The organism is Lysinibacillus sp. NPDC093197 (genome assembly GCF_044754025.1).
Classification (GTDB): Bacteria; Bacillota; Bacilli; order Bacillales_A; family Planococcaceae; genus Lysinibacillus.
The window spans coordinates 1-57,671 of the sequence record NZ_JBIVOH010000013.1; the positions used below are offsets into that span (position 1 = coordinate 1).

The window sequence follows — 57,671 nt, forward strand, 5'->3', positions numbered from 1 at the left end:
CACACCCGTTCCCATACCGAACACGGAAGTTAAGCTCTTTAGCGCCGATGGTAGTTGGGGGCTTCCCCCTGTGAGAGTAGGACGTCGCTAGGCAATAAAACAGTCAGCTGTGTGCTGGCTGTTTTTTTATATTTTTTTTACAAAACAGGTCAATAAAAATACTTGTTTTATTTTAAAAATATAAAAATAGTATTGTACTTATATATATTATATGTTATATTTATATATGTCTTAAAGAGGTCCCGTGGTGTAGCGGTTAACATGCCTGCCTGTCACGCAGGAGATCGCCGGTTCGATCCCGGTCGGGACCGCCATTTTTATGAAAATACAGTTCTTATGATTTTTTATTAATCATAAGGGCTTTTTTATTTGTTTTTTAAGGATAATGTTTGTCGAATCGCTGATTGAGCTTCAGAAATCGCAAGTAAAGCCTAAGGAATAGCGGGATACACTAAAAGAATTGCACTAAATCCTTTTCCGTTGCATATGTATAGACAGTATAGGTTTCGCACGGGAGGACGGAGGTGTGTCAATAGGGATACGTTTCGGCATACTTTGGTTAATCTTTATACTTAAAGTAGCTTGCGGAGTTCCAATTATTGATATAGAGGAATCGAATTCGTATCATTGGCAAAAAAATATGAATGAAAATGAATTTGAGCAATTACAACTAGGTATGAGTTATATGGATGTAGTTGAAATAGCTGGTGGTAGCCCAAGCGAGACGATTAAAAGTGATTATTACCGATGGAATGATGAAATACTTTTGACGCAAGCCTATATCGTTCAATTTAAAGATAATCAATTAGTAAATAAAGAGGTTATTGCGCTGAAGGGATATTCAACAAGAGAGTAGACACGTCTTCGAAAGAGGACGTGTTTATTTTTTTGAAAATCACTCGATGCTTTGAACATTTGCATGTGTTTCGGTAAACTAGAAGTAATGAGCTAGGAGAGGACATAGAGATGAAATTTGAAAAAATAATGAATTCACTAGAAGATACAGAGCACTTTGCCATGAAGCTAGCAAATTTACTTATGGCACAGGATACAATTACTTTAGAGGGCGACTTAGGTGCTGGGAAGACCACATTTACAAAAGCTTTAGCAAAAGGTCTAGGTGTAACTAGAACGGTTAATAGCCCTACGTTTACTATTGTGAAACAGTATGAGGGGCGTTTGCCCTTTAATCATTTAGATGTATATCGTTTGGCGGAAAGTGATGAGGATCTTGGGTGGGACGAGCTATTTTATGGTGATGCGGTATCCGTTATTGAGTGGGCACATTTAATTGAACCAGATTTACCTAAAGAGCGTTTAGCAATTGAAATTTACCGTGTTAGTGAATACGAACGACGATTTGTGTTAATGCCTTATGGCAAGCGATATGAAGCAATATGTGAGGAGCTAATGAGATGATTTGGTTAGGAATTGAAACAGCGAATGCGCCACTTTCTGTTGCAGTTGTTAAGGATGGAAAAGTGTTGGCAGAGGTTGTACAAAATATAAAGTTAACGCATTCTGCAGGTGCAATGCCAGCAATTGAAACGATACTAGCTAATGTTGGTGTAAAGCCAAATGAGTTAGATGCAATAGCTGTATCAGAAGGGCCAGGGTCATATACAGGAGTACGAATTGGTGTAACGCTTGCTAAAACATTAGCATGGACATTACAGAAGCCATTAGTCGGTGTTTCAAGCTTAAAAGTATTAGCAGCAAATGCAGCGCTTTTTGATGGACTAATATGTCCTATATTTGATGCACGTCGTGGCAATGTATACACAGCTGTCTATAAAGGGTCGAAGTTGGATGTAGTTATAGAGGATTATCATGATCATATTGAAGGACTGTTGGCCCATTTGAAGGCTTTAGATGCACCTATTTTATTTGTAGGAGTAGATGTCGATCTATTTTGGGATAAAATTGTTGAAGTCCTTGGACATAATGCGTATCGTGCACCTCTTCATGAAGATTTGCCACGTGCGAGTGCAGCGATTAGTTTAGCAAGCACAGCGAAATTACCGAGTCTAGAGGAAGTCCATCATTTTACTCCGCAATATAAACGTATTGCTGAGGCTGAAGCAAACTGGTTAAAAGAGCAAAAGGAGAAGGCACATGAGTAGTAATGTAATGTATCGTAAAATGGTATCAGAGGATGTACCAGCGGTTTATGCGATTGAACTTGCTACATTCCCGACGCCATGGACATTGGATTCTTTTTACTATGAGATGCATGAAAATCAATATGCACACTATGTTTTAGCAGTAGATGAAAACAATAGCATAATAGGTTTTTGTGGAATGTGGATGGTCATAGATGCGGCTCAAATTACAAATGTGGCTGTTACCGAGGCAGCTCGTGGTCGTGGAATTGGAGAAGGCTTAATGCGGGAAGCGATGCGTATTGCACGGGAGCATGGAATGGACGTTATGAGTCTAGAGGTACGTGAAACGAATACGGTGGCACAAAATCTTTACCGCAAGCTTGCCTTCCAAGATGGTGGCATACGTAAAGGTTACTATACAGATAACGGGGAGGATGCCCTAGTCATGTGGGTGAATTTATAATGGAAAATCGAATTATTTTAGCAATTGAGTCCAGCTGTGATGAAACGGCAGCGGCTGTTATTCGTAATGGTTCTGAAATTGTTTCAAATGTAGTTGCTTCACAAATTGAGAGTCATAAGCGTTTTGGTGGCGTAGTACCCGAGATTGCATCACGTCATCATGTAGAGCAAATTACGGTTGTTATTGAAGAGGCGTTAAAACAAGCAAATATGCAGCCATCTGATTTAGATGCAGTAGCTGTTACAGAAGGCCCTGGTCTGGTAGGGGCACTGTTAATTGGCATTAACGCAGCAAAAGCGTTTGCCTTCGCAAACAATGTACCGATTTTGGGCGTACATCATATTGCGGGTCATATTTATGCCAATGCACTTGTCCAACCAATGGAGTTTCCACTAATAGCCCTTGTTGTATCAGGGGGACATACGGAGCTTGTTTATATGAAAGAGCATGGCTCATTTGAAGTGATAGGAGAAACGCGGGATGATGCGGCAGGAGAAGCTTATGACAAAGTTGCACGCGTGTTAGGCTTACCGTATCCAGGAGGTCCTCGTATAGATCAGTTAGCACATGAAGGTCAAGAAGCCGTAGCTTTTCCACGTGTATGGCTTGAGGAAGAATCCTATGATTTTAGCTTTAGCGGTTTAAAATCAGCAGTAATTAACTATAAGCACAATATGGATCAACGTGGTGAAGAGATTTCTCCAACAGCTGTTGCAAAAGGCTTTCAGGAAAGTGTAGTTGAAGTACTAACTGCAAAAACATTGCGTGCAGCGCGTGAATATAAAGTTAAGCAAGTAATCGCAGCAGGTGGTGTAGCTGCTAATAAAGGTTTGCGTACATCCCTTGAGGCGGTATTTTCTAATGAGGGCATTCCCTTTTTTGTACCACCATTGAAATTATGTACAGACAATGCAGCAATGATAGGGGCTGCTGCAACCCCGATGTTTGAAGCAGGTGTTCGTGGAAATATGATGATGAATGGTCGACCTGGTATGGAATTGAAATCGTGGGTTGAGTAAGCACTTGAATGAGATGGCTCAGAGTTTTAGCTGAGTCGTCTCTTTTTTTATTTTTATAAAAATATTATGGTATATAAAATCACGAATAATGCTAGAAAATATATACCTATATTAGAAAAATAAATAATTGACAAATTTTTCAGAAAATTATCCACAGGAAGTGTGAAAAAAGTGCATAAAAAAACTGCGAACATTCGTACTTATGCACAAATTGTGGATAACTTGTGTATAAGTTGTGATTATTCTATATATAGTAGCCCATTTTACACAGAACGATGTGGATTAAATAATTTGAAATTGTGGACAGTGTGGAAAAGTCTGTTGATATGTTGGTATTACTAGTTTTATAGTGTGTATAAAGTTGTGGGCATTTTTTGTCGAAAAATAGCACTTGACCAATATATATGAAAAATAAAGGCGAGTAAAGAAAAAAGCCATATGACATAGCATATGGCTTTTTGAGATTTTATAAAATAATATTTTCTAGTTCCTCATTTAGTTCGAGCCATTCCATTTCAATGACTTCATGCTGCTCTTTAATAGTAGCTAATTCACCTTGTAGTTGTGAAATTTTCTCATGGTCAGTGAAAATTTCAGGATCACAGAGAGCTTCTTCTAAACGAGCGATTTCTGTAGCTGCCTTTTGCATGTTGATCTCTAATTCTTCTATTGAACGTCTAATTTGCCGCTCACGTTTTTTTGCCTCTCTATCTATTTTGGAAGTAGAGGTCTTTTCAGGAGCTGTTGCTTGTATTTGTGGTTGAGAAGCAGCCTTCATTTGAGCAATTTCAAAAAGTTCCTGTTTTTTCTCAAGATAGTAATCGTAATCACCTAAGTATTCAAAAGAACCTTCACCAGATAGCTCAACAACTTTCGTTGCAATTCGATTAATAAAATATCGGTCATGTGATACGAAGAGGAGCGTTCCAGGATAATCAATTAAGGCATTTTCCAACACTTCTTTACTATCTAAATCTAAGTGGTTGGTAGGCTCATCGAGAATTAAGAAATTCGCCTTTTGCATCATTAATTTTGCCAATGCTAATCGAGCCTTCTCACCACCAGATAAAGAATTGACGGCTTTATCTACATCTTCTCCACTGAATAAAAAGCGACCAAGTACAGTGCGAATGTCTTTTTCGTTCATTAATGGCCATTCATCCCATAATTCTTTTAAAACGCTTTTATTGCTAGAGAGCTTTGCCTGTTCTTGGTCGTAGTAGCTAATTTGCACATTGGTACCATAACGAATGTCCCCTGCAAGTGGGGATAAATCTTTGACAATCGTTTTTAATAATGTCGATTTACCAACACCATTTGGTCCAACTAGTGCAATGCGATCTTCACGAAAAGCTCGTAGTGTGATGCCACTAGATATTTGCTTGTCACCGTAGCCAACAGCTAAAGAGTCAATAGAGAGCACATCATTGCCACTTTGTCGCTCTATCGTAAAGCCAAAGCTAGCAGATTTTTCGTTACCGTCAGGAGAGTCCATCCATTCCGTACGTTCGAGCATTTTGCGTCGGCTTTGTGCCATTTTGGTCGTAGAGGCACGGGCTATATTTTTTTGAATAAAATCCTCAAGCTTTGCTTTCTCATCTTGCTGGCGTTCAAACATTTTTACATCGCGCTCATAGTTTTTCGCCTTTTCATCTAAATAAGCACTGTAGTTTCCAGTGTATTTCGTAACGCGATGACGAGAAACTTCATAGACGATGGAGACAACTTGGTCTAAGAAGTAACGGTCATGTGAAACGATTAAAATAGCGCCTTCATAGCCTTTTAAATAAGTCTCTAACCAAGATAGCGTTTCAATATCTAAATGGTTTGTAGGCTCATCGAGAATTAATAAATCTGGCTTACTTAATAGAAGCTTTGCAAGAGCTAAACGAGTTCGTTGACCTCCTGACAATGAGCTAATTGCTTTTTCATAATCCTCTGGGTAAAATTGCATACCATGAAGAACAGAACGCGTATCAGATTCGTATTGATAGCCTCCTGCATCTTTAAAATCATGCTGTAATTGGTCATATTCGGACATAACCTTTGCATACATTTCTGGATTTTCGTAAACCGCTGGATCAGCCATTTGTTGCTCAAGGGAGCGCAATGTCTTTTCCTGTCCAAGAAGCGGTTCGAAAATTGTCATCATTTCGTCCCAAATTGATAAAGTTGAGTTTAGACCCGCATGTTGTTCTAAATAGCCAACTTGAACGCCTTTTGGAATAATAATATCGCCAGAATCATATGACAATTGACCAGCGATGATTTTTAGTAAAGTGGATTTACCAGCCCCGTTACGTCCGACTAATGCTACACGATCACGGTGTTGAACTTCTAGTTTGACACCACTTAAAATTTCATCTGCAATAAAGGATTTATATAGTTGATTGACTTGTAATACAATCATTCTTGACACCTCAATTCTTTCTTAGTGTAAAGGATGACGGAATTGCTTGCAATGTCAGTGCTTTACTTATTCTAAGCTGTCATGTAAGATTGAAACGATTTCTCTTTAGTTAGTGGCGTAAAACACGCCGTTAACTAAAGGGAAATCCTCCACTTTTATAAGTGGGTGATGAATATGATATGCATTGAACTCAGTGTGGGTTGAAACCCGTCTGAATCAAGTTAGCGGCCCAGCGGATGTCATAGATTTTATGAGAAGAATTTCAAGCATGCTCAAAAAATTCTAGATGCATGTACGCTGAAAAGTAATTGATTCATATAAGCATGTTTCAAAATGAGTATTCAAATACGCTTAGGTGAATTTGATGTGTTTATAAGGAGGAAAAAGTTTGAAACAAGAAGTAAAAATTCCACAAGCCACAACTAAAAGACTTCCTCTTTACTATCGATTTATCCAAAACTTTGCGCAAGAAGGAATGGAACGTATTTCATCGAAGGAATTGAGCGAGGCGATGAAAATCGATTCTGCAACGATTCGTCGTGATTTTTCTTATTTCGGTGCGCTTGGCAAAAAGGGATATGGCTATGATGTTCAGCATCTATTGAAGTTTTTTAGCCAAACACTTGATCAGCATGAGACAACAAAAGTAGCGTTAATCGGTGTGGGGAACTTAGGGAATGCATTTTTAAAGTATAATTTCCAAAAAAATCATAACACTCATATTGTGGTTGCATTTGACTCAAAGGCACCAAAAGAAGGGAAAATGATAAGCAATATTCCCGTTTATCATCCTGATTTATTAGAAGAAAAGTATGCTGAATATGGAGCAGACCTTGCTATTTTAACAGTATCTTCGCGCTCTGCTCAGAAGATGGCTGATCGATTAGCAGCAATGAATGCAAAAGGCATTTTAAACTTTACGCCAGAGCGTATTACCGTACCAGATACTATGAAATTATTAACGATAGATTTGTCGGTAGAATTACAAGCGCTTATTTATTTAATACGAAATAGCGATAAATAAAGGTATTCACAAATTTGTAAACTGTTACAATTGATGGTGTTTAAACTATTGAAATAAATTCGCCAAACGAAAATATTTAAGTTAAAATGATATATATATAAGAGGAGGTGGCTGCAATGGTTGTGCACTTAAGTGCTTTTACACCAGTTAGCCTAGTTATTATCGGTGTGGTTGCAATTCTAATATTCGGACCAAAGAAATTACCTGAGCTAGGTAAAGCAATGGGTTCTACACTTCGTGAATTTAAAAATGCAACAAAAGGTCTAGCTGATGACGATGACGATACAAAAAAGAAAATAATTGAACATAAAGAAAATGATAACGTTAAGTAAGTTAAGGATGTCTAGTTAATATGAATCCAAGAGAATTAACAGTCGTAGAGCATTTAGAAGAACTAAGAAAACGGCTCTTTATTTGCGCTGTTTTCTTTGTTATTGCACTTATAGTTGGCTTTTATCTAGCCGAACCATTAATTAAACATATTCAATATAGTAAAGAAGCAGAGCAACTAACTTTAAACGCGTTTAAAGTGACTGATCCCCTTGTCGTATATTTGCAAGTGACAGTCATTATAGCGTTTGTTATAAGTTCACCGTTGCTTCTTCATCAAATTTGGTTATTTATTACACCAGGTTTACATGAGACAGAACGTAAGGCTACTTTAAAATATATTCCATATTCGTTCTTTCTATTTTTAGCAGGAGCTTCATTTTCTTATTATGTTTTATTCCCATATGTCATGCACTTTATGATGGGCTTATCTGCGGATTTAGAAATCAAACAAACAATTGGGATTAACGCATATTTTTCATTTTTGTTTCGCCTAGTCATGCCGTTCGGAATCATTTTTCAATTACCTGTTGTGACATTATTTTTAGCACGTTTAGGTATATTAAATCCTGAATTGATGGTGAAATTCAGAAAGTATGCATATTTTGTGTTAATCGTTATTGCAGTATTTCTTGCACCACCAGACTTTATTTCAAACGTTATCGTAGCAATTCCGCTATTTGTAATTTATGAAATTAGTATTATCATTGCACGCAGAGGCTATCGTAAGTTTTTAAAAGCCGAGGCATTACTTTTAGAGGAAGAGCGTAAAGAAGCAGAACGCGAGCAAGTTGAGCGTTTGTTAGCTGAACAACGACGACAAATTGAAGAATTAAATGACTAATAAAAAGAGCTAGATGTTTTCCACATCTAGCTCTTTTTTTATTGCATTTTTTGCAGTTCATCTAAAAATTTTTGCAACGGTTCTGCGTTTAATTGTACAAGTGTAACGAAGCCGTTCAGCATGACATGCGCAATAATTGATGTCCAAATCCTTTTTGTTTTATGGTATAAGAAAGCAAAGATTAAACCACAAATCGTATATAACAGAATATGTGAAAAATCAAAATGAATTAGCGCAAAGAAAATGGCACTGACTATGGCTGCCACCCAGAAGTTCGTCGTTTGGACAAGCGAGCCGAAAATAACACGACGGAAGACGAATTCCTCTAAAATTGGGCCAAATACAACTATCGCTAAAATGGCAATTGGAGCACCTTTTGCTATCGCCACAATATCAGCTGTGTTTTGTGAGCCACCCTCGATTCCGAACACAGCCATCTCAATAGCTGCACCAATCATTTGCCCGAAGAATACAAGGAAGAAACCTAACACTCCCCACACGATTGTAAGTGGAATAGTCTCCTTTTTACCTTGATAGATATCCCAAAACGATTTATCGCGAGTAGTTAAAATCAAACTTAAAATCAATGCAATGGCAAAGCTGAGTGCGATATACCAGCCTTGTGTAATAGGGGCCGCTTGTGCATGAGGTAAACCCGTTGTACTCATCACAAATTTATGAAACGGTAAAAGTAACCACTTTCCTGATAATTGCATGACAATGTAAATGATTAAAACATAGAGAGCCGTTTTTTTATGCTGTACGTTTTTTAAAGTATTATTCACAGTCAAAATCCTTTCCATTCATAAGCTACCTTTCTATTGTAGAGGAATATGGAAAGAAAACAAAATTTTTCGTAGTTCTGACTTGCAAAAAAACAGTTGATTGATTATCATAATAAATGTATTAGCACTCGTTGATATAGAGTGCTAATAAACTTTTAAGAAATATTTAATTAATAGGAGGTTGTTTCACTTGTTAAGACCACTAGGAGATCGTATTGTCATCGAACTAATCGAGGTAGAAGAAAAATCTGCATTTGGAATTGTACTACCAGACTCTGCAAAAGAAAAACCACAAGAGGGTAAAGTAGTAGCAGTTGGGACAGGTCGTATATTAGAAAACGGACAACGTGTAGAGCTTGACGTTAAAGTTGACGACCACATTATTTTCTCTAAATACTCAGGTACAGAAGTTAAATATGAAGGCAATGAATACTTAATCTTACGTGAAAGTGATATTCTTGCAATTATTGAATAATAGTTATTATATTAATTAGGCTTAACGAATATTCCATTTCAGGAGGGTAAATTCAAATGGCAAAAGATATTAAATTCTCAGAAGAAGCTCGTGCATTAATGCTTCAAGGTGTAGATAAATTAGCAAATGCAGTAAAAGTGACATTAGGTCCTAAAGGTCGTAACGTCGTATTAGAAAAAAAATTCGGTTCACCATTAATTACAAATGATGGTGTAACAATTGCAAAAGAAATTGAACTTGAAAATCCATATGAAAACATGGGTGCAAAATTAGTAGCAGAGGTTGCTTCTAAAACTAATGAAATCGCTGGTGATGGTACAACTACTGCAACAGTTCTTGCACAAGCGATTATCCGTGAAGGTCTTAAAAACGTAACAGCTGGTGCAAACCCTGTAGGAATCCGTAAAGGGATCGACAAAGCGGTAGCAGCAGCTCTTACAGAATTACATGCTATTTCTCGTCCAGTAAGCAATAAAGAGGAAATCGCACAAGTTGCGGCAATCTCAGCAGCTGACGACGAAGTAGGCCAACTAATTGCAGAAGCAATGGAACGTGTTGGTAATGATGGTGTTATTACAATTGAGGAATCTAAAGGTTTCACAACTGAATTAGATGTAGTAGAAGGTATGCAATTCGATCGCGGTTATGCGTCTCACTACATGGTAACAGATACAGATAAAATGGAAGCGGTTCTTGATAACCCATACATTTTAATTACAGATAAAAAAATTACGAATATCCAAGAAGTTTTACCGCTATTAGAACAAGTGGTACAACAAGGTCGTCCACTATTAATGATCGCTGAAGATGTTGAGGGTGAAGCTCTTGCAACACTTGTAGTTAATAAACTACGTGGTACATTCAATGCTGTAGCAGTAAAAGCACCAGGCTTCGGTGACCGTCGTAAAGCGATGCTTGAAGATATTGCAATCTTAACAGGTGGTCAAGTAATTACAGAAGAATTAGGCTTAGATCTTAAAACTGCTGATATTACATCATTAGGCCGTGCTGCGAAAGTTGTTGTAACAAAAGACTATACAACAATCGTAGAAGGAGTTGGCGGTACAGAAGCAATCGAGCGTCGTGTCGGCCAAATTCGTGCACAGCTTGCTGATACAACTTCAGAATTCGATAAAGAAAAATTACAAGAACGCCTAGCGAAATTAGCAGGTGGTGTAGCAGTTATTAAAGTTGGTGCTGCAACAGAAACAGAATTAAAAGAACGCAAACTTCGCATTGAAGATGCATTGAACTCAACACGTGCAGCAGTAGAAGAGGGTATCGTATCAGGTGGTGGTACTGCACTTCTAAATGTATACGCAGCAGTTGAAAAAGCAGCTGATGCAGTTGAAGGCGATGTAGCAACAGGTGTGAAAATTGTTCTTCGTGCATTAGAAGAGCCAGTTCGCCAAATCGCAAACAATGCAGGTCTTGAAGGTTCAATTATTGTAGATCGCCTAAAACGCGAAGAAATCGGTGTTGGTTTCAACGCAGCAACAGGCGAGTGGGTAAACATGATGGAAGCGGGCGTAGTAGACCCAGCAAAAGTAACACGCTCAGCACTACAAAATGCAGCATCTGTAGCAGCTCTATTATTAACTACTGAAGCTGTTGTAGCAGATATTCCAGAACTAGCAGCACCAGGTATGCCTGATATGGGCGGCATGGGTGGAATGGGCGGCATGATGTAATAAGCCGCTTAAACCTTTGATCTTTTATATAAGATGAAACGGAATAAAAGCATTTTAACGGAGGCTTCTCATAAGTTCATTGAACTTGTGAGAGGCTTCTTTTTTCATTTCTTTCGTTACATGGAGATAGTCGTTTTTGGTAATTTGATCATCTGAATAGCCAAGTCTATCCATGATTTGTTCGGGTGTGGCACCTGCTCCTCCTAATAGTGAAGTGTGTGTATGTCTAAATAAGTGTGCGGTGTTAGTCAGGGTTTAACATGGCGATTGTAAGCAGTCTAGCCACTCATGTAGTTTACAAATAGATGTGAAATGATGCTGAAATATTTTATAGATTTTGAAATTATGTATTTGAATTAAAGCTACAGTAAAATGCAATAAGAAAAAAATGGACATTTGATAAATTTACGTGGTAAGTTTATTTAAAATTATTAGCTCAAAGAATATAACAAAATAGATGAAGTTGAGGGAGAGTAATAGAATTGAAGAAGTTTCAAATAACAGTAGATGGCAATACTTTTCACGGATGTGAATTTGGTGATAACAGCCTTCCTTCACTTGTTTGTCTTCACGGAATGACTGGTGATTTAAAAAGTTTATCTGGGCTTATTGAATACTTAATAAATGATTTTCATCTTATTCTGATAGATAACCCGGGACATGGAGAAACGGATTCACTAAAACGGGAGGAGGATTATATGTTTTCCCCCTTAGCAAAGAGTATGTATCAGGTAATACAACAGATTACGAATAAACCTTTTTACATGTTGGGACATTCTTGGGGGGCAGACCTTTGCCTACACATCGCAAAAATATCTTCTGCTAAGGTAAGGGGCGTTATTTTATTAGATGGAGGATATGCGTTTCCTGAACATGTTGATGGACTGACAGAGGAAAAAGCCTTGATAGATTGGAAAGAATATGTTGAGTCCAGTATATATAGTTCTTGGGACGAAGTGGTCAAAGAATACCAAAGTTACACAACAAAGCAATGGGATACAAATCTTAATTCATTAATAGCATCTAGCTTTAAAAATGTTAATGATAATTATATATTTAAGGCGGACGTTTTCAGTATTTTAGCAATTATTAAGGCATTCTATAAAGAGCCTTGTTCAACCACTTTTGAAAGTATTCAGTGTCCTGTTTTATTACTTCATGCAACAATTGTACCGACAGATTCAGCCCGAAAAAAGGGAATACAGGAAATTAAAAAAGGTATTAAAGAATTAAAGGTAATAGGTATAGAAAACACTAAACACCACCTTCATTGGGACTTTCCTGAAAAAGTTGCTAATGAAATTCTGTTGTGGAAACAAGAAAGTAATCACGTAGTTTATTAACAACATGTTCTTCTTCAACAAATTGCGATTGTAGATGAAGATAGTTAAAGTAGCCTTGTTAAATTGTTTTTAACAAGGCTACTTTTTTGTCTCATTATTTATCTATCTTAAACTGCTATTGACAAAAGATTGAAAGGAGACTATCATTTTTAAATAGTAATGATAATCATTATCATCATTCTGTGAAAACGATAATGATAGTAAATATAAAGGAGAATCTTAAATTGAAAAGATTTATTATACCATTCATCTTCATGTGTGTGCTTTTTCTTAGTGCCTGTGGCAATAGTACAAAGAATCAGGCAGCAGGGGATGCAAATAAAGAGGAAGAAAGTGAAACAATTACATATCAATCTGAAAATGGACCAATTGAAGTACCCGCTCATCCGAAAAGAGTAGTAGTTTTGACTGGTAATGCAGGTGACTTAATCTCATTTGGCGTCAATATTGTAGGGGTGGACGAGTGGTCTAAGGCAAGTCCGTTATTTAAAGAGCAATTAGAAGATGTTACAACTGTGTCAGATGAGGATCTAGAGACAATTATTGAATTAGAACCAGATTTAATTATTGGAGGCAGCGATAATAATAACCTAGATAGGTTGAAAAAAATTGCCCCAACAGTTACCTATACGTATAATAAAGTCGATTATTTAACACAGCATTTAGAAATTGGTAAATTGGTAAACAAAGAAAAAGAAGCTCAAGATTGGATTGATGACTTCAAAAACCGTGCAACTACTGTAGGAAATAAAATTAAAGCAAAAGTTGGCGAAAATTCAACGGTGACTGTAATGGAAAGTTACGATAAAGATATAGGTATTCTTGGCAATAGCTGGGGAAGAGGCACAGAAGTTCTTTATCAGGCAATGGGTCTGAAAATGCCTGAAAAAGTAAAAGAAATGACAAGTAAAGAAGGATACTACATGATTTCATCTGAAGTATTACCTGATTATGTTGGAGACTACTTGGTTGTGAGTAAATATAATGACCAAGATAATTCCTATCAAAAGACAGAACTATATAACGAAATGCCAGCAGTGAAGAACGACCATGTAATTGAAGTGGATGGAAATGCCTTTATGTTTAACGATTCTTTAACTTTAGATTACCAGCTGGAATATTTTGAAGAACAATTTTTAAAATAAGCTGTTTTTTAAGAGATATTTACTTTAAATAATATTGAAAACACAGAATGTTATAATTGAACTGAGCCCTGTTTAATGGACAGTTAAGAAAGAGACACTATAATTCTAGGCTACAATGAGATGACTTCGGTACAGTACCGGAGTCATTTTTTTAGATACTCTTAGGCAATGATAACAATTTATTTAGCATTAAATGCATCCCTTATTTTCCCTATAATTTTGCTAACGCAATCCACCATACGGGCCCATGATGTTTTTCGTAGCAAGGGTTAGCTTTTAAAAGTGGGCACTTTCGCATTAGAGAGCCTAGAAATACATGTTTCAAAACTTCCTTTTATAAGGTAGTGTTAATCACTAATAAATGACAAAGCACCACTTCTCATGGTTTTTAATAATTATGAAGAGTGGTTTTTCTTTGCAATTAAAAACCCCTTTTAATAATATTCCCCTCCATTACCTTACGCACCTTAATAACCGAATGACAGATGTGTTTTTTAAAGAAAATCAATTATGTATTTAATTTGGAGTTTTATATAATCATAAGGGCAAATTCGGCTATTCGGCATAATGAATATATATTGGACAACAATAAGAAAATCTTAAGAATTGATGCATGGGTTTGTTAAGATTTAATTAGTATTATATTCTAATACGAATCCTATAGGGGAATTTTTAAAAGCCTAAAGAGATGGAGGAGTGAATGTAGTTGAACATTTTGATTTGTGATGATGATAAAGAAATTGTAAGAGCTATTAGTGTTTATTTAGAAAACGAAGGCTATCAAGTATTCAAAGCTTACAATGGTATAGAGGCAATCGAACTTATTCGAGATCAAGTTATTCATCTAATTATTATGGATATAATGATGCCAAAAATGGATGGCATTACGGCAACAATGAAGATTCGGCAAGATAATATGATTCCGTTAATTATGCTTTCTGCTAAGTCGGAGGATTATGACAAAATACTTGGATTAAATATTGGCGCAGATGATTATATGGCTAAGCCGTTTAATCCATTAGAACTTGTCGCTAGGGTGAAATCGCAGCTAAGAAGGTATACGGCTTTTGGCAGTCTTGAGGTGAGTAGTAATATATTTCAAACGGGTGGTCTTATGATTGACGATGAAAAGAAAGTCATTACCGTTGATAACCAAGCAGTTCATTTAACTCCAGTGCAGTATAAAATTTTAAAGCTTCTTACAGCAAATACGGGGAGAGTATTCACAATCGAAGAGATTTATGAAAAGGTATGGAATGAAAGTGCCATTAATCCAGAAAATACGGTGGCGGTACATATTCGGAAAATTCGAGAGAAAATTGAAATTAATCCGAAAGAGCCGAAGTATTTAAAAGTTGTATGGGGAGTTGGGTATAAAGTTGAAAAATATTAGTCATGCACTTATTACGAAAGTGGTTGTGTTTCTAATTGCCATCGCTTGTTTAACTGGTACTGCGAAGGTAATTATCAACATGGAATTAAATGAAGTTTATCTTAGTAGTATCAATCAAGACAATTATTTTGAAAGTATAGCATTCGCCGATGAAAGTTATAGCCTTATTAGCTCTTTAGCACAATTAATCGGAACATATAAAAGTGAAGAGTATATTTTAAGTGGTAAGGCACTTACAAAAGAAGAAATGAGAGAAATGGAAGAAGAATTATATAATGATTTCCAATATTCATCTAAATATAATGGGAATTTGAGTGAGGTGGAAAATAGAAAGATATATCAAGAAGCATATGCAGATGATATACAAAGTAAAAAAGAAGAACGCATACGAGAACAAGTACGAGTATTCTATCGTTTACTCAGCGCATTAGATGCATATGACGGAATCGTATATTACGCGAGTGATGGTGAACATGTATTCTCTAATAGTGAACTAAATAAGAAAGAGCAATTTGCATCATTTGGTGCATATATGCAATTTGCGAATTATCAACAAAAGCTTTATCCAAATGAAATGAAAAAAAATAAATACTTAGATTACATTACACAAGATGTTGAAATGTTGAATCCGCAAACAGATGCTATTTATGTGGCATATAAAGAATCTTACTTAGAGCAAAAAATGCAAGAATGGGAAAAGAATAAAGAGGTTGCTAAAAGTTATCTTAATGAATTCATTTTATTTCTGGTAGGGTTTATTGTATCTTTTGCTTATTTAGTAATAGTTATTGGAAGAACTTCATTTAAAGATAAAGAAATGCATTTTTCTGTTATTGATAAACTATATAATGATGTCAATATTGTCATAGTCGCTGGTTTAACAGGGTTGTGGGTGGCAATGATTGTTGAGGTGTTACGTGAAATGAACATTCTTCTCACGGTACCTATTTTTATTATTGCCTTACTAATGATTTTATCGCTTATCAAGCATATTAAAAATAGATCACTACTTCAGCACACTGTTATATATCAAATCTTCAAAAAGATTTTTATTGGGATAAAACATGTTTTTGATAATGGCAGTACGGCTGTGAAAATCGTGCTTCTTGTTATTGGTTATCCTTTAGTAGCTGCGGCGACGTTTTTCATGTTTCCTATTACGCTAGGCTTAGCTGCTTGGTTTGCGTTGAAAAAGGTGAAGTCGTTTAAACGCATTAAAGAGGGCGTCGAGCAAATTAAAAATGGGGACCTTCATCATCGAATTGATATTGAAGGAAAAGGCGAGTTTAGCCAACTTGCAGCGAATATTAATAGTATTACAGATGGCTTAAAAAAATCGGTGGATAGTGAGATTAAAAGCGAGCGTTTAAAAACAGAGCTTATTACGAATGTTTCGCATGATATCCGAACGCCTTTAACATCAATTATTACGTATGTCGATTTATTAAAAATAGAAAAAGACCCTGAACTCATTGCTGAATATATAGACGTATTAGATCAAAAATCGAAGAGACTCAAGCACTTAACCGATGATTTATTTGAAGCGGCTAAAGCGTCAAGTGGCAGTATACCTGTGCAGTTAGAACGGATTGATATCGTAGCATTACTAAAGCAAGGGATAGGGGAAATGGGTGAGAAAATTGAAGCGGCATCATTAAACTTTAAGTTAGCCCACCCTACAGAAAAAGTGTATGTGAAAGCTGATGGTAAACTCCTATGGCGCTCCATCGAAAACTTATTCTCGAATATTTTTAAATATGCACTGCCTGCATCGAGGGTATATATTGATGTAGAAGATATAGGAAATGAACTACTCGTAACATTTAAAAATATTTCAGCATATGAATTAAATATTTCCGTAGATGAGCTAATGGAACGTTTTACAAGAGGCGATGAATCAAGATCAAGTCAAGGTAGCGGATTAGGCTTATCGATTGCTGAAAGCCTTATTCACATCCAACACGGTAAATTTTTAGTGCAAGTAGATGGCGATTTATTTAAGGCAATGATTTATTTGCCGAAATTTGAATGATGCAGCAAAGGAATAGGATGCGTAAGTGTATCCTATTCTTTTTTCTGTAATGAATTTTTGTTATTCAACAACGACTGCAATAATTTTTTCTTGTTTTTGAAAACTTTGACTTCTGCTAATAAGTTCGTTATAATTCGTTGTGTATAAAAAATGCTTTAAGGAGGATGTTAGAAAATGACACTACAATTCCCAACTTTGAACCAGTAATTGAATACTGTCAAAGGCTCTGTTTGTGTATGCAGAGTAAATGGAATTAGTCAGTCCTTTTTTAATTATCTTCATTTCATATTGTGAAATTGTTATTCACCAAATTTCATTAATTGTTCCCACTTAGTTGTGAGGGCTAGTTATATGTAATGAAAGAAAGGCGACTTGTTTTTCCTTTCTTTATTTTTGTCTACTTTAACCTTTTATTTGGTTTACCAAAGGTAGGTTTCTTGTTCTTACTGACAACTTAATGAAATATGGATGGTTTTTTCCCTTTACTTTTATGATCACAGGCAGGTGCTTGTGATCTTTTCGTTTTTTAAGCGGGATACAATGATAAAGGTTCTTGTTTTAACTGAGCTTAATTTGCACATGCTCCCGTTTTCCGTTGGGTAGAACAATTGCTATTACTGGGATGGTTGATGAGGTAATGATTTGGGTAAGATTGGTTTTGGATATCATTTTGTTGTTTATTCAATCCTAGGTTAGTTTGATATTAACTAAGAAGGGAGCAATTCTTAATCCAATGTTCTGCTCGATAACGGAATTTTTAAAAAAAGAAAAGTTCACCAAAAAATACATGCTAGTAAGGAGTAATTAAATGGAACAAAATCAATCTATAAAATATGAATTCCTATCACAAGATCCTAACGTTAAAACATTACCGATTATGCTGTCGTTAATTATCGGTGCTTTTTTTGCAGTTTTAAACGAAACATTGTTAAACATTGCATTAACGACATTAATGCATGAGTTCCACATTACTTTGCCAACTGTTCAGTGGATGGCAACAGGGTTTATGCTTGTAATGGGGATAGTTATTCCAATTTCCGCCTTGATGTTACAGTGGTTTACAACGAGGCAATTGTTCATTGGTGTTATGGTCACTTTCACAATTGGAACAATCATTTGTGCAATTGCGCCTAGCTTTCCCGTTTTATTAGTAGGTCGATTAATCCAAGCAATTGGAACAGGGCTATTGATGCCGATTATTTTTAATGTCTTTTTATTATTATATCCACCAGAAAATCGCGGGAAAATAATGGGGATAGTAGGTTTGATTTTTACGTTTGCACCTGCAATCGGACCGACTTTATCAGGTGTTATTGTTGAATATTTAGGCTGGCGCTATTTATTTATTATTGTTATTCCTTTCGCCTTATTTTCAATTGTTTTTGCTTCTAAATATTTAACAAATATTTCGGAGGTCACAAAACCGAAAATTGATGTTCTGTCTATAATCTTTTCAACGATTGGCTTCGGGTCAATTATTTACGGGTTTAGTGCTGCTGGAGAAAAAGGTTTCCTTAGCCCAAGTGTATTTGTGACGATTATTATCGGAATCATTGGTGTTGTATTATTCTCTTTAAGACAGTTTAAGCTGAAAGAGCCTGTAATGAATTTACGAGTATTTAAATATCCAATGTATACACACGCAGTATTAATGTTTTTAATTATTATTATGGCGATGTTTGCATCGGAAATCATTTTACCAATATTTATGCAAGGTCCATTAGCCTTGACTGCAGCAGCAGCAGGACTCGTTCTACTACCTGGGAGCTTGCTAAATGGACTTATGTCTCCATTCATGGGGCAATTGTTCGATAAATTTGGCCCCCGTGTATTGATGATTCCTGCAACACTTGTATTAAGTGGTACAGTCTTTACGTTAAGTAGGTTAACAGCTGAAACACCTATTTGGATAATCGTATTATGCTATATTTTATTAATGCTTAGTGTTTCTGCGATTATGATGCCTGCGCAGACAAATGGTTTAAACCAACTACCTAAATCTTTATATCCACATGGCACTGCGGTTATGACAACTTTGCAGCCTGTTGCAGGGGCAATTGGTGTTGCTGTTTTTATTAGTATTATGAATGCCAGACAAAATCACTTTTTAACAAATGCGACCAATCCGAGTGATCCGGCTACAATTAGCCAAGCTATGGTTGCTGGTGTAGAACTTGTGTATCTTATTGCTTTTGTAATAACGATATTAGCGATTATTTTGTCATTTACGGTTTACCGTGCGGTTCCAAAAGAAATGATTGAAACACAATCAGACTCTAAATCTTGACCAATTTTCTCAGTTAAAAGTAAACATCTGTCTGTTTGAATGGTTGAAGGGTTAAAATGGAAGCTTCTCATTAGTTGTGCAAACTTTTGAGTAGCTTCTTTTTGTGTGCGGATTATTAGCAGCATTTCATATTAAAGAGGGAAGGTTTAAGTAGTGTTATGGAAAATGCGAAGGGCTGAATTAAGTGCCTTTTTTATGACCCTAGCTGTTTAATCTCCTTCAACCTTTAAAACTTCATATTGGAAACCTTGATATACATAGTTTTGTTTCTGGTACATGTCTCTCGGTGTATCTTCGCCATCAGCTACTAAAATAACGATTTTATGATGAAATTTCTGCATGACATATTGCTGAAGTTGCGTACCTATCCCTTTACGTTGAAAGGCTTCAAGTACAAATAAGTTATCAATTTCAACTGTTGTATTTTCCTCGATAAGCTCCGTAGAACCAACTGGGATACCGTCATAGTAGGCTAGGAGCTGATGTTTGTGAGAGTCATGGAAACGACGTTGTAGTAATGCTTGTTTTTCCGTGGCAAAAGTTTCGCCATATTTCAAATCCTCTTCATACTGTAGTTTTAAAAATACCTCTAAATTGTCTTCTGTCACTGGCTGAACATCAACATGTCGATGCACGCTTGTTGCAAATTGGCTTGGCTCAATTGTATATAATTCTAAAAACCCAATGTCATAGTTTTCTTCAGTTAAATAACTGAGAATATCGGCGGAAATCTTCTCGTTAGATGGAAAAATAAATTTTAAGTGCTTTTGATTATATTTTTGATGAAAGGTACGTAGCATCCTTGCCGTTTCTTTAAATGTAGTTAATGAGGGCATCGTTTTAAATAGAATAAAATTACTATCATAACGACTTAGCATCTCTGGATAATGAACATGCTGACAAACTTCATCTTCATATATGATATGGCCAATTTTTTCGATATGGTCAAAGGTAATGTTGCTCATTGTTAATCTCCTTATTTAATATTTTATAAACTAACCCTAAGTAGGTAAAAATTAAAGCTTCTTTGCTGTTAGTGTGAATGCAATGGGGCTTTTTAGCAAGGAAAATTATAGCAGTCTTAATATTTTTGTTGTTTTTCACTATATTATAAATTATTATAGTAATTGAAAATGAAAATCATTATCAATTAAGATTTTAGATAGAGGTGAAATTTTGGATAAACAGGATGTTAGCAGAATAGGCATGGGCAATATTTATTATGTGATTATCCTACTTTTAATAGGTGCCATATTTATATCTGCCGTTTATTCTGTATCAATTGGGCAAGTCAGCATACCCTTCAAGCAAACAATGAGCATTCTATTGCACGCAATGTCCAATGGCAAATTTGGATCGCTTGAAAATGTGGACAGTGAATCCTTTTTGAATATCATTTTACAGGTGAGAATGCCTCGGGTGATTTTTGCCTTACTAATTGGCATAGGACTTGCTTTATGTGGGACTGTTATGCAAGCAGTCGTACAAAATCCACTTGCTGATCCATACATACTTGGTATATCTTCAGGAGCTTCATTAGGAGCGACATTTGCGATTTTAGTAGGGTTTGGCAGCAGTGCACTGTTATCACAGTTTGGTGTAGCTTTCGGAGCATTTGCGGGAGCAATGATTACATCAATGGCAGTGCTTATATTATCGAGTATTGGTGGGAAGGCAACGTCAATAAAACTTGTATTATCAGGTGTTGTCATAGGAGCTTTATGTAGCTCTTTCTCAAGCCTTATTATCTTTTTTGCAAATAATGCGGAAGGTATTAAGACAGTTACTTTTTGGTCAATGGGAAGTTTAGCCTCTGCAAGCTGGGATAAAACACCGATATTAGCGATTGTTATTGTACTGGGAGCCACACTGTTCCTTTTCCAGTATCGTGTGTTAAATACAATGCTATTAGGCGATGAATCAGCTATAACGTTAGGTATCAATTTAAGCGCATACCGAAAATTATATATGATTCTTACTTCACTTATAACAGGCACAATGGTTGCCTACGCAGGCATGATAGGCTTCGTAGGATTAATTATTCCTCATATTACAAGAGGAATATTTGGTGCAGATCATAAACGATTAATGCTAGGTACATTACTTTTAGGAGGACTATTTATGATTTGGGCAGATGTTTTGTCCAGAACTTTAATTCAAAATGTTGAATTACCTATTGGGATCATTACTTCTGTTATTGGATCACCATTATTTATCTATATGATTGTAAAAAAAGGTTACAACTTCGGAGGGTAGAAAAATGGAATTAGTTGCACAGGAAATGGAAGTTAAGATCGGCAAAAAGGAAATTGTTAAAAATATATCTATACAAGTTAAAAAGCAACAATTTGTGGGCTTAATCGGACCAAACGGATGCGGAAAATCAACTTTATTAAAAAGTATATATAAAAGCCTTGTTCCGCAGAAGGGAATGGTATTTTTAGATAATCTAGATGTTTTAAAAAGCTCAGAGAAAAAGATTTCAAAGCACTTAGGTGTAGTTGGTCAGTTCAATGAAATGCACTTTGATTTAACGGTTCAGCAAATGGTGCTGTTAGGCAGAACACCACATAAAAAAATGCTAGAGTCTGACACACAACAGGATTTTGATATTGTAGAGGAAGCGTTAATGCGAACGAACTTACTAGATTATAAAAATCGTAGTTTTCTATCATTGTCTGGTGGTGAAAAACAACGTGTGATTTTAGCAAGAACAATTGCGCAACAGCCTAAATTTATGATTTTAGATGAACCGACAAATCATTTAGATATTCGCTATCAAATTGAAATTTTATCTTGTGTAAAGGATTTAAACATTGGTGTACTAGCAGCGCTCCATGATTTAGAGATGGCAGCACAGTACTGCGATTATCTTTATGCGGTAAAGGATGGGGAAATTTATGCACATGGTACCCCAGAAGAAGTACTAATACCAGATACAATTGAAGCTTTATATCAAATAAAATGCCAAACATTTATTAATCCTGTGACGAAGGGATTAGGATTTGCATATGGTCTTTAGGAGGATCACAATGAAGAATAAACTATTATTAGGAATTGGTTTAGCAGCTATATTAATGTTAACAGCTTGTGGTAACACTACAAAAAATACAACTGAGGAATCCGAAGCAACAGAGCATTATCCACTGACAATTACAAACTATTCAAAGGCAGAGGGTGGTTCTACTTGGGAAAAGAAAGATCAAGTATTCGATAAGGCACCTGAAAGAATCATGGCCAACACGCGACCAGCTGCAGAATTATTATTGCATTTAGGCTTAGGTGATAAAATTGTTGGTGTTGGTGCAAACTTCGGAGCAGTTGATAAAGCTGTAGAAAATGAGTATTCAAAGTTAAATATTTTAAGTGATGAGTACGTAGGAAAAGAAGTTACATTAGGTACTAATCCAGATTTAGTTTTTGGTCGAGGTGGTTTATTTGATAATGCTGAATGGGGAGTAGGTACGGTTGATTCACTTAATGAATTAGGTGTCAAAACATATGTATTAGAATCATCAGTGACAGGTGGTACGTATGATTCAATTTATAATGATATTGAAAACATCGGTGAAATCTTTAATGTTCAAGACAAAGCAGCGAGCTTTATTAAAGAATTAAAAGATAGACAACAAGACATTTCTTCAAAATTAGAAAGCATTAAAGACGAAAAAACGTTTGCTTATTTGCATACGAACGATCCAAAAGAGCTTTTTGTTTATCCAGCACACGATGAAACGTTTTTTAACGATGCATTCAAAATGGTGAAATTAGATAATATTTTCAAGGATGAGACAGGTGATGTTAGCATTGAAACGTTAATTGCCGCAGATCCAGATGTTTTAATTATTCCAAACTGGGATGGTTCTGATCTTACAAAAGTAAGGGAAGAAATTTATGCGAATCCGAAACTATCTAGTATGAAAGCTATAAAAAATAAGCAGATGTATATTGTAGATTACAATTATATGTTCGGATATGGTTACAACACGATAGATGGAATGGAAGCCCTAGCAAAAGAAATGTACCCAGATTTGTTTAAATAATGGAGATAGTTTTTTGAAAGGGAAACGTTGATTGAGTGCCTGGCACTTAGCTTGCATAGGAGCGGCTCCTAAATCGTAAAAATCCACTACGCTTTCCGTGGGCACGATGTAAGCCACAACCCTCGCCGTTGCGCGGTTTGTTACGTCTTACAACTCGTGCTGTGCCCGCAGGAGTCTAGGTGGATTTTTCCTTAGCGTTTCAAAAAAATGCAAGGAAATTGATTGGGTGCCTGGCACCGCGCATCCGTACCTAGTACAGTATCGACTTTTAAATCGGAAAAATCCACTACGCTTTCCGCGGGCACGATGTAAGCCGCAACCCTCGCCGTTGCGCGGTTTGTTACGTCTTACAACTCGTGCTGTGCCCGCAGGAGTCTAGGTGGATTTTTCCTTAGCGCTTCAAAAAAATGCAAGGAAATTGTTTGAGTGCCTGACACCTCATCTATCTTCATAAAAAAGACAAAAGGCATCAAGTTTTTGATGCCTTTTGCCATACGCTGAGCAAAGTTATTGAAGCTGATGTCTATGCAAAAAGGTTAAATTTATATGTGATGTGCGATCCCAGCAGATGGATACAGGGTGTCGTTCATCAAGATAAATAAGCTGTGTAGAAATGTTTTGAATTTCATCCGTCGTATCGATTAAGTGTGGTGATGGCTGTGGACATAAGGCAGTTTTAAAGAGAGCTTCCTTTAATGTCCACAGTTCATAAAATTTTTTTAATCGTAGCGGTTCTACAATTTCGTCAATGCTAGTTATTTCATTCTCTGTCATGGCATAGTGCATAACATCTTTCGTAACAGGCTTAATTTCCTCCACATCAATACCGACATGACCATTTTCCGTTACTGCTATGACAAGCCAATCTCCTGAATGGGAAAGATTAAAATCACCTCTCCAACCAACATCTCCTACAACATAAGGCCGACCATATTCGTTTCGAACAATCTGTACCTCTTGTGTAGCAGTCAATTGCTGAATTGCCCATCTGGAAATAATGCTTCCTAATAAGGCTCGTTGTCGGTCCTGCCAATGTTGGTATTGCAATATCCTGATTTGCTCATCAGGAGGCAGTTGCGCATAATACTTCGCCCATTCAAATGTTGTTAATGGTGGTCCAATGGGGAGTGCAAATACTTGTACGCCATTGACTCTCAACATTATCGAACTGCAACTGGTTTAGGTTCAGGGAAATAACCTAATTCGATACCATACGTAATCATCGTGCGGATAAAGGCTGAATTTGGTTCTGCACATGCAATACCCGAGTTCACTAAAAATTCCTGTGTTTTTTCACTATTAAATATAAATGGTGAATCGCTTGCGCCATCACCTTCAAGTTGTGCAATAGCTAATGATAAATATTCTTGTAATGCTTTAGGATGCTCCGAATTTAAAAGCCAATCTTCATATTCATTTGCCGAAACTATATCTAACTCATATCCCATGTCCTTTATTGCTTCAATAAAATCAAGATAGGCTAGGGGTACAGGGTTACATAGGTGGAAAATGTGTCCGTTGGATTTTGGTTGACGGGCTAATGTTATAAGTGCCTGGCTCGCATAATTGATTGGCGTAAAGTCAACATGCCAATTAGCTGTCGGTGTTTTTCCTAAATGGAGCATCGATTTCATCATTCGGTAAAACGCATTATCATCTATGTTGCGCTGGAATTTTCCTGTTTGGGAATGGCATGTTAAATTGCCAACACGATAAATTGAAACAGGAATTTTATCGTTCACGGCATTTTTAACAAGATTTTCAGCCTCTAACTTACTTTGGGTATAAACATTTGTAAGTGAAACATCGTAATCAAATTCACCCAGTGCTTGCTTTTCTCCCCATTGTGTTGCCGCAAGTTCTTCAGGAATACCAATTGTTGAAACGTAGTGGAAATGGACACCTGCTTTACTTTTAGCAAGCTCGAGCAAGTATCTAGTCCCTTCAACATTGACATCATTAAAATGAGTGGCAGCCCCGAAATGTCTTACATCTGCACCACAATGAATAATTGCATCAATTTCTTCAGTAAGTGTAACGTAATCTTTACTTGATAAATTAAGTTTTTCTTTACTCAAATCACCTTGGATGACAGTCACTCGATTATGTAGCATTGCCACAATGTCTTCACCGAAATAAAAAGCCATGCTCTCTTTAAGTTTTTCATCAAGTGTTGTGTGTGCGCTTTGTCTAATTAAGCAGTAAATATGAGTATTTGTATTATTTAAAAGCTCATTTAAAATATGACTTCCTAAATAGCCTGTTGCACCGGTTAACAGCACAGCATTCATAGTTAGAGGTGTTGGTGTTTGCGCAACGGAAAGACGGCTTGGCTCCATCAAATCTTTACGAACAAAATCTACATGTTGTTGTGGTGTGTCATTCGTTTCTGGTTGATAGTTACAAATATAATGATCTAGTTCGGCAATCGTTTGATATTGGAAAAAGTCTTGTATTTTTAAAAACGGAATATGCTTTTTCACTTGGACTAAAATTTCAAGTACTTTTAATGAATGCCCACCGATATGAAAGAAATTATCATGAATACCGACACGTTCAATACCGAGTACATGTTGCCATGCAGAGGCTAGTAGCTTCTGTATTGGGTTCTCCGGTTGATCATAATGACTTGGTAAAGGTGCTGTTACCTCAATAGCAGCTAATTGCTTTCGGTCGATTTTGCCTGTAGGGGACAAGGGCATTTCCTGCACTTCAATTAATCGTTCAGGCACCATATAGTCTGGTAAATGACCTGCTAAATACTGTCTAATTGCTGTTTGTTCTTCCTTACTACCGCCAATTAAAGTGTAGTAGGCAAACAAGCTATTATTTCCATCGTCCATTTTCTTTGCAAGTATCACGCCTTCTTGAATGCTTGGGTGATTACTTAATACCGTTTCAATTTCGCCTAACTCAATTCGGAACCCTCTAACTTTAATTTGAGAATCTTTGCGTCCTACAAATTCAATTACACCGCTCGGTAATAAACGAACTAAATCACCTGTTCGATACATTAATCTTCCAGGTTCATTTGATAATATATGTGGGACAAACGCTTCAGCAGTTTTTTCCGGTTGATTTAAATAGCCAGCAGCTAGACCAGCACCAGCTATGTAAAGTTCCCCTGCTTCATTGACAGGGCAAAGCTGACCATCATTATTAATAATATACATTTCGTAATTGGCGATAGGCTTACCAATAGGAATGCTTGATTGATTATCAATTACAGTATCCTTCACTTTATGGTAGGAGGACAGCACTGTACATTCTGTTGGTCCATATACATTAATAATTTCAGTTGTTGTTCCGAATTTTTCATGCCACTTTTGTATAACAGCAGGCATAAGGGCTTCCCCACCTACAGATAAATATTTAAGAGACGATAATTTATCATGGTGTTCAATAGAGAGGTGAGTAGCTAGCTGCGTAAAGAATGCATTTGGAATTGTGGCTGTTGTTACTTTTTCACGCTCAATCATTTCAGCAAATGCCTCTATTGATACGCGCTCAATACTTGTGAGCATATGTAATCGTGCGCCAGAGAAAAAAGCAGTAAATGTTTCAGTGACGGATGGATCAAAACTATAGGAGATAAATTGTGAAAAGACATCATATTTACTTGCTTGGTAGATTCTTTGATTGTCAGTAATTAAGTTGATCACAGATTCATGCTTAAGCATTACGCCTTTTGGCTTGCCTGTCGAGCCTGATGTATAAATAATATAGGCTAAATCAGCAGGGCTGAGATCGATATGGATATTGTTTTTTGAAAATGTGATTTCCATCCGATTAAGTGTAAACACTATACGAGTTTGGGAATCGTTATGTAGTAAATCATTAAGTAATTGAGTATGTTCTTCTTTTATTAATATAAATGTCGCACCTGTATCATTTAACAAATAATGACAACGCTCTTTAGGATAGCTAGGATCAATCGGTACATATATACCACCTGCTTTTAAAACACCAAGTAAACTAATAACAGTTTCCTGACTACGTTCCATAACAATCGCCACTTTGTCGCCTTTTTGCAAACCTTTGTCTCGCAGCATATGAGCGATTTGATTGGATCGTTCATTGAGCTGACGATAGGTCATTGAGCCACCATTAAATGATAATGCAATTCTATCAGCAAACTGTTCTACAGCTTGATAAAATACTTCAGGTATTGTTTGATCTTTCGCATAAAAGGCTTTTGTTTGATTTAAAGCTTGATAAACTACTTTATCTGCTTCAGTTAACAATTGCGTACAATGAGCTGGTAGGGTTTGTTGCTCATTATAGTTCGTTTGATAATCTGCTGTAAGTAAATTAAGTTCTTTATTCAATCATCACAACTCCTATTTTTGAAAGTAGAGGGGCAGTGCCCAATTAGTGCAACTAGAAGTAAATATTATTGCTAGGAAATGACATGAATAAATGGCTCGCCGATGCTGTAGCATCGACGAGATTAATAAAGCTATAAGGTTTTTTTAGTACATCATTTCACAATAAAAGTCTTTACAACAGTTAATAATTCATCTGATAAATCTGTTAATACTTGTGCTTCTTCTGAAACTCTTTGCACTGTGTTGAGCTGAGTAGCAGATGTTTCGGCTACTGTGCTTGTATTGTTTCTAGAATTTTCAGAGAATTGTTCCATATCTTGAACAGCTGATGTAACCTCTTCCATACCAGCTGCCATTTCCTCAATAGTAGCTGATAATTCTTGAATCTGACCAGTAACATGATGTATTGAAGTTAAAATTTGGCCAAATGATTTTTCGGAATCATTGATCATTATTAAGCCATTGTCCACTTCCTCTACCGCATGTATCATGACATTTACTGATTCATTAGTATCGTGTTGAATACGCGAGATTAGCGTAGAAATTTCTCTTGCTGATGCCTCTGATTGCTCTGCCAACTTGCGCACCTCGTCAGCGACTACAGCAAAACCACTTCCTGCTTCACCTGCACGAGCAGCCTCTATTGCCGCATTTAATGCAAGTAAATTTGTTTGGGAAGCGATACCTGTAATAATACCAACGATTTCTTGGATTTTATTTGAGTGTTCACCTAGCATTTTGACAGATGATGCCGATTGATTTACAGCTTTACTAATTGCATTCATTTGAGCGACAGATTTGTTCGTTGAATCGTTACCTTTTTCCGCTTCCTCAGATGCAAGAATAGAGGATTCAGAAATCTGATTAGATGTCATGGCAATACGTTGAATACCAATGCTCATTTCCTCAATCGTAACTGAACTTTCTTTTGCCTTTTGAACTTGTAAATCCGCAACACTTGCTATTTCTTGCATCGATGAAGCTACACTATTATAAGAATCCGTTGCTTCCTGCATATTACTTGATAAAACTTGTGCAGTATTTGAAACACGTGAAGAAACATTTGTTGCGCTTTGAATGACTGTTTGTAAACTTCCAATCATTACATTAAAATTATTTGTTAGCACGCCAATTTCATCATTTGATTGAACAGGTAAAGGTTCTAGCTCCAAGTTACCTTCAGCAACTTTTTTAGATTGTAAGGATAGCTGTTGGATAGGCGTTAGCTTCTTTTTTAATAGTGAGTAAACGACGATGGAAGACCCAATAAGGAATAAAACAGTAATTAACAGAACCCACATTGCTTCCGAAAGTGCTTTAGCAGTTACCATCGATACATCATAATCAATAGCATACGCAGCTAACATTGAACCATCGTCATCTAATATCGGAGTAAGCCCTGTTTTATAGCTTCCAAACTCATCTTTATAAATCTCTGTAGCAGTTGCCTCTTTTGTTTCAAAAACTTCTTTTATTCTTGCAAGGAAATCTGGAGAGAGACCCATCGCGATCATATCTTGGTTATATTCTGCCCCAACTTCAAGAACACTTGAGGATAAAACCGGTGCATTAATATTTTCACCATCTACTGTAATAAGAAAGAGATTGGTAATAATATCTGATTTATCATTGATGGCATCCATTTCTTCTGTTAAACGAACGACATCATTATTATTAGCATTTGGTTGTTGCAGTGCAGATTTCAATGCTTTTTGATCTATTGTCTTTGATAAAATCATGCCTTTATCATAGAGGGATTCATCCATATCTTTTAAGTTACTGTTTTTCACTATATAATAGGAAAATCCCATAGTAACTAATCCAAATAGCAATAAAATACTAACCATTGTGAAAGTTAATTTCTTGCTAATTGACATTTGCTGCTTCTTACTTTTCTTCATACTCTTCCTCCTAAAATTGTAAAAAACATATTTCAAGTGAAAAAGGGACGGCCGATAATGAGAAAGCCAAATGTAATGGGAATAGTACAATGTTACAATTGACCGTCATGATAATTTCATATATAGAAGTACATTCCTATACTTTTTATCATTATTTCATTGTTAGTAAAATAATCCATTCATCCCCTAACCATAAACAACTATACTGCCAAAAAATACGATTCACAACCCAAAAATCCTACTATTTCAACTGTGAAATTTCGAAGTGCGAATTAAAAATATAGTGTTTTTATAATAGGGATTAACGGGTTTCTGGCATATTATTAATAGAAAATACACTAATAATAGTATAATTTGTTTCTAGTAACCAACTTTTAAAATTACTAATTGTTATTATAGACAAATATTATTACAATTGTTTGAAAAAAGTTGTGTATACTTTGTGTAAAAGAAAATAAAAAAAGGTTTTCCACTCGTTCATAACTGAACTTATGGAAAGCCTTTTTTATTATCTCGGGTTACCAAAGATGCCAGGTAAAATGTTGGGAAGGCCTGGAGGTAGTATGGGTGGGAGACCAGGTAATTGACCACCAGGGTATTGTCCACCAGGGTATGGCATAGGGGGGAACGGTTGTGGGTATGGACGCGGTGGATATGGTTGAGGTGGATATGGTTGTGGCGGATAAGGACGTGGTGGATACGGCTGTGGTGGATACGGTTGAGGTGGATATGGTTGCGGATATGGTGGAGGGTATGGAGGTGGATACGGAGGTGGATATGAGCCACCACCAGGAGGGTAACCTGTCCCTGCTGCTGTAATTTGGCTAACATCAACTGTTATAACTTGACCAGAATCTAATTGAATTTCGGCTGTTCTTCCGTCTTTTCCAAATGTTCGAATCAATGTGCCTGAATATGTGCCAGTAGGGAGCGTAACCCATATTTTCATACCGGGTCGGAACTGTTGATTAAAATCTTCGGGAGCTAATCTAGGATTGACCAATGAAACACACCTTTCTTCATTTTTCTTCTCTAACATATGTCCCGTAATGTATTTGTCATAGGCAAATAGCTCAATATAAAAACAAGTATAGGATATTAAATTTGAAATTGTTATAAAATATAACGATATTCATTATAATAAGAAGAAAAGACTTAAAGGGTGTTTCGATGACTATTATAAAAATTAAGAAAATAAAGGTACAAAACTTAAGGAATGTACGAAATGGTGAGCTAACATTAGCAGTGGATTTTGCTTCGCTTATGAAAGCGAACGTCGTTGGCGTGTATGGGCAAAACGGTTCTGGGAAAACGACGATTGTTGATGCATTTAGCTTATTAAAGACGATTATTTCTGGTTGGATTGCTGAAGTGAAATTACCATTACAAGACAAGCGTTTAATCATGGCAGGAGAAAACACTGCTACTATTGATTTTGAATTTCTAGTGGACAATCAATTTGGTACATTTTTTGTGAACTACTATGTAACATTGCGTGAGGATGAAAAACGGCTATATATTATTGCAGAGCGACTCACATATAGAGAAGATGAAAAAGGAAAACGATCAAAAGTTTTAGTAAGTGTCACAGATGAGGACGTTCAAATTCGAAAAAGCTTTTTACGAGATATGAGTGAAAAAATGCGTATAAAAACGCTTGTTATTCAACAACTAGCGCGAAAACAATATATGTCATTTATCTTCCATAAAGATTTAAAGCCATTGCTACAAGAAAAGCTATCAGAATTAGAAATGCAGTTGCTTCATAATTTAGCGATTGATTTTAATCGAGATTTACATGTTATCAACAATCAAAATATCGCGCCTTTATTTGAAGAACGCAGTATGCCCTTTAGTATCCATCTTGAAAAAACGCGTGGCTCCATTCCATATGATTTGAAAGGGCCAGCATTACTGCCTAAAAATGCTTTCAATGTATTATGTGAAGTGATAGAGCAAAGCAATCAAGTATTATCGACTATTATTCCAGGACTCACTATTAAGATTCATGTCATTACAGAGCAATTATTAGATAATGGTGAAAAGGGAATCCGATTTGAGTTTCTATCGCAACGGGGAGATCGGGAATTGCCATTGCGAACAGAATCAGAAGGGATTTTAAAAATTATCTCTGTGCTTAGTGTACTAATAGCTGTTTACAATAATCCAACTGCTTGTGTTGTGATCGATGAATTAGATTCTGGCGTTTTTGAATATTTGTTAGGCGAGTTGTTAACAGTGATTGATGAGGGCGGAAAAGGGCAACTTATTTTTACGTCCCACAATTTACGTGTGTTAGAGGTGCTTGCCATTAAAAACTTATGGTTTACAACAACGAATGAGAATTACCGATATATGCAGCTAAAAGGTATTAAAGAGGTCAATAATGCACGAGATGTCTATTTACGTGCTATACAGCTAGGTGGACAGGATGAAGAGGTTTATAAAGAAACGAAAACGTTCAAAATTAAACGTGCTTTTAGAAAAGCTGGTGTGCAACATGACTAAAAAAGTGCTTTTAGTGATTGTAGAAGGACAAACAGAGCAAATAATTTTAGAGGATTTTTTAGATGAGCATTTTGCCGATTCGACCATCCGCTTTGATGTGCAACGTGAGGATATTTTGACGAAATGGGATGCGAAAAAGCGAATCCCCAATATTAAAAATAGTGTCAGCCGAGTCATTCATAATTATCTAGAAAAGTATAAGTTTTTAGCGAAAGATTTATCGGCAGTCATTCATATTACCGATGCAGATGGTTGTTTTATCGCTCCAGAGTTTGTCAAAATCAATGCAGATATCGAACAGAATCTCTATTATACTGAGGACGCCATTTTTGTAAAAACAGAGAGACGTAAAGAGCAAATTGAACAGCGCAATGAAATGAAGGCTAATAACGTTAAGATTTTGCTTGCAAATGACCATTTTAGTATTGATCGATTAAAAGTACCTTATCAGTTGTTTTATTTTGCTACAAATTTAGAGCACGTATTATGGAATGAGCGCAATGAAGTCGCCACGGAAAAAGTGCTAAAAGCAGATGAATTTATGGAAAACTTATCGGGCTCTATAAAAGAGTATCTTTTGGAATTTCTGCATGTAGATACAGCACTATCTTACCGAGAAAAAATGAAAGAAAGTTGGGCGTACTTAACAAAGGAATGTAATTCTTTGCAACGCAGTACGAATGTGCCATTGTTATTTGAAATGATTACGTCCAATGCGCATAAATAAAATACAAAAACCTCTCATTAAATTTGAGAGGTTTTTTCGCCTTTTTTCATCTAACTGCTGTTGATATTCGCTACGGTCGGAAAGGGAGCGCCTGGAAAGAAAATCAACGAATAATGTTGGCAAAGAAATTTCCACTTTATGACCATGAAAAGGATAAAAAATGATACTACTGCCGCTGATTTCTATTGCGTGGGGGGCGATTTCCACGGGCACACGTGAGCTGTTGTCGCAGAAGTCTACATTCATAGCATAGAAATTGTTTGAGTGCCTGGCACTTCACGTCAACGGTCGGAAAGGGAGCGCCTGGAAAGGAAATCAACGGCAAAAGTCCTCTATAATTATTTGTACTAAAAATTGATTGCGCTACAGATGTGATTGCTTCAAGGTGACATGTTTTCTTATTTTATATCATAAGCTTTATGGCTATGGTTTCATTACGTAAAAAGGAGGCAAATCGCATTCAAATACATGTTGTACGAGCAGGAGAGTCCTTATATGGAATTGCAAATGCATATGGCACAACGGTTCAAAGTATAGTAGATGCCAATCAAATTCCAGACCCTAATCGATTAGTTGTTGGCCAAGCACTTGTAATTCCAATCGTCGGTAGCTTTTATTATGTACAGCCTGGGGATAGTTTATGGTCTATAGGGCAACGCTTTGGGATTAATTATTTAACACTTGCACAGGTCAATGGCATAAATCCAAACCAGACTTTATCAGTTGGTTTGCGTCTTTATATTCCACCAGCACCGAAAACGAGAGCAGAAACATTGGCATATTTAGAGCCAAGAGGGACAGCCGTTAGTGAAGCATTATTAAATTCAGCCCGAGAAGCATCTCCTTATTTAACTTATCTTGCCTTATTTAGCTATGAAGCACGGAGAGACGGGACATTGAAGCAACCTCCAAAAAACGGTGTGTCTGAAATTACGAAAGACTCAGGAGCAGCTGTTGCAATGGTTGTATCGAATTTGGAGAACTTTCAATTTAGTGGCGACCTTGCAAGAGATATTTTCCAAAGTACGGCAGTGCAAGATTTACTTTTTGACAATATTCTTAAAGAAGCAAGGCGTTTAGAAAGCATAAAAGATATCCATTTTGACTTTGAAAATTTGCCCCCTGATCAGCGGGAAGCGTATAACAATTTTTTAAGAAGAGCCGTGGAGCGGTTCCATGCAGAGGGTTATACGGTTTCGACAGCACTTGCCCCAAAAACAAGTGCGAATCAAAAAGGGCCATGGATTGAAGCACATGATTATAAAGCACATGGGGAGATTGTGGACTTCGTATTGCTGATGACCTATGAATGGGGCTATTCTGCTGGACCCCCTATGGCTGTTTCGCCAATTCGCGAAGTTGAGGCCGTTGTCAAATATGCTGTATCAGAAATACCACCAAGTAAAATATTGCTTGGACAAAACTTATATGGCTATGATTGGACACTGCCGTTTGTACAAGGAGGTCCATATGCAGAGGCTGTAAGTCCGCAAAGGGCTATTGAGATTGCCAAAAAATATAATGCAGCTATCCAATATGATTGGAATGCACAAGCACCTTTCTTTGAATATTATGATGAGCAAGGAAGAGCGCACATAGTCTGGTTTGAAGATGCACGGTCGATTCAAGCGAAATTTAATTTAATTAAGCAGTACAAGCTTAGAGGCATAGGGTACTGGAAGCTTGGGCTACCGTTCCCGCAAAATTGGTTATTGATAGACTCAAATTTTAATGTGGTGAAGAAATGACATTGATAGGGATAATGGTATACCCAATTTATTTTCTTCTTATTGGAAATAATCTGTAAATACTATTTCCTATTTTGGGAATATAATATATAATTAGGTAAATTGTATTTTAGGAGGGATATTTTGGGTAAATTTAAAAAATTGGGGATTATTCTAACGTCTACTGCATTTTCTGTCGGAGTACTTTCTCCAATGGCACAAGCTTCTGCTAATGTTAAGGATTCTCCAGAGAGAATAGAGATTCAAGTAGCCTCAACAGAAACAAAGGTAACAAAAAGTACACTTATAAAAAAATTCCGTGAGCTTTTCCCAGAAAAGTTCAATTTTTTAACAGATAATGATTTTTATACGGGGCGTGGACATTACTATAACGATGATAAAACAATCCGTTATGATTTGAGTTTCCAAAAAACAGTAAATGGTAAAGATGTGTATGGTAGTATTACTTTTATGGGTGATGATTTAGAGCTTGAAAGCTTCTATTACCAGCCAGCTAATGTGGCAGATGCGCTATATCCTGCTAAATATTCGAAGGATGACGCACAAAAAATTGCACAGGATTTCTTAAAGAAATTCCCGAATACAGCAAACTATAAATTACAAGAAAATGATTTTGATTATGGATTTAATTACACTCGCCCATTATCAGAGCCAATTACTTATTCATTCTCATATGCACCGACACATAACGGTGTAACGCTTAGTAACCACACAATTTTTATTGGTGTGCTTGCTAATGGAGAAGTTGTACAAGTATATCGCAATTCAAATGTATCTAAAAAGGCAACGTTCGATGGCGTAGAACAGAAAAAGAGCGAGGCAGATGTTCTAGCACAAGTTCGTGATAACTTTGCTGTAGAGTTACGTTATTATTTAGACTATAACTATCCATCTGATAAGCGTGAAGTGAAGCTAGTGTATATGCCAACATCAAGCTTCTATGGTGTACATGCATTAACAGGACAATGGCAAACAGCGAATGGCTTCGTGGCAAAAGCACCAAGCGTAAAAGGTGTTGAAAAGCTATCTTCAGAACAACTTAATCCGAGAAAACCTGGTATGACGGTTGAAGAAGTAGAGGAATTTGCAAAATCCTTCTTAAAAGTGGACCCTGATAAGGCAAAACTACAAATTGATATGGTTGATGAAAGAGAAAATGAAAATGGTGAAACACTTTACTCTGTAAATTACATGTACATGTATGAGAATGGTGGTTCTGGTGCTTCATTTGAAATTAATAAGGCAACTGGTGAAATTACACAATACTATGACATCAGTAGAGATTTCATGCTGACAGATAAAAAAGCAGAAAAGATTACGAAAGATGCTGCGTTGGCGAAGGCTATTGACTACTTAAAAGAGTGGGCTCCGTCCTATATCCATAACTATGCAAAACCTTTAGATGATTATGGATATGATAATTATAGCAACCAATATGGCTTCTCATTCCCGCGTATTGTAAACGGAATTCCTGTTGTTGGTGATGAAATTTATGTGAGCGTCGGTACAGACGGTTCATTACGTGGATTAAACATTAATCAACAAAAAATTGATAACTGGCCATCTGTAAGTAAGGTAGTCTCAGCTGATAAGGCAAAGGAAACATTTAGCGATGCGTTAAAGCTGAAGTTACAGTACACTAAACAGGATAAAGAAGATAGCAATCACTATGATTTAGTGTATGCACCTTCATATGAGGGCAGCATATATAATCAAATTGATGCACTAACAGGCAAATGGGTAAGTAGTGCCGATGATTCAAATAATAAACCGCAAATTTCTCACCCAACAGCTGCAGAGGAATTAAACTACTTGTTAGCACAAAATGTGTTGGAAGTGAAAGATCCAGCAAGCTTTAATGCTGATACAGCTATAACGAAGGGTGAAGCGTTAAAAATTATTCTTAAATCATTGACATATGGCTACTATGGATATGGAAATGAAGAAGAAACATATCAATCGTTTAATAATATTGATCCTAAACATCCGTTATATGCAATAGTTGAACAAGCAGTAAGAATGGGCGTTTTACAACCAGCAGATGAATTTGCTGTCGATGCGACATTGACTCGTCAAGAGCTTGCAGAATGGTTTATTCGTGTACTACGTTTAGAAAGTGCTGCAAAGCATAACGACATTTACAAGTTGAACTTCGCTGATGCAGGTTCTATTGATCCAGCATATGCAGGTTACGTAGCATTAGCAAGTGTAATGGGCTTAATCGATGCACAACAAAACAACTTTAATGCAACTGAAAAAGTAAATTATGCAGATTTAGCTGTTTCAACACTTCGCTTAGCTCGTGCTATTCATGAAAATAATACTGGTCGTAATTACTTCTATTAATACGAATTGATTGACGGTCTTCCATCTAAATAGATGAGAAAAAGGGTATCTCCTAATTTAAGGAGATATCTTTTTTCGTTTATTTCATGATTTTTTAGGGAAGAATACTAACAGAAAAGGAGTGGAACATGATGCGTAATTATAAAATGTTATTAGTATTCTCAGTAGCAGCTGGATTACTTTATGGCTGTAATAAGGATGAGGTAAAGGATGTACCTACGAATGCTCCAACAGAGGAAAACACTAATCAACAGGCTGGTGAAAATGTAACGGATCAAGTGCCCTTTAACTTTATAGAATTTTCATTGGACGTTGATTATTCAGCAACAGAATCATATGAGGTTGAATATGAAAATAAGAAGAACGGTATAGAGGCTAAATTGGAAGATGACCGCAATAATGAAAAAATTCAAGGTGATGAGGCTTATACGAAGTTAGAACCATTATTTAAGCAACTAACTTTCGATTCTACAACATCGAATGATGAAGTAATTGACCAAGTCATTAAAGTGTTTAATATTACAGATGACTATCAATCGATTGAGGTAGAAGTAGAGTTTGCTGATGGAACAGAAAAAGAATTTAAACGATTGAAATAATAGAAGCTCCCTATACACTAATTTGTATAGGGGCTTTTAGCTTTTGAAAAAGATTTTTGTATTTAATAATATTAATTTAAATAAAAATGATTGCTGTTAGGGAATATCTGTGATATTATTATCTCGAATTAAAGATATTCAATTTCGAGGTAAATAGAAAGAGGGCATCTTATGAAGGAAGAAAATCGGTGTTTAAAAGCTTTTACGATTATGTTCCGTGCTTATCAATCAATTCAGGATGCAACAAAAAAAGATTTGCTTCAATATGATTTAAACCAGACTGAATTTGGGGTATTGGATTTTTTGTACCACCATGGCGAGCAGCCAATTCAAGTAATTGGTAAGAAAATTTTAATTGCAAGTAGTAGTATTACGTACGTTATTGATAAGCTGGAGCAAAAAGGTTTTGTTTGTCGACGTGCTTGTCCTAAAGATCGTCGTGTTACCTATGCATTGTTAACAGATGAGGGACAGGTCTTAATGGATAGAATTTTTCCACTCCATGAACAAAAGATCAATGAAATTTTTGAAGTATTAGACCAACAGGAGTTGGAAACAATGAATGTAGCTTTGAAAAAGGTCGGTCTTAATGCCATTAATAAATAAATTTTTTTAAACATATATCTCGAATTCGAGATAAATAGGAGGAACTTAATATGAATCATTTAAAAGGAATTCACCATGTAACTGCTATTACAAGTAGCGCAGAAGAAAATTATAAATTTTTCACGTATGTACTAGGCATGCGTTTAGTTAAAAAAACAGTAAATCAGGACGATATTCAAACATATCACTTATTTTTTGCAGATGACAAGGGTAGTGCTGGAACAGATATGACATTCTTTGACTTCCCAAACATACCAAAAGGTGTACATGGGACAAACGAAATTTCTAAAACATCATTCCGAGTGCCAACAGATGCAGCATTAGCATACTGGGAAAAACGATTTGAGCGCTTAAATGTCAAACATACAGGCATAAAAGAACAATTCGGCAAGCAAACATTATCATTTGTTGATTTTGACGATCAGCAGTATCAACTAATTTCTGATGAAAACAACAAAGGAGTGGCTACAGGTACACCTTGGCAAGATGGTCCTATCCCACTAGAATACGCTATTACAGGATTAGGTCCAATATTTGTGCGTGTTGCGAATTTTGACTATTTCAAAGAAATGCTAGAAAAAGTAATGCTCTTCACAGAAATTGCAGCTGAAGGAGACTTCCACTTATTTGAGGTCGGAGAGGGAGGCAACGGTGCACAAATTGTTGTGGAATATAACACAATCCTGCCAGCAGCTCGTCAAGGTTTTGGTACTGTGCATCACGCAGCATTTCGCGTAGCAGATCGTGCTGTTTTAAATGAGTGGACAGAACGATTAGAAGGCTTTGGTTTCAATACATCTGGTTATGTTAACCGTCACTTCTTTGAATCGCTATATGCACGTGTAGCACCACAAATCTTATTTGAATGGGCGACAGACGGCCCTGGTTTTATGGGTGATGAGCCCTATGAAACATTGGGGGAAAAACTATCATTACCGCCTTTCTTAGAGCCTAAACGTGCACAAATTGAAGGGCTTGTTCGTCCAATTGATACTGTAAGAAGTACGGTTTCATTTGAAAAAGAATATGAGTAAGGTGTCATTTATTATTAAGGAACACAATTTTACTAAAGCATAATGAATGATTGGAGTACGCCAACATGGAATTTACAAAGTTAATTGATAAACGTCGATCGGCAAATAATTTTATAGACGGTGTTGTAATGACGGAGGAGGATATCCGACCGATTTTAGAGGACGTCAAGCTTGCACCTTCAGCATTCAACTTGCAACATACAGAATATATCGTTGTGTTAGATCAAGAATTGAAAGAGAGAGTTCGCGAGGCTGCATATGGACAATATAAAGTACATTCAGCTTCCGGAGTTATTTTAGTACTAGGCGATAAGGAAGCATACAAGCAAACGGCTCACATTAGTCAAGGGATGGTTGATCTAGGCATTATTACAAACTATGAGCTTGAAGGTCTCATTGATGATAATGCGAAGTTTTACGAAGAACGTGGTGAGGAGTTTATGAAGGAGGACGCGATTCGTAACGCATCACTTTCAGCTATGCTCTTTATGTTAGCAGCAAAAAATCGTGGCTGGGATACATGTCCGATGATTGGCTTTGATCAACAACAAATGCGCGCATTATTCAATGTACCAGCAACACATGAGATTGTCTTGATGATGACAATTGGCAAGGAAAAGGAAAGTAGTCACCGCTTACGTGGGTATCGTAAACCAGTTGAAGAATTTGCAACCTATTATTAGGGCGGTATAAAATAAAATAGCTTAACAAATATTAATGGCAGTAACCATTTAGGAGGAAACAACATGAAAGTAGTAGCAATCGTAGGTAGTATCCGTAAAGAATCTTATAATATGCAATTAGCAAAATTTATTCAAAAACGTTATACAGAAAAGCTTGAACTAGAAGTATTGAGCTTACGCGATTTACCAATGTATGATCAAGATATCGAAAATGAAGCACCACAAACAGTACTAGATTTTAAAGCAAAAGTAAAAGCGGCTGACGCGGTACTTTGGTTAACACCAGAATATAACGGAACTGTGCCAGGGGTTATGGTGAACGCTATTGACTGGCTATCTCGTGTAGACAAAGTAATGATTGGCAAACCATCGTTCATGATGGGAGCATCAATGGGTAATTTAGGTACTGTTAAAGCACAATTACATTTACGCGATATTTTATTCTCACCTGGAATTAATTCTCCATTACTTAGTGGTAATGATGTATATATCGGTGCTGTACACACAAAATTTGATGCTGAAGGCAATTTAACAGATGAAGGTACTGTGAAATTCCTTGATACAGTAATTGAAAACTTCTTAGACTGGGTTAAAAAATATATTTAATAAAAAGATGCCAATAAGTATACGACATACTTATTGGCTCTTTTTTATAAAGACCCAAGTATCAGCGGCTCCTCAATCGTAAAAATCCTCTACGCTTTCCGCGGGCACGATGTAAGCCACAACCGTCGCTGTCGCGCCGCCTGTTGTGGCTTACATTGCGTGCGTTCCCACAGGAGTCTACGTGGATTTTTACTAAGTTATAAACATCTTGAAGGTTTCAGAATTGTGTGGGTGCCTGACACCTCGTTTATATTCCTAGCATAATTCCGGCTCCTCAATCGTAAAAATCCACTACGCTTTCCGCGGGCACGATGTAAGGCACAACCGTCGCTGTCGCGCCGCCTGTTGTGTCTTACATTGCGTTTCCGCAGGAGTCTACATGGATTTTTACTAAGGTATAAACATCTTGAAGTTTTCAGAATTGTGTGTGTGCCTGGCACATCTCTTAGATTCCTAGCATAATTTCGGCTCCTCAATCGTAAAAATCCACCATGCTTTCCGCGGGCACGATGTAAGCCACAACCGTCGCTGTCGCGCCGCCTGTTGTGTCTTACATTGCGTTTCCGCAGGAGTCTACATGGATTTTTACTAAGGTATAAACATCTTGGAGTTTTCAGAATTGTGTGTGTGCCTGGCACATCTCTTAGATTCCTAGCATAATTCCGGCTCCTCAATCGTAAAAATCCACTACGCTTTCCGCGGGCACGATGTAAGCCACAACCGTCGCTGTCGCGCCGCCTGTTGTGGCTTACATTGTGTGCGTTCCCGCAGGAGTCTACGTGAATTTTTACTTAGTTATAAACATCTTGAAGTTTTCAGAATTGTGTGTGTGCCTGGCACATCTCTTATATTCCTAGCATAATTCCGGCTCCTCAATCGTAAAATCCACTACGCTTTCCGCGGGCACGATGTAAGCCACAACCGTCGCTGTCGCGCCGCCTGTTGTGTCTTACATTGAGTGCGTTCCCGCAGGAGTCTACGTGGATTTTTACTAAGTTATAAACATATTGAAGTTTTCAGAATTGTGTGTGTGCCTGGCACGTTTCTTTATGATTGCTACATATATAAATGCCATATGATGATGAAAAATTAGTGGGCGTGAAGTCTTTATTTTATAATATTTATAAAAGTATCTTTCTTCTGCATAAAATCTTCACACTTACACGTTATCATTTTGAAATATAGGTGGTTAAGGCATGAAAAAACTTTCATTAAAGCTTGGAATAATCTTTTTTATTACATTGTTTTGTATAGAAACATTTATGATGTTTTTTTTACATGTTTCTTTGACTAACTCGCGTGTTGAAGAAGAATTAATAAACTTGCAGACAACTGGTAATTCACATCGAACGATATTAGAGCAAAATTTCGATGAGGAGACGTTATCACATATATTATTAATGGAATCAAGAGAAAATACAGACGTTGTCATCACAGATAATGTTGGAACAATTTTAGCTGCTTCATCTTCACACCCTGAAATACACGTTTATTTAAAGAAGCTCAAGGGTAGGGTGCCTTATAGTGGTCAGGTATTAGAGAAAAATTGGCAGGATGAAAAATATATTGCAACGATTAGTCCTATTCTTAAACAGCAAAAGACTGTTGGCTATGTGTTTATGTTTCAAAATACAGATTCCATCCATGCGTTAATGGAACGATTAAACAAACATTTTCTAATTGTCGGCCTCGTTTCAGCATTGGTGACGATCGCCGTCATTATTGTGTTATCTCGAAAATTAGCCCAACCATTAATGGCTATGAAGGAAGCGGCATTGAAAATGAATAAAGGAGATTTTACTGTCGCCCTTTCGACTAATGGCAAAGATGAATTAAGCGATCTTGCGAATGCCATACAACAGTTATCCGATGATTTAAATCATTTAAAAGAGGAAAGAAAGGAGTTTTTAGCAAGTATTGCGCATGAGCTAAGAACACCTATTACCTTTATAAAAGGCTATTCAGATATTCTTTACAAGCGAGATTTAACGGAGCAGGATCGCCAAAAATATTTAGGTATTATTATTGAAGAAATGAATCGGCTCTCAACGTTAATTAAAGACTTATTTGATTTAGCAAAAATGGATGAAAACGCATTTGTAATTAACAAAGAACGTCTTCAATTGGATGAATTAGTGGCAAGTATCGAAGTAAAGCTAAGACCTGCTTTTCAGGAAAAAGAGATACACTTGTTTGTTCAATGTGAAAAGGGATTAACATTAATGGCCGATTCAGTAAGGCTAGAGCAAATTATTTTGAATCTGTTAAATAATGCATTAACTTATTGTTCCTTAGGAGATTCTACTTTCTTTATAGTAAAAAGGCAAAATAACTTAATAAAAATCATTGTTAAAGATACTGGAAAGGGGATTCCGAAGAAGGAATTACCTTATATTTTTGAACGTTTTTATAGGGTTGAAAAATCTCGTGCACGTGCACATGGAGGTATGGGATTAGGTCTTGCTATTGTTAGAGAGCTTGTCCATGCACACGGAGGGGAAGTAACCGTTGTTAGTGAGGAAAACAAAGGGACTACTTTTGAATTATTATTTAAGGGGTAGGAACAAATGAAAACATTATTATTAATTGACGATGAACCAAGGATGCTGGAGTTACTAACGCTTTATTTAGAGCCTTCTTTTCATTGCATAGCGATGTCATCGGTTAGAGATGCTTTAGACTATTTAGAAGAAAATCATGTAGATTTAGTGCTGTTAGATATTATGATGCCAGATATGGATGGTTGGCAAGCTTGTCAGGAAATAAGGAAGTTTTGGGATGTACCTGTCATTATGCTAACAGCAAAAGCGGAACAGGCTGATATTATAAAAGGCTTAAATTTAGGAGCAGACGACTACATTTTAAAGCCTTTTGACGAGGAAGAGTTAGTAGCACGCATACATGCTGTATTAAGAAGAACAAAAACTGAAGAAACTTTCATTTTTTTTGAAGGGCTACGATTAAATAAAGAATCTATTGAATTGTCTTTTCAACAAGAAGCTATTCTTTTAACGCCGAAAGAATTTTCGATGTTAGCGCTGTTTCTTGAATATCAAAATAAAGTTTTCTCAAGAGAGCATTTAATTAATACAGTTTGGGGATATAACGGTACTATTGAAGACCGAACAATTGATTCGCATGTCCGCAATTTACGGGAAAAACTAAGGAAAAGTGGCTTTCCTGTTGATGATTACTTACAGACAGTGTGGGGAATCGGCTATAAATGGCATAAGCTTGCTGACAAAAAGTAATTACAAACACCCTCTGATGACAGAGGGTGTTTCGTTTTTATTTTGACGTTAGTTCACTATCTGTAACCCATTTATGATTTTTCATTTCTTCACCAGTAGTTGTTAATGGAAAATCAATCATATAAACGGTCGTTTGTACTGCGTCATCAATGCGAACAGTAGCATTTTCCATGCCTTTCATATGTGCAGCATCTGTTTTGACTTCAGTGCCTGGAGACAATGGGGCAACACCTGGATCTATTAATTCCTCATGTATTACCCATTTATGATTTTCTATTTTCTTTCCACCAGTAGTCGGTTCATAGGAGATAATATAGGCAGTTGTATCATATGCCCCAACAATCGTTGCTTCGGCGCCTGCCATCCCAGACATATGTCCTTCCTTAATAATAGCAGTACTGCCTACAGGGAATTTAGGGTTTTTAGCAGTTTTTAAAGTGGATGGAACTTCACCCGAGCTTGAATGATTCATCTCTTCTCCATGGCCTGTTTCTGCACTATGGTCCATTGCGTCACCATTAGCAGAGTCCGTCTTCGCTGCATCGTCAGAGCAAGCTGATAATATTAGTAAAGCCATTGCTGCTATAAAGCCTAGGAAAAAATTTCTTTTTAATACCATATGAATTTCCTCCTTACTATTTATTTGTCTTTAATGTAACAAGTAAATGTGCAGAAATTATGGATTAGGTTTTGTGCAAAATCCATTTGTATGAAGTTGAAAAGAGGAAAGATTGATTCCTAGATGAAAGAAGCTATAGACTACGATAATTATGTATGATAGAATCGTCATAATTTTAAAATTTCAGAAACTAATGGTGTGACGCTTGTTAACAAGTGCCACTTAAAAGGGAAGTCGGTGTAAGTCCGACGCTGTCCCGCAACTGTAACGAGGAGTTCTATGATGTAGTAGCCACTGTTTTTAGAATGGGAAGGCAATCATAGTAACGTTGAATCGAAGCCAGGAGACCTGCCAATTAGTTCATACCTGTAATGCCCACGAGGATGCAAGCAATTACGGACAATTGATGGATACTTCTCCAACTTTGTTTAACCTAGGGTATTTCTATGCATTCGTGCGTAGAATACCCTTTTTTATTGCTTCGTATTTATCAAGATTGATAAGGAGTTAATAAGCAAATGAATAAAAAATTTATGCTATTTTCATTGACCCTTCTTTTAGTACTGTTAGCTTCAATGACGGTTGCTATTATGATTGGCTCAGTGTCAATTACACCGCTACATGTATGGAAGGTTATTTTCTCGAAAATTCCTATTTTCTCAAATACGATAGTGCCTGATTGGAGCCGCTCACAAGAAATTATTATATGGCAAATACGTGTCCCACGTGTCATGCTTGCAGCCATTGTTGGAGCAGGTTTAGCTATTGCTGGAGCAGCTGTGCAAGCACTTGTCCGTAATTCTATTGCAGATCCATATATTTTAGGTATTTCTTCAGGTGCGACAGTTGGTGCCACGGCTGTCATCATTTTAGGCGCTTTTTCATTTTTAGGTATGTACGCCCTTTCAGTAGCTGCTTTTCTAGGCTCCTTTATAGCAATTGTGTTGGTATTTTTCTTGTCACGTGTAGGGGGACGTATTTCTATTTTCCGTTTGTTGCTAGCAGGAATGGCTGTATCGTTTATATTATCTGCTACTTCAAATTTTATGTTAATGATGTCTAAGGAAGAGGGCGGTATAAAAGCCGTTATGTATTGGATGCTTGGAAGTCTTGCGGGCGCAAAATGGAGTAATTTATTCATTCCAGCTATTATCTTTTTCATCGTTTTTGGTTTGTTATGGCTACATTATCGAAATTTAAATTTATTACTACTTGGGGAAGAAGCGGCGGTCACATTAGGTGTTAATCTTCAACAATTTCGAATTCAATTGATACTACTCGTATCATTACTAACAGGTGTGCTCGTTGCAGTAAGTGGCTCCATTGGGTTTGTTGGTTTAATAATTCCACATATCGTGCGATTAATAGTAGGGTCTAATTATAAATATGTTATCCCAATTAGCGCATTATTAGGAGGGATTTTCTTAGTTTGGGCAGATGCGATTGCCCGCGTGATAATAGCTCCAGAAGAAATGCCAATTGGAATCATTACTGCCTTTTGTGGCGGTCCATTTTTCATTTGGCTACTACGCCGTAACAATTATTCATTTGGTGAAGGAGATTAAAGGTATGACATTAGAGGCGAAGCATGTATCATTCTCCATTCATGATCAGCGCATATTAAAAGAAGTAAGCATTCAAATAAAGGAAAAGCAATTTGTCGGTTTAATTGGTCCTAATGGTAGTGGGAAGTCGACACTATTGAAAAATATGTATCGGTTATTAAAGCCAGAAAGTGGAACGGTATTATTGAATGAGGAAGATATTTTTCAGCAATCAAGTAGAGCGATTGCAAAAAATTTAGCCGTTGTTAGTCAGGAGACACCTGTTTTATTCGATTTTAAAGTGAAAGATTTAGTGAGCATGGGAAGAACGCCACATAAGAAGCTTTTTGAAATGGACGATAAGGAAGACTTTAAAATAGTGAAAGAGGCATTGTCTCAAACGGGTATTGCCCATTTAGAAACGCGCAGCTTTAGTTCCCTTTCTGGAGGAGAAAAAAAGAGAGTGATGGTTGCACGTGCACTAGCACAACAGGCGCAAGTGCTTATTTTAGATGAGCCTACTAATCATTTAGACATTCAGCATCAATTACAATTAATGGACTTAATTCAAACATTGCATTTGACTGTTGTCGCTGCCTTACATGATTTGAATATGGCTGCTATGTACTGTGATCAAATTTATGTTTTACAACAAGGTAGTATTGTTCATTACGGCACACCAGAAGAAGTGTTAACGCCTAAACTGCTTCGTGATGTTTTTGGAGTATACGCCGATATTCAAACACATCCACTGACAGGCAAACCGTATTTAACATATGTATCTGAACAATTCACAAAAACTACATAAGTGCCAGTCACTCAAACAATTCTGATACAATTTGCATAAAGCATTGCAAGTAGGGTATTTATAAATAACCAAGTAAAAATCCACGCACACTCCTGCGGCTTACAATGTGCCCGCCGGAAAGCGAAGTGGATTTTTGCGATATAGGAAGTCTGAAGCTTTTGTTAGGTGTATATGCGGAGCACCAGTCACACAAATAATTTACTGTGTAAGTATTGAATTTTATGGTTAACCAAGTAAAAATCCACGTAGACTCCTGCGGGAACGCACGTAACGTAAGACGCAACAAGCGGCGCGCAGCGACGGTTGCGGCTTACAATGTGCCCGCGGAAAGCGAAGTGGATTTTTGCGATATAGGAAGTCTGATGCTTTTGTTAGGTGTATATGCGGAGCACCAGTCACACAAATAATTTACTGTGTAAGTATTGAATTTTATGGTTAACCAAGTAAAAATCCACGCACACTCCTGCGGGAACGCACGTAACGTAAGACGCAACAAGCGGCGCGCAGCGACGGTTGCGGCTTACAATGTGCCCGCCGGAAAGCGAAGTGGATTTTTATGATATAGGAAGTCTGATGCTTTTGTTAGGGTCTATGCTAATGCCGGTCACCAAAACAAAGTCACCAAAACAATTCAGAAGATTTTTGCGGTTTAATTTTTGTATAGTTGTGAGATATTCGGGGAACGTTACTTTTGAAAGGATGCGTGACGAATATGGAAGAGATTAAATTTGCACAATTAGATCACACACAGCTTGAAAAAATTAATGAGCTAGAAAAGAAAATTGGTGTTACTTTAGTTGCTTATGATGCAGCGGCAACACCAAATCAAGGTTCAGGTTCATACGACACTGATAATAGTACAAATCAAAACCATCCATCTTAAATAATGAAAACGCCTTGCAGCAATGTAAGGTTTTTTCATTTTATAATCGAACAAAAGGAGCTGTATACATGTTTCAGGACTATTATACGGATTTACATATTCACATTGGACGAACAATGAGTGGGCGAGCAGTGAAGATTACGGGAAGTAAAACTTTAACATTATCGCGAATTTTAGAGATGGCTAGTGCAAAAAAAGGGCTTGATATAATCGGCATAATTGATTGTCACTCGCCAGAAGTACTTGCTGAGATGGAGATGATGATAAAACGCGGTGAACTAGAAGAGTTATCGGAAGGGGGCCTTCGGTTTCAAGAAACTACGCTTATTCCAGGCTCGGAAATTGAGATTTATGATAGCAACTGTCATGGCCCAATTCATGTGCTAGCTTATTTTCCTACTATCGTAGTGATGGAGGATTTTTCGAATTGGATGAGAGGCTTTATGAAAAACATTCATTTAAGTTCACAGCGTATTTATTGTGATGGACAAGCGCTGCAACAAAAAGTTCGAGAATTAGGGGGTCTTTTTATTCCAGCGCATGTTTTTACACCATTTAAAAGTTTATTTGGAAGAGGCGTTCACCACAGTTTAACTGAAGTGTTTGATCCACAGCTTATAGATGCTATAGAACTTGGTTTAAGCTCTGATACCAATATGGTAAAAAATATACGGGAAATTCAGCGGTATACATTTGTGACTAATTCGGATGCTCATTCGCTTGGCAAAATTGCACGTGAATATCAAATACTACGATTAAAGGCAGCTAATTTTACCGAATTAAAGATGGCACTCCATGAACAGGATGGGCGAGGCGTAATAGCTAATTATGGGTTAAACCCATTGCTTGGCAAATACCATCAAACAGTATGCGCTAAATGTGGTAAGCAGTTAAACGATGGGGATACAATTTGCAGGTCGTGTGGAAGTTCACAAATCGTGAAAGGCGTTGCGACTCGAATTATGGAACTATCTGATTTGAATAGTGCTGAACGTGAGAGACCACCGTATATTCATCAAGTACCACTTGATTTTATACCAGGTTTAGGTCCGAAAATGATGGAAAGATTACTTCACGCATTTGGAACTGAAATGACAATTTTACATCGTATTACAACCGAGCAACTTGCAGAAATTGTGCCACTTAAAATAGCAAAGATGATTGATTTAGCTAGAACAGGACAATTAAATATTGCAGTTGGTGGAGGAGGCGTCTACGGAAAGGTCCAGTCTGAATAGGGTAAATCTTTAAGTGAATATAGGGCGATTTTAGGTATTTACTATTAATGTTCCCATTTTTATCCTCAATCTAGTAAACTAGAAATTATTAGATGTGCAGGAGGAGTGGGAATATGCAATTTTCAAAGAAATTTCGTTTTTTAGCTGCTAGTGTTCTAGCTTTACAGTTAATAGTCCCTGTAGGAGCAAATGCAGAGAATAAGCAAGATGACATTGCGCCAAGCTGGGTCGTACAAGCTGATTATGTGGCGCTAGGTGATTCATTGGCACATGGCATGAATGAGGTTGGAGCAATAGGTCTTGGTTATACAGATTTTGTTGCACAGGCATTGCAACAAGCAGGTTTGTTAACATCTTATAATAAAGGCTTTGCCTATTCAGGCTATACAACGAAAAATGTGTTGGCAGACTTACAAGGTGATGTAGAAAAACCTGTGACTGGGTTTGGTTATACAAATGATCGTGCAAAGCTTAGAGCGTCGATTCAGGAAGCGGAGCTAGTTACGTTAACTGCTGGTGCGAATGATTTATTGCCTATTTTAAAAGAAGCGACAGCAACTGGTATAGATACTGCGGCCATTTTAAAAACATCGCAAGAAGCGATAAGTAATATAGCTGCCATTTTAGCGGAAATTAAAAAGCTGAATCCGCAAGTGCAAATTTATGTTATGGGCTACTATAATTCTTTCCCATATTATAGCGAAGAGCTGCAGACACAATTTAAAATGCTATTAGGTGTTATGAATGCTTCTATTAAAACAACTGCCGAAAAAGCAGGTGCAATATTTGTGCCGACTTTCGACGTTGTGGCTAAAGATGTGCCAACTTATTTACCAAATCCAGAAAACATTCATTTAAGTGAAGCAGGCTATCTAGCTGTAGCAAATCAAGCATTTTTACCAATTATTAAAGCAAGCCCATTATGGGATGCCTCTTCTGCAATCCAAGTCAATGTTGAAAGTAGTACAGCGGCAAAGGTAAATTGGCAAGCAGCAACAGATAATGAGGGTGTTACGAAATACAATGTTTATGTAAATAATAAGCTCTACTCTACAGTTAACGCTGATCAAATGACGATAACGCTCGATAGTTTAACAGAAAATACTGCTTATACAGTTGCTATAAAAGCGTTAGATGCGGCTGGTAATGAAAGTGTTCAAAGTCCAACTGCAACATTTACAACAGGTAGTAAAGTACAATTTCTAGATATAAAAAATCATTGGGCAACGGAGTTTATACAAAAAGCAGCTGAAACAGGCATTTTGAAGGGCTATGCGGATGGAACATTTAGACCTGAACAAAATATAACACGTGCCCAAGCAGCGGCAATGCTCGTTAGAAGTTTAGGTTTAACAACGAAAGACAAAGCTCCATTCATAGATATTGCAAGCTACGATGCAGAAACACAAGCAGAAATTGCAGCAGCTTACGCACATGGGCTTATTAAAGGGTCTGATGGCAAGTTTAATCCGAGTCAGCCAATTACACGTGCGCAATTAGCATTAATGATTAACCGCGCATATAATCAGCAGCTCAATCAAGCATATGTTGCGAAAAGTAGTACACCCTTTACGGATATAGATAGCTATAATGAAGAGACGAAAAATGCTATCACAATGCTATATGAGCTTGGTATTGTAATAGGGAGTGAGGGAAAATTTTCTCCAGAAGCGCCAACAAAGCGTAGTCATGCAGCTAAAATCTTTGTTAACTTTAGTGAGCTATTAAAATAATCAACAGTAAGTGTTCGTGAGGGTAATGTAATGTCGCCAATATAGTTGAGATTTACGGCCATGAATCCTACAAAAAAGCCGTTCAATAAATCGACTGTAAGATTTATTGAACGGCTATTCTTTTTGTTAAGAACTATGATAGTTTGGCAATAATGCCTTCTTCATCATCTAATATTAACTCAATACCTGTTGAGAAAGGGTCTTGGTGTAGAACGTCTTTTATCCATACACGTAGAGCGCCAATCATAGCGGCAGTATTTAAAACTTCCATTTGACCATTTGTTTCAACTTCTGCGCCGAAGCCTGTTTCATCTTCATAAGTTAACTCAACAAGTACATCTTCTGGGCGAAGATTTTTATGATATGCCTGTGATAGGCAAATCGCATTGATAATATCTTGTTCGTTAATTATTTGTGCCATTGTGTAGCTTCCTGTTCTTTACGTTTTTTATCTTTAAACATATTGATAATTTTAACGACAAGCATCACAATAACAACAATTGCAGCAACGTTGATTAATAAGCCTAAAATATTACCAAGCATTCCTAGACCACTAAATAGACTACCGAATAATAGACCTGCTAAACCACCTAGCATTAAGCCTTTCATTAGGCCACCAGAGAAAAAGCCGCCTTTTTTCGCAGTAGTATCTGTTTTGTTTGTAGACGTAGTATTATTTTTATTTGTTGTAGCATTATTTTGGTCTTTAGATTTATCCTGAGATTTTTGGATATTTGAACTATTGTTATTGTTTGAGAAGCCTTTTTTACCTGACTTATAAGATTTCGCTTCAGCCGTCGGTGTGTCCGAAATTAATAATGTTGCACCAACTGACGCAAACATAAGTGTCGCTGCGAAAAGAGCAGCAATAATTTTTTTCATTACTTACATTCCTCCAATATAATTTTATATTTTGTCATAAACTAGTTCTTAATAGTAATTTTACATGAACTATAGTGAAAAATAAAATATTCACTACCTGTAATTTAGGAAATTTGCAATATATGAACAAGTAGTGTCAATATACTGCTGAATGGGGAATAGTAAGGAAGGAAAGGGGTAAATGTAATGCTACCAACAATGACATTATTGATTTCAGTATTTTTAATGCTATATATTACGGAAAAAAGGCGATTCTTTAATGCTGTAGTTTTAGGATTAATAGGCTTGAATTTATTTGTAGGAATAACAACACGTTATGCATTATTCATTAACGAACAAGGCATTGTGTCCAAGATGGGCATAATGACGTTGTTTGGTATTATCCCTAGTATAATGTTGTTATTATCTATCGCGATGTTTTTCAATAGCAAAATCCTACTTGAAAAAGAAGGACGAAGAATTCGAAATTTATTATTAGCTGTATTTGGATTAGCTTTCCTATTAATGATGATTGGATATGTCTTTATATTTTTTACAAATATCGAAAATGGATTTTGGCATATTCTTTTCTTTTATGCATTTTTGATTTTTGCTTATACAGTATTTTTATATACAAGTGTGATGGTCTACGCTATTATTTATCATTTTACACCGATAACATACGAGCCTCGTTATATTATTGTGCTCGGATCTGGCCTTATCGGTGACAAAGTTCCCCCTCTGCTAGCAAGTCGTTTAGATGAAGCTGTTAAGCAATATAAAAAATATGGGGAACGTCCCTTTATTATCGTCTCGGGTGGGCGTGGAAGTGATGAAAAAGTTTCAGAAGCATTTGCGATGGAAACATATATAATAGATAAATACCAAATACCGCATCGCAAAATATTGATGGAAGATAGATCAACAAATACAGAACAGAATATGGCTTTCTCAAAAGCAACTATGGATGCGCATGCGCAAGGAAGGAAATATCGTTCCCTTTTTGTTACGAATAACTTCCACGTATTTCGCGCAAGCATTTATGCTAGAAGGGCAAAGCTAGATGCACAAGGTGTAGGTTCTAAAACAGCGTTGTATTATATACCTAACGCTTTTACTCGGGAATTTATCGGTTTATTAGAAATGTATAAATGGGTACATGTAACGGTCTTTTTCGTCATTACATTATTAATAGGACTCATGTTAAGAGCATATGTGTAACCATTCTTGAACTGCCTTCCATATAATAGTAGCAAGGCAGTTTTTTTACATAGTGTGCAAGGGGGGAAAACAAATGTATGGGCAATTTTTAGCAAAGCAAAATAAGGAACGAACGGAGTCCTTACAACAGCTAACACATATACAGAATACATGGTTTGCACAAAATTTATCTTTACTCAATTTGGATGAAGTACAACTGACGACCTTGCAAAAAATGTTATATCAAGTTATTCAAGGATTGTTAAGAAAAAAACAACAACGTCACTTGCAAATTGTACATCCAGAGCAAACACAAACAGTACAAGATAATGTTTTAACACTGTTAGCAGAATACGATGACTTATTGCGTGAGGCAATACCACTCCCTATTTATATTTTAATATGGCAAATTACTTCTTTAGAGAAGTTAGCTTATACAACAGAAGTTGTGGATGATGTTCTCGATATACTGGAATGGTATGTTATGAAACAGGACGAAGCGGTCGAACTATTTGAAGAAGAAGATTTAGATCATGAAGAAATCATTGATTTATACAAAGCAGCAATTGAAGAACAAGACGCAGATGCCCAGTATGAGCTAGGAGAATATTATAGTACAAACGATGATACACCTTTCCAGCCCGAAAAATCGATAAAATGGTTTGAACTATCAGCAAAACAAGGTAGTGCAAATGCTCAATATGCACTTGCTAACTATTATTTTGAAGGTATTGGTGTAGACGAGAATTATGATCGGGCGTTCCAATTGTATGAAGCTGCTGCAAATCAAGGGCATGCAGATGCAGCCAATAACTTAGCGGATATGTATTTTAATGGGGAAAGTGTACAAGAAAATATGGTACTTGCAAAGAAATGGTTTGATGTTGCCGCAACACAAGGTGTGGCTGAGGCAATGTTTACATTAGGTATTATGCATGAGCAAGGGCTAGGGATTGCGATAGATGAACAGCAGGCATTTAACTTCTATAAAAAAGCGGCTGAGGCAGGCTATGTTGAAGCGGAATACAGGCTTGGTGGAATCTATTTAGAAGGTCATTTAGGGCAAACTCGTGATGTAAATCGAGGTTTATATTGGTTTGAAAGAGCTGCTGAACAATATCATGTAGATGCATTTTATGATTTGGGCTTTATTTGGAGCAAGGGGTTAACGGGAATCCGCAATATTGAAAAAGGTATTCATTGGTTCAAGCAAGCGGCACTTCAAGGAGATCCTGAAGCAAAATTACAACTTGGACACATTTACAATAAAGGTGAAGGTATACCACGAAATATTAAAGAGGCAAAGAAATGGTATGGACTTGCTGCAGAAGCAGGGATTGAAGAAGCGTCTCAATTACTTGAGGAGTTAGATAATTTGTAAATTCCGACTGTTGTTATACTGGAATTACCCGTAATGGTTAGCTATAAACTAGCCATTGCGGGTTTTTTGCTTTTATAAAGAAAATAATGCTTATACGACATTACAAAGAAATAAGGACGCAATGGATTAAATCTTCGCATAATTGGTCAATGATTATTGTGATTATTTAGAACTATTTATTAACTATCTCGGTATTGGTCTTTTAGAACTGTTTTTAGCTGTTATTTTAGGTTGATTGACCTCTTTGGAATGAATAAATGATAGATAGTGAAATTGCTGCTACTTAATTATGCTCGTAGTAATTCAAACAATATTCTTTAATTAGTAAAAAGACCGTAGATATAGCTAACGAAAAATGTTGAATTAGTAATTTTATCACATTTCCATGATGGATAACTTTTTGGTTTAGTAATAAATATTATAATGATAAATGGTAAAAAATAGGTTAATATAAATTGACAATTATATTTAAAGTGTATATTGTAAATGAGTAATTTTAAAATGTAAAATTAATGAATTATTGATTATTATGATGTTATTTTGTTATATTATTTTCTTGTTAATTTATTAGCGGTCGTGGTATTTTTTCGTATATTTATAAATATATTTGGGTAAACGGAAATAGATTATGCTCAGCTCTTCAAAAGAACATGTATATGAAAGAGGGAAAAGTGTGATTTTTCAAAAACAGAAAAAGGCAATGCCATTAGATTTACAACAATACTCAGTGACAATGGATGTTCCGAACTCACGAACATTGGTGAAGCAGATTGAAATGTTAAATTTGACCAAACTAGATTTACAATATTTAAAGGCTTTTAAACCATTTGTTGAGGACAACATAAATCAAATCGTAGACCGATTTTATGGAATGATTGGAACTGAGCAAAGTTTAGTAGATATTATTAATAAACATAGTTCTGTAGATAAGTTGAAGGTCACATTGCGCCGTCATATTATTGAAATGTTTAACGGTACAATAGATGAAGAGTTTTATAAAAGACGAGTAAGTATCGCAAAAGTACATGTACATATCGGCCTTAGAACACAATGGTATATTTGTGCTTTCCAAGATTTAGCCATTTCATTTATTGACTTGGTAGAAAAACATGTAGAACACCCTATGGACCAATTTAATACAATTCGTGCAATCTCTAAAATTTCTAATTTTGAGCAGCAGCTTGTATTAGAGGCTTTTGAAAGTACAGTCGAACGACTAAAGGAAAATGTAGAACGTGAGAAAGAGGCAGTTGAGAGAAAAATCGTGGAATCTTCAGAGGGGCTTGCTGCAATTTCTGAAGAAACAAACGCCTCATTCCATCAATTAAATAATCAATCACATGAGATTAAGGAATTGGCGAAAAGATCATTGCAGGTTAGTACGCTAGCTGAAAGTCAGGCGATTGAAGGTCGGGAACGTCTACAACATCAATCAAAAAATATGAGTAACATTATTCAATCAGTAGATGATATTACAGACAATATTAAGCAATTGACAGAAATGTCTAAGGAAATGGAAGCGATTATGAATGTTGTGACGAACATTGCAAATCAAACAAATTTATTAGCTTTAAATGCAGCTATTGAAGCAGCTCGTGCTGGAGAAGCGGGGAAAGGCTTTAGTGTAGTAGCCGATGAAGTTCGTAAATTATCTAGTCAAACAAAGGAATCTGTCACATCCGTAGCTAAATTATTAGAAAAGACGACGGAGCGAACGGATAAGCTTGCTCATACACTTAGTCATATTCAGGAAGAAGTTGCGTCAGGTGAGGAAAACATGACGCAAACTGAGGGGCAATTTAACAAAATTTTAGATGCTATGACACAAGCTAAGTGTCAAAATGATCGCATGGAAAAAGAAGTGCTCGCTGTGGCTGAGATTCTTAATGAGCTTGGACTTGCATTTAATGAAGTTACAAATTCAGCAGATAAATTAGCGAATGTTGCCCAAAACTTAAACTAATTTAATGATTTTATAAAATGGGGCTTAAATGTCCTCTAAATAACAAATTAATTTACAATCCGCTTTGCTTTCCGCAGGTAGGATAGGAGCTTTATCGTCTTTGTGCTCTTGCCCTCCTTTACGGAAAACGAAGTGGATTTTTATTAAGGGTGCCAGGCACTCAAACAATTTACCCGTAGCGCAATCAACGGCTATTTATTTTTTGATTGCTTCATTTTTGCTAAATTTGTAATGGGTTGAACGTAAATGTTTGCAAAAACAGTTTATACTAATAGGAGATAAATAAAGAAATTAGGGGCGATCTTCATGGAAACAATAGTTGTATTGGGTGGCGGGATTACAGGTTTATGTACGATGCATTATCTACAACGTCAAGTATTGGAGAAAAAAATAGATGTAAACCTAGTACTTGTTGAAAAAAATGCATACTTAGGTGGAAAGCTATACTCCGCATATGACCATGGTTTTATAATGGAAACGGGCGCTGATTCAATTGTAGCTCGTCATAAAGGTGTTATGGAGCTAGTACAGGAGCTTAACTTTGAACAGGAGCTAGTGTACAACGAAACAGGTGTATCTTATATCTATACAAACGACGAATTACATGCAATACCAGCTGATTCAACATTCGGTATTCCTATGAGTTTAGCATCTCTGGAAGCAAGTACGCTTGTATCAGAAGCTGGTAAGCAAATCGCATTACAGGACTTAACGATGCCGAATAAAGGTTTTACGAAAGAAAGCTCAATAGGCGAGTTTTTAACGTATTACTTAGGTGAAGAGCTTGTGCAAAATCAAATAGCGCCAGTATTAGCAGGAGTATATTCTGGTGACCTACATCAACTTTCGATTGCTTCTACATTGCCGTACTTAATCGATTATAAAAATGAATACGGTAGCATCATCAAGGGGTTTGATGCAAATCGCGAACAATTTATGAAAGCTTCCAATAAAAAGTTTATTTCGTTTAAAAAAGGCTTATCATCTCTAATTGACCGCCTTGATGAAACGTTAACAGAAGTAGAAATTATTAAAGGTGTAGCAACAACAAGTGTAAAGAAACATGAAGGGCAATATACAATTACATTAGCAAATAGTAGAAAGATTGAGGCTAATCACGTTGTTCTAGCGTTGCCCAATGAAGCGGTGCAAAGCTTATTACAGGACCCATCGTTAGATCATTATTTTAAGGAATTTACTACAGCTTCTGCAATAACAATTTACTTAGGTTTTGATGTACCGGATGCAGTGCTACCAGCAGATGGAACGGGTTTTATTGTGTCACATAATTCAAATGTCCAATGCAATGCAGCAACTTGGACAAGTCGAAAATGGAAGCATACATCTGCTAATAGTAAATTGCTTGTACGACTCTTTTATAAGAGCATCAATCCTGCGTATGAAAAATTATGTAAGATGACAGATGAAGAACTAGCTGCTGTCGCATTAGACGATGTAAAGAAAAGTTTAGGGATTGATGAAAAGCCAACTGTAGTTAATGTTGCGAAATGGATTGATCAAATGCCAAAATACGATTTAGCACATCATGAGGCATTGAAGGGCTTAACAGCTGAGCTTGCAGAAAGGTATCCAAATTTATCGATTGCAGGCTGTTCTTATTTCGGAGTAGGCATTGGTGCTTGTATTCAAAATGGTAAAAAAATAGGCGAAGAGCTTGGAGAAAAACTAGTATAACCGTAAAACAAATGCGGAAA

48 protein-coding genes, 1 tRNA gene, 1 rRNA gene, 1 pseudogene and 1 riboswitch are annotated in these 57,671 nt (G+C 36.6%); of the genes and pseudogenes, 40 read left to right on the top strand and 11 right to left on the bottom strand.

The features are described from left to right. The 7 genes from rrf to tsaD all read left to right on the top strand — a co-directional run. A 5S ribosomal RNA gene (gene rrf, locus ACIP9G_RS21815) occupies positions 1-93 on the top strand; the annotation flags it as partial. 145 nt (positions 94-238) lie between these two features. Continuing rightward, positions 239-314: transfer RNA gene (locus ACIP9G_RS21820), tRNA-Asp, on the top strand. Between the two features lie 212 nt (positions 315-526). Continuing rightward, positions 527-856, top strand: a complete 330-nt coding sequence (locus ACIP9G_RS21825) for a hypothetical protein (protein WP_401022269.1) — start codon at positions 527-529, stop codon at positions 854-856. Positions 857-966: 110 nt separating this feature from the next. Next, positions 967-1,419 carry a tRNA (adenosine(37)-N6)-threonylcarbamoyltransferase complex ATPase subunit type 1 TsaE gene (tsaE, locus tag ACIP9G_RS21830; RefSeq protein ID WP_340822068.1) on the top strand — a complete coding sequence of 151 codons (453 nt, stop codon included), beginning with the start codon at positions 967-969 and terminating at the stop codon, positions 1,417-1,419. Continuing rightward, positions 1,416-2,123 carry a tRNA (adenosine(37)-N6)-threonylcarbamoyltransferase complex dimerization subunit type 1 TsaB gene (tsaB, locus tag ACIP9G_RS21835; RefSeq protein ID WP_401022272.1) on the top strand — a complete coding sequence of 236 codons (708 nt, stop codon included), beginning with the start codon at positions 1,416-1,418 and terminating at the stop codon, positions 2,121-2,123. Before tsaE ends, tsaB begins: the two co-directional genes overlap by 4 nt. Then, positions 2,116-2,568: a ribosomal protein S18-alanine N-acetyltransferase gene (rimI, locus tag ACIP9G_RS21840; RefSeq protein WP_401022275.1), complete on the top strand. Its 453-nt coding sequence runs from the start codon at positions 2,116-2,118 to the stop codon at positions 2,566-2,568. The genes tsaB and rimI overlap by 8 nt, the downstream gene beginning before the upstream one ends. Then, on the top strand, positions 2,568-3,587 hold the full coding sequence (tsaD, locus tag ACIP9G_RS21845) for a tRNA (adenosine(37)-N6)-threonylcarbamoyltransferase complex transferase subunit TsaD (protein ID WP_340822073.1): 1,020 nt from the start codon (positions 2,568-2,570) through the stop codon (positions 3,585-3,587). The genes rimI and tsaD overlap by 1 nt, the downstream gene beginning before the upstream one ends. A gap of 466 nt (positions 3,588-4,053) precedes the next feature. Here tsaD and ACIP9G_RS21850 read toward each other — a convergent pair whose 3' ends face one another. Next, the gene (locus ACIP9G_RS21850) at positions 4,054-5,997 is read right to left on the bottom strand and encodes an ABC-F family ATP-binding cassette domain-containing protein (RefSeq protein WP_401022278.1); all 1,944 of its coding nucleotides are present in this window, start codon (positions 5,995-5,997) and stop codon (positions 4,054-4,056) included. 388 nt (positions 5,998-6,385) lie between these two features. Between ACIP9G_RS21850 and ACIP9G_RS21855 the strand changes: the two genes are divergently transcribed. The 3 genes from ACIP9G_RS21855 (at position 6,386) to tatC (ending at position 8,195) form a co-directional block, all read left to right on the top strand. Continuing rightward, positions 6,386-7,021: a redox-sensing transcriptional repressor Rex gene (locus ACIP9G_RS21855; protein WP_228134173.1), complete on the top strand. Its 636-nt coding sequence runs from the start codon at positions 6,386-6,388 to the stop codon at positions 7,019-7,021. Between the two features lie 116 nt (positions 7,022-7,137). Beyond that, positions 7,138-7,353: a twin-arginine translocase TatA/TatE family subunit gene (locus tag ACIP9G_RS21860; RefSeq protein ID WP_228134172.1), complete on the top strand. Its 216-nt coding sequence runs from the start codon at positions 7,138-7,140 to the stop codon at positions 7,351-7,353. 20 nt (positions 7,354-7,373) lie between these two features. Beyond that, the gene (gene tatC / locus ACIP9G_RS21865) at positions 7,374-8,195 is read left to right on the top strand and encodes a twin-arginine translocase subunit TatC (RefSeq protein WP_340822077.1); all 822 of its coding nucleotides are present in this window, start codon (positions 7,374-7,376) and stop codon (positions 8,193-8,195) included. A gap of 38 nt (positions 8,196-8,233) precedes the next feature. On the opposite strand, the gene ACIP9G_RS21870 is transcribed toward tatC, so the two are convergent. Next, positions 8,234-8,998, bottom strand: a complete 765-nt coding sequence (locus ACIP9G_RS21870) for a CPBP family intramembrane glutamic endopeptidase (protein WP_401022281.1) — start codon at positions 8,996-8,998, stop codon at positions 8,234-8,236. A 172-nt stretch (positions 8,999-9,170) separates the two neighbouring features. Here ACIP9G_RS21870 and groES point away from each other — a divergent pair, with 172 nt between their 5' ends. Then, positions 9,171-9,455: a co-chaperone GroES gene (gene groES, locus ACIP9G_RS21875; protein WP_173478892.1), complete on the top strand. Its 285-nt coding sequence runs from the start codon at positions 9,171-9,173 to the stop codon at positions 9,453-9,455. 56 nt (positions 9,456-9,511) lie between these two features. Further along, entirely contained in the window at positions 9,512-11,146 is a 1,635-nt protein-coding gene (groL, locus tag ACIP9G_RS21880; protein WP_340822080.1) for a chaperonin GroEL, read from the top strand. A 54-nt stretch (positions 11,147-11,200) separates the two neighbouring features. Here the strand turns inward: groL and ACIP9G_RS22715 are convergent. Beyond that, positions 11,201-11,426 (bottom strand): annotated as a pseudogene (locus tag ACIP9G_RS22715) (site-specific integrase); the annotation flags it as partial. Positions 11,427-11,628: 202 nt separating this feature from the next. Between ACIP9G_RS22715 and ACIP9G_RS21885 the strand changes: the two are divergent. The 5 genes from ACIP9G_RS21885 to ACIP9G_RS21905 all read left to right on the top strand — a co-directional run bounded on the left by ACIP9G_RS21885 (position 11,629) and on the right by ACIP9G_RS21905 (position 19,346). Further along, on the top strand, positions 11,629-12,489 hold the full coding sequence (locus ACIP9G_RS21885) for an alpha/beta fold hydrolase (RefSeq protein ID WP_401022284.1): 861 nt from the start codon (positions 11,629-11,631) through the stop codon (positions 12,487-12,489). A gap of 224 nt (positions 12,490-12,713) precedes the next feature. Continuing rightward, complete coding sequence (locus tag ACIP9G_RS21890; protein ID WP_401022286.1) at positions 12,714-13,634, top strand: iron-hydroxamate ABC transporter substrate-binding protein; 921 nt, start codon at positions 12,714-12,716, stop codon at positions 13,632-13,634. A 706-nt stretch (positions 13,635-14,340) separates the two neighbouring features. Beyond that, the gene (locus ACIP9G_RS21895) at positions 14,341-15,027 is read left to right on the top strand and encodes a response regulator transcription factor (protein WP_401022288.1); all 687 of its coding nucleotides are present in this window, start codon (positions 14,341-14,343) and stop codon (positions 15,025-15,027) included. Further along, the gene (locus ACIP9G_RS21900) at positions 15,014-17,059 is read left to right on the top strand and encodes a HAMP domain-containing sensor histidine kinase (RefSeq protein WP_401022290.1); all 2,046 of its coding nucleotides are present in this window, start codon (positions 15,014-15,016) and stop codon (positions 17,057-17,059) included. The genes ACIP9G_RS21895 and ACIP9G_RS21900 overlap by 14 nt, the downstream gene beginning before the upstream one ends. A gap of 808 nt (positions 17,060-17,867) precedes the next feature. Then, a complete protein-coding gene (locus ACIP9G_RS21905; RefSeq protein ID WP_340822113.1) occupies positions 17,868-19,346 on the top strand; it encodes an MDR family MFS transporter in 1,479 nt (492 codons plus the stop codon). Between the two features lie 209 nt (positions 19,347-19,555). On the opposite strand, the gene ACIP9G_RS21910 is transcribed toward ACIP9G_RS21905, so the two are convergent. Continuing rightward, positions 19,556-20,311, bottom strand: a complete 756-nt coding sequence (locus ACIP9G_RS21910; protein WP_401022293.1) for a GNAT family N-acetyltransferase — start codon at positions 20,309-20,311, stop codon at positions 19,556-19,558. A 241-nt stretch (positions 20,312-20,552) separates the two neighbouring features. Here ACIP9G_RS21910 and ACIP9G_RS21915 point away from each other — a divergent pair, with 241 nt between their 5' ends. The 3 genes from ACIP9G_RS21915 to ACIP9G_RS21925 are packed head-to-tail and all read left to right on the top strand — an operon-like array spanning position 20,553 to position 23,389. Continuing rightward, positions 20,553-21,602: a FecCD family ABC transporter permease gene (locus tag ACIP9G_RS21915; protein WP_401022375.1), complete on the top strand. Its 1,050-nt coding sequence runs from the start codon at positions 20,553-20,555 to the stop codon at positions 21,600-21,602. A 4-nt stretch (positions 21,603-21,606) separates the two neighbouring features. After that, the gene (locus ACIP9G_RS21920; protein ID WP_401022295.1) at positions 21,607-22,368 is read left to right on the top strand and encodes an ABC transporter ATP-binding protein; all 762 of its coding nucleotides are present in this window, start codon (positions 21,607-21,609) and stop codon (positions 22,366-22,368) included. Between the two features lie 10 nt (positions 22,369-22,378). Further along, positions 22,379-23,389, top strand: coding sequence for an ABC transporter substrate-binding protein (locus ACIP9G_RS21925; RefSeq protein ID WP_340822120.1), 1,011 nt, complete (start codon positions 22,379-22,381; stop codon positions 23,387-23,389). Between the two features lie 507 nt (positions 23,390-23,896). On the opposite strand, the gene ACIP9G_RS21930 is transcribed toward ACIP9G_RS21925, so the two are convergent. From ACIP9G_RS21930 to ACIP9G_RS21945, 4 genes are all read right to left on the bottom strand, one after another. Then, complete coding sequence (locus ACIP9G_RS21930; protein ID WP_401022299.1) at positions 23,897-24,550, bottom strand: 4'-phosphopantetheinyl transferase family protein; 654 nt, start codon at positions 24,548-24,550, stop codon at positions 23,897-23,899. Beyond that, positions 24,550-27,717: an amino acid adenylation domain-containing protein gene (locus tag ACIP9G_RS21935; RefSeq protein ID WP_401022301.1), complete on the bottom strand. Its 3,168-nt coding sequence runs from the start codon at positions 27,715-27,717 to the stop codon at positions 24,550-24,552. The genes ACIP9G_RS21930 and ACIP9G_RS21935 overlap by 1 nt, the downstream gene beginning before the upstream one ends. Positions 27,718-27,869: 152 nt before the next feature. Next, the gene (locus ACIP9G_RS21940; RefSeq protein WP_401022303.1) at positions 27,870-29,618 is read right to left on the bottom strand and encodes a methyl-accepting chemotaxis protein; all 1,749 of its coding nucleotides are present in this window, start codon (positions 29,616-29,618) and stop codon (positions 27,870-27,872) included. A gap of 508 nt (positions 29,619-30,126) precedes the next feature. After that, positions 30,127-30,621 (bottom strand): hypothetical protein, encoded by a 495-nt coding sequence (locus ACIP9G_RS21945; RefSeq protein ID WP_401022306.1) that lies wholly within the window; start codon positions 30,619-30,621, stop codon positions 30,127-30,129. 167 nt (positions 30,622-30,788) lie between these two features. On the opposite strand from ACIP9G_RS21945, the gene ACIP9G_RS21950 reads away from it, so the two are divergent. The 11 genes from ACIP9G_RS21950 to ACIP9G_RS22000 all read left to right on the top strand — a co-directional run bounded on the left by ACIP9G_RS21950 (position 30,789) and on the right by ACIP9G_RS22000 (position 43,726). Continuing rightward, positions 30,789-32,126 (top strand): AAA family ATPase, encoded by a 1,338-nt coding sequence (locus ACIP9G_RS21950; RefSeq protein ID WP_401022308.1) that lies wholly within the window; start codon positions 30,789-30,791, stop codon positions 32,124-32,126. Next, the gene (locus ACIP9G_RS21955) at positions 32,119-32,853 is read left to right on the top strand and encodes a hypothetical protein (RefSeq protein ID WP_340822130.1); all 735 of its coding nucleotides are present in this window, start codon (positions 32,119-32,121) and stop codon (positions 32,851-32,853) included. The genes ACIP9G_RS21950 and ACIP9G_RS21955 overlap by 8 nt, the downstream gene beginning before the upstream one ends. A gap of 425 nt (positions 32,854-33,278) precedes the next feature. Continuing rightward, the gene (locus ACIP9G_RS21960; RefSeq protein WP_401022311.1) at positions 33,279-34,601 is read left to right on the top strand and encodes a LysM peptidoglycan-binding domain-containing protein; all 1,323 of its coding nucleotides are present in this window, start codon (positions 33,279-33,281) and stop codon (positions 34,599-34,601) included. 123 nt (positions 34,602-34,724) lie between these two features. Continuing rightward, a complete protein-coding gene (locus ACIP9G_RS21965) occupies positions 34,725-36,947 on the top strand; it encodes a YcdB/YcdC domain-containing protein (RefSeq protein ID WP_401022313.1) in 2,223 nt (740 codons plus the stop codon). A gap of 128 nt (positions 36,948-37,075) precedes the next feature. Continuing rightward, on the top strand, positions 37,076-37,546 hold the full coding sequence (locus ACIP9G_RS21970) for a YusW family protein (protein WP_401022314.1): 471 nt from the start codon (positions 37,076-37,078) through the stop codon (positions 37,544-37,546). Positions 37,547-37,717: 171 nt separating this feature from the next. Next, positions 37,718-38,152 carry a MarR family winged helix-turn-helix transcriptional regulator gene (locus tag ACIP9G_RS21975; protein ID WP_340822136.1) on the top strand — a complete coding sequence of 145 codons (435 nt, stop codon included), beginning with the start codon at positions 37,718-37,720 and terminating at the stop codon, positions 38,150-38,152. Positions 38,153-38,202: 50 nt separating this feature from the next. Further along, entirely contained in the window at positions 38,203-39,186 is a 984-nt protein-coding gene (locus tag ACIP9G_RS21980; protein WP_401022317.1) for a ring-cleaving dioxygenase, read from the top strand. A gap of 65 nt (positions 39,187-39,251) precedes the next feature. After that, complete coding sequence (locus ACIP9G_RS21985; protein WP_340822138.1) at positions 39,252-39,869, top strand: nitroreductase family protein; 618 nt, start codon at positions 39,252-39,254, stop codon at positions 39,867-39,869. A 63-nt stretch (positions 39,870-39,932) separates the two neighbouring features. Beyond that, positions 39,933-40,475, top strand: coding sequence for an NADPH-dependent FMN reductase (locus ACIP9G_RS21990; RefSeq protein WP_401022320.1), 543 nt, complete (start codon positions 39,933-39,935; stop codon positions 40,473-40,475). Positions 40,476-41,671: 1,196 nt separating this feature from the next. Further along, positions 41,672-43,036: a sensor histidine kinase gene (locus ACIP9G_RS21995; RefSeq protein WP_401022323.1), complete on the top strand. Its 1,365-nt coding sequence runs from the start codon at positions 41,672-41,674 to the stop codon at positions 43,034-43,036. A 6-nt stretch (positions 43,037-43,042) separates the two neighbouring features. Next, positions 43,043-43,726, top strand: a complete 684-nt coding sequence (locus ACIP9G_RS22000) for a response regulator transcription factor (protein WP_401022326.1) — start codon at positions 43,043-43,045, stop codon at positions 43,724-43,726. A 37-nt stretch (positions 43,727-43,763) separates the two neighbouring features. Here the strand turns inward: ACIP9G_RS22000 and ACIP9G_RS22005 are convergent, their stop codons facing one another. Next, positions 43,764-44,345, bottom strand: a complete 582-nt coding sequence (locus ACIP9G_RS22005; protein ID WP_340822143.1) for a YdhK family protein — start codon at positions 44,343-44,345, stop codon at positions 43,764-43,766. Between the two features lie 177 nt (positions 44,346-44,522). Further along, positions 44,523-44,715, top strand: a riboswitch (cobalamin riboswitch). A 148-nt stretch (positions 44,716-44,863) separates the two neighbouring features. Here ACIP9G_RS22005 and ACIP9G_RS22010 point away from each other — a divergent pair. The 5 genes from ACIP9G_RS22010 (at position 44,864) to ACIP9G_RS22030 (ending at position 50,551) form a co-directional block, all read left to right on the top strand. Further along, positions 44,864-45,910: a FecCD family ABC transporter permease gene (locus ACIP9G_RS22010; protein ID WP_401022329.1), complete on the top strand. Its 1,047-nt coding sequence runs from the start codon at positions 44,864-44,866 to the stop codon at positions 45,908-45,910. A gap of 4 nt (positions 45,911-45,914) precedes the next feature. Beyond that, positions 45,915-46,697, top strand: coding sequence for a heme ABC transporter ATP-binding protein (locus tag ACIP9G_RS22015; RefSeq protein WP_401022332.1), 783 nt, complete (start codon positions 45,915-45,917; stop codon positions 46,695-46,697). 712 nt (positions 46,698-47,409) lie between these two features. Beyond that, a complete protein-coding gene (locus ACIP9G_RS22020; RefSeq protein ID WP_340822147.1) occupies positions 47,410-47,580 on the top strand; it encodes a hypothetical protein in 171 nt (56 codons plus the stop codon). A 68-nt stretch (positions 47,581-47,648) separates the two neighbouring features. Then, positions 47,649-48,818, top strand: a complete 1,170-nt coding sequence (locus tag ACIP9G_RS22025; protein WP_401022336.1) for an endonuclease Q family protein — start codon at positions 47,649-47,651, stop codon at positions 48,816-48,818. A gap of 113 nt (positions 48,819-48,931) precedes the next feature. Further along, positions 48,932-50,551 carry an S-layer homology domain-containing protein gene (locus tag ACIP9G_RS22030; RefSeq protein ID WP_401022339.1) on the top strand — a complete coding sequence of 540 codons (1,620 nt, stop codon included), beginning with the start codon at positions 48,932-48,934 and terminating at the stop codon, positions 50,549-50,551. 133 nt (positions 50,552-50,684) lie between these two features. Here ACIP9G_RS22030 and ACIP9G_RS22035 read toward each other — a convergent pair whose 3' ends face one another. Further along, the gene (locus ACIP9G_RS22035; RefSeq protein ID WP_340822151.1) at positions 50,685-50,972 is read right to left on the bottom strand and encodes a DUF2653 family protein; all 288 of its coding nucleotides are present in this window, start codon (positions 50,970-50,972) and stop codon (positions 50,685-50,687) included. Then, positions 50,960-51,433, bottom strand: a complete 474-nt coding sequence (locus tag ACIP9G_RS22040; RefSeq protein ID WP_340822152.1) for a hypothetical protein — start codon at positions 51,431-51,433, stop codon at positions 50,960-50,962. Before ACIP9G_RS22040 ends, ACIP9G_RS22035 begins: the two co-directional genes overlap by 13 nt. A gap of 186 nt (positions 51,434-51,619) precedes the next feature. On the opposite strand from ACIP9G_RS22040, the gene ACIP9G_RS22045 reads away from it, so the two are divergent. The 4 genes from ACIP9G_RS22045 (at position 51,620) to hemG (ending at position 57,651) form a co-directional block, all read left to right on the top strand. Continuing rightward, the gene (locus tag ACIP9G_RS22045) at positions 51,620-52,633 is read left to right on the top strand and encodes a YdcF family protein (RefSeq protein WP_401022344.1); all 1,014 of its coding nucleotides are present in this window, start codon (positions 51,620-51,622) and stop codon (positions 52,631-52,633) included. A 73-nt stretch (positions 52,634-52,706) separates the two neighbouring features. Continuing rightward, positions 52,707-53,993, top strand: a complete 1,287-nt coding sequence (locus ACIP9G_RS22050) for an SEL1-like repeat protein (RefSeq protein ID WP_401022346.1) — start codon at positions 52,707-52,709, stop codon at positions 53,991-53,993. 673 nt (positions 53,994-54,666) lie between these two features. After that, positions 54,667-55,956, top strand: a complete 1,290-nt coding sequence (locus tag ACIP9G_RS22055) for a protoglobin domain-containing protein (protein WP_340822155.1) — start codon at positions 54,667-54,669, stop codon at positions 55,954-55,956. A 306-nt stretch (positions 55,957-56,262) separates the two neighbouring features. After that, complete coding sequence (hemG, locus tag ACIP9G_RS22060) at positions 56,263-57,651, top strand: protoporphyrinogen oxidase (RefSeq protein ID WP_401022350.1); 1,389 nt, start codon at positions 56,263-56,265, stop codon at positions 57,649-57,651. The last annotated feature ends 20 nt before the right edge of the window (positions 57,652-57,671 follow it).

Excerpts from the sequence above, each read along its gene's own strand:
- ACIP9G_RS21915 (WP_401022375.1), top strand. The coding sequence starts at position 20,553 with ATGGGCAATATTTATTATGTGATTATCCTACTTTTAATAGGTGCCATA.
- ACIP9G_RS21930 (WP_401022299.1), bottom strand. The coding sequence starts at position 24,550 with ATGTTGAGAGTCAATGGCGTACAAGTATTTGCACTCCCCATTGGACCA.
- ACIP9G_RS22010 (WP_401022329.1), top strand. The coding sequence starts at position 44,864 with ATGAATAAAAAATTTATGCTATTTTCATTGACCCTTCTTTTAGTACTG.
- ACIP9G_RS22005 (WP_340822143.1), bottom strand. The coding sequence starts at position 44,345 with ATGGTATTAAAAAGAAATTTTTTCCTAGGCTTTATAGCAGCAATGGCT.
- ACIP9G_RS21960 (WP_401022311.1), top strand. The coding sequence starts at position 33,279 with ATGGTTTCATTACGTAAAAAGGAGGCAAATCGCATTCAAATACATGTT.
- ACIP9G_RS22025 (WP_401022336.1), top strand. The coding sequence starts at position 47,649 with ATGTTTCAGGACTATTATACGGATTTACATATTCACATTGGACGAACA.
- ACIP9G_RS21920 (WP_401022295.1), top strand. The coding sequence starts at position 21,607 with ATGGAATTAGTTGCACAGGAAATGGAAGTTAAGATCGGCAAAAAGGAA.
- ACIP9G_RS22000 (WP_401022326.1), top strand. The coding sequence starts at position 43,043 with ATGAAAACATTATTATTAATTGACGATGAACCAAGGATGCTGGAGTTA.
- ACIP9G_RS21940 (WP_401022303.1), bottom strand. The coding sequence starts at position 29,618 with ATGAAGAAAAGTAAGAAGCAGCAAATGTCAATTAGCAAGAAATTAACT.
- hemG (WP_401022350.1), top strand. The coding sequence starts at position 56,263 with ATGGAAACAATAGTTGTATTGGGTGGCGGGATTACAGGTTTATGTACG.
- ACIP9G_RS21910 (WP_401022293.1), bottom strand. The coding sequence starts at position 20,311 with ATGAGCAACATTACCTTTGACCATATCGAAAAAATTGGCCATATCATA.
- ACIP9G_RS21990 (WP_401022320.1), top strand. The coding sequence starts at position 39,933 with ATGAAAGTAGTAGCAATCGTAGGTAGTATCCGTAAAGAATCTTATAAT.
- ACIP9G_RS22050 (WP_401022346.1), top strand. The coding sequence starts at position 52,707 with ATGTATGGGCAATTTTTAGCAAAGCAAAATAAGGAACGAACGGAGTCC.
- tatC (WP_340822077.1), top strand. The coding sequence starts at position 7,374 with ATGAATCCAAGAGAATTAACAGTCGTAGAGCATTTAGAAGAACTAAGA.
- tsaE (WP_340822068.1), top strand. The coding sequence starts at position 967 with ATGAAATTTGAAAAAATAATGAATTCACTAGAAGATACAGAGCACTTT.
- ACIP9G_RS21980 (WP_401022317.1), top strand. The coding sequence starts at position 38,203 with ATGAATCATTTAAAAGGAATTCACCATGTAACTGCTATTACAAGTAGC.
- tsaB (WP_401022272.1), top strand. The coding sequence starts at position 1,416 with ATGATTTGGTTAGGAATTGAAACAGCGAATGCGCCACTTTCTGTTGCA.
- ACIP9G_RS21860 (WP_228134172.1), top strand. The coding sequence starts at position 7,138 with ATGGTTGTGCACTTAAGTGCTTTTACACCAGTTAGCCTAGTTATTATC.
- ACIP9G_RS21970 (WP_401022314.1), top strand. The coding sequence starts at position 37,076 with ATGATGCGTAATTATAAAATGTTATTAGTATTCTCAGTAGCAGCTGGA.
- ACIP9G_RS21905 (WP_340822113.1), top strand. The coding sequence starts at position 17,868 with ATGGAACAAAATCAATCTATAAAATATGAATTCCTATCACAAGATCCT.
- ACIP9G_RS21925 (WP_340822120.1), top strand. The coding sequence starts at position 22,379 with ATGAAGAATAAACTATTATTAGGAATTGGTTTAGCAGCTATATTAATG.
- ACIP9G_RS22020 (WP_340822147.1), top strand. The coding sequence starts at position 47,410 with ATGGAAGAGATTAAATTTGCACAATTAGATCACACACAGCTTGAAAAA.
- ACIP9G_RS21995 (WP_401022323.1), top strand. The coding sequence starts at position 41,672 with ATGAAAAAACTTTCATTAAAGCTTGGAATAATCTTTTTTATTACATTG.
- rimI (WP_401022275.1), top strand. The coding sequence starts at position 2,116 with ATGAGTAGTAATGTAATGTATCGTAAAATGGTATCAGAGGATGTACCA.
- ACIP9G_RS22035 (WP_340822151.1), bottom strand. The coding sequence starts at position 50,972 with ATGGCACAAATAATTAACGAACAAGATATTATCAATGCGATTTGCCTA.
- groL (WP_340822080.1), top strand. The coding sequence starts at position 9,512 with ATGGCAAAAGATATTAAATTCTCAGAAGAAGCTCGTGCATTAATGCTT.
- ACIP9G_RS21955 (WP_340822130.1), top strand. The coding sequence starts at position 32,119 with ATGACTAAAAAAGTGCTTTTAGTGATTGTAGAAGGACAAACAGAGCAA.
- ACIP9G_RS22045 (WP_401022344.1), top strand. The coding sequence starts at position 51,620 with ATGCTACCAACAATGACATTATTGATTTCAGTATTTTTAATGCTATAT.
- ACIP9G_RS22040 (WP_340822152.1), bottom strand. The coding sequence starts at position 51,433 with ATGAAAAAAATTATTGCTGCTCTTTTCGCAGCGACACTTATGTTTGCG.
- tsaD (WP_340822073.1), top strand. The coding sequence starts at position 2,568 with ATGGAAAATCGAATTATTTTAGCAATTGAGTCCAGCTGTGATGAAACG.
- ACIP9G_RS22015 (WP_401022332.1), top strand. The coding sequence starts at position 45,915 with ATGACATTAGAGGCGAAGCATGTATCATTCTCCATTCATGATCAGCGC.
- ACIP9G_RS21950 (WP_401022308.1), top strand. The coding sequence starts at position 30,789 with ATGACTATTATAAAAATTAAGAAAATAAAGGTACAAAACTTAAGGAAT.
- ACIP9G_RS22030 (WP_401022339.1), top strand. The coding sequence starts at position 48,932 with ATGCAATTTTCAAAGAAATTTCGTTTTTTAGCTGCTAGTGTTCTAGCT.
- ACIP9G_RS21975 (WP_340822136.1), top strand. The coding sequence starts at position 37,718 with ATGAAGGAAGAAAATCGGTGTTTAAAAGCTTTTACGATTATGTTCCGT.
- ACIP9G_RS21985 (WP_340822138.1), top strand. The coding sequence starts at position 39,252 with ATGGAATTTACAAAGTTAATTGATAAACGTCGATCGGCAAATAATTTT.
- ACIP9G_RS21870 (WP_401022281.1), bottom strand. The coding sequence starts at position 8,998 with ATGGAAAGGATTTTGACTGTGAATAATACTTTAAAAAACGTACAGCAT.
- ACIP9G_RS21850 (WP_401022278.1), bottom strand. The coding sequence starts at position 5,997 with ATGATTGTATTACAAGTCAATCAACTATATAAATCCTTTATTGCAGAT.